The sequence below is a fragment of the Psychrobacter sp. D2 genome (assembly GCF_013608135.1).
In the GTDB taxonomy this organism is placed as follows: Bacteria; Pseudomonadota; Gammaproteobacteria; order Pseudomonadales; family Moraxellaceae; genus Psychrobacter; species Psychrobacter cryohalolentis.
Genome location: NZ_JACDXZ010000011.1, coordinates 1 through 57671 on the forward strand (window position 1 = coordinate 1; position 57671 = coordinate 57671).

General features: G+C 42.7%; 48 protein-coding genes, 3 tRNA genes and 1 CRISPR repeat array. Of the genes, 36 read left to right on the forward strand and 15 right to left on the reverse strand.

Annotated features, from left to right (window positions below; translation table 11 throughout):
* The first annotated feature begins 117 nt into the window (after positions 1 to 117).
* The 3 genes from H0262_RS12100 (at position 118) to H0262_RS12110 (ending at position 1326) form a co-directional block, all read left to right on the forward strand.
* Positions 118 to 193 (forward strand) — tRNA-Val (locus H0262_RS12100).
* Between the two features lie 65 nt (positions 194 to 258).
* A tRNA-Asp gene (locus H0262_RS12105) sits at positions 259 to 335 on the forward strand.
* A 511-nt stretch (positions 336 to 846) separates the two neighbouring features.
* Positions 847 to 1326 carry a hemerythrin domain-containing protein gene (locus tag H0262_RS12110; protein ID WP_181210911.1) on the forward strand — a complete coding sequence of 160 codons (480 nt, stop codon included), beginning with the start codon at positions 847 to 849 and terminating at the stop codon, positions 1324 to 1326.
* Between the two features lie 170 nt (positions 1327 to 1496).
* On the opposite strand, the gene orn is transcribed toward H0262_RS12110, so the two are convergent.
* A complete protein-coding gene (gene orn, locus H0262_RS12115; RefSeq protein ID WP_011514059.1) occupies positions 1497 to 2084 on the reverse strand; it encodes an oligoribonuclease in 588 nt (195 codons plus the stop codon).
* 251 nt (positions 2085 to 2335) lie between these two features.
* On the opposite strand from orn, the gene rsgA reads away from it, so the two are divergent.
* The 4 genes from rsgA (at position 2336) to secB (ending at position 5235) form a co-directional block, all read left to right on the forward strand.
* Complete coding sequence (gene rsgA, locus H0262_RS12120) at positions 2336 to 3439, forward strand: ribosome small subunit-dependent GTPase A (protein WP_181210912.1); 1104 nt, start codon at positions 2336 to 2338, stop codon at positions 3437 to 3439.
* A 147-nt stretch (positions 3440 to 3586) separates the two neighbouring features.
* The gene (locus H0262_RS12125; RefSeq protein WP_011514061.1) at positions 3587 to 4042 is read left to right on the forward strand and encodes a rhodanese-like domain-containing protein; all 456 of its coding nucleotides are present in this window, start codon (positions 3587 to 3589) and stop codon (positions 4040 to 4042) included.
* Between the two features lie 279 nt (positions 4043 to 4321).
* Complete coding sequence (grxC, locus tag H0262_RS12130) at positions 4322 to 4585, forward strand: glutaredoxin 3 (RefSeq protein WP_011280820.1); 264 nt, start codon at positions 4322 to 4324, stop codon at positions 4583 to 4585.
* 197 nt (positions 4586 to 4782) lie between these two features.
* Positions 4783 to 5235 carry a protein-export chaperone SecB gene (secB, locus tag H0262_RS12135; protein WP_011514062.1) on the forward strand — a complete coding sequence of 151 codons (453 nt, stop codon included), beginning with the start codon at positions 4783 to 4785 and terminating at the stop codon, positions 5233 to 5235.
* 244 nt (positions 5236 to 5479) lie between these two features.
* Here the strand turns inward: secB and adk are convergent, their stop codons facing one another.
* The 6 genes from adk to H0262_RS12165 form a co-directional block, all read right to left on the reverse strand.
* Positions 5480 to 6133 (reverse strand): adenylate kinase, encoded by a 654-nt coding sequence (gene adk, locus H0262_RS12140; protein WP_181210962.1) that lies wholly within the window; start codon positions 6131 to 6133, stop codon positions 5480 to 5482.
* Between the two features lie 222 nt (positions 6134 to 6355).
* The gene (gene ccmI, locus H0262_RS12145; protein WP_181210913.1) at positions 6356 to 7636 is read right to left on the reverse strand and encodes a c-type cytochrome biogenesis protein CcmI; all 1281 of its coding nucleotides are present in this window, start codon (positions 7634 to 7636) and stop codon (positions 6356 to 6358) included.
* Complete coding sequence (locus H0262_RS12150) at positions 7633 to 8199, reverse strand: cytochrome c-type biogenesis protein (protein ID WP_181210914.1); 567 nt, start codon at positions 8197 to 8199, stop codon at positions 7633 to 7635. The genes ccmI and H0262_RS12150 overlap by 4 nt, the downstream gene beginning before the upstream one ends.
* Positions 8196 to 8846, reverse strand: coding sequence for a DsbE family thiol:disulfide interchange protein (locus tag H0262_RS12155; protein ID WP_181210915.1), 651 nt, complete (start codon positions 8844 to 8846; stop codon positions 8196 to 8198). The genes H0262_RS12150 and H0262_RS12155 overlap by 4 nt, the downstream gene beginning before the upstream one ends.
* A 1-nt stretch (position 8847) precedes the next feature.
* Positions 8848 to 10893 carry a heme lyase CcmF/NrfE family subunit gene (locus tag H0262_RS12160; protein WP_181210916.1) on the reverse strand — a complete coding sequence of 682 codons (2046 nt, stop codon included), beginning with the start codon at positions 10891 to 10893 and terminating at the stop codon, positions 8848 to 8850.
* Positions 10894 to 11133: 240 nt separating this feature from the next.
* Positions 11134 to 12468 carry a hypothetical protein gene (locus tag H0262_RS12165; protein WP_181210917.1) on the reverse strand — a complete coding sequence of 445 codons (1335 nt, stop codon included), beginning with the start codon at positions 12466 to 12468 and terminating at the stop codon, positions 11134 to 11136.
* Between the two features lie 625 nt (positions 12469 to 13093).
* Between H0262_RS12165 and mrdA the strand changes: the two genes are divergently transcribed.
* From mrdA to scpB, 8 genes are all read left to right on the forward strand, one after another.
* Positions 13094 to 15082 carry a penicillin-binding protein 2 gene (gene mrdA, locus H0262_RS12170; RefSeq protein WP_181210918.1) on the forward strand — a complete coding sequence of 663 codons (1989 nt, stop codon included), beginning with the start codon at positions 13094 to 13096 and terminating at the stop codon, positions 15080 to 15082.
* A gap of 36 nt (positions 15083 to 15118) precedes the next feature.
* Positions 15119 to 15805, forward strand: coding sequence for a 16S rRNA (guanine(966)-N(2))-methyltransferase RsmD (rsmD, locus tag H0262_RS12175; protein ID WP_181210919.1), 687 nt, complete (start codon positions 15119 to 15121; stop codon positions 15803 to 15805).
* A 211-nt stretch (positions 15806 to 16016) separates the two neighbouring features.
* Positions 16017 to 16445: a 50S ribosomal protein L13 gene (rplM, locus tag H0262_RS12180; RefSeq protein ID WP_010199223.1), complete on the forward strand. Its 429-nt coding sequence runs from the start codon at positions 16017 to 16019 to the stop codon at positions 16443 to 16445.
* A 10-nt stretch (positions 16446 to 16455) separates the two neighbouring features.
* Positions 16456 to 16842, forward strand: coding sequence for a 30S ribosomal protein S9 (rpsI, locus tag H0262_RS12185; RefSeq protein ID WP_010199221.1), 387 nt, complete (start codon positions 16456 to 16458; stop codon positions 16840 to 16842).
* 264 nt (positions 16843 to 17106) lie between these two features.
* On the forward strand, positions 17107 to 18198 hold the full coding sequence (locus H0262_RS12190; RefSeq protein ID WP_409033829.1) for a lipid A biosynthesis acyltransferase: 1092 nt from the start codon (positions 17107 to 17109) through the stop codon (positions 18196 to 18198).
* A gap of 125 nt (positions 18199 to 18323) precedes the next feature.
* Entirely contained in the window at positions 18324 to 19412 is a 1089-nt protein-coding gene (gene trpS / locus H0262_RS12195; RefSeq protein WP_181210920.1) for a tryptophan--tRNA ligase, read from the forward strand.
* Positions 19413 to 19444: 32 nt separating this feature from the next.
* Positions 19445 to 20311, forward strand: coding sequence for a ScpA family protein (locus H0262_RS12200; protein ID WP_133104405.1), 867 nt, complete (start codon positions 19445 to 19447; stop codon positions 20309 to 20311).
* 57 nt (positions 20312 to 20368) lie between these two features.
* Positions 20369 to 20929: an SMC-Scp complex subunit ScpB gene (gene scpB / locus H0262_RS12205; RefSeq protein WP_133104404.1), complete on the forward strand. Its 561-nt coding sequence runs from the start codon at positions 20369 to 20371 to the stop codon at positions 20927 to 20929.
* A gap of 108 nt (positions 20930 to 21037) precedes the next feature.
* Here scpB and lolA read toward each other — a convergent pair whose 3' ends face one another.
* From lolA to rplU, 3 genes are all read right to left on the reverse strand, one after another.
* Positions 21038 to 21739: an outer membrane lipoprotein chaperone LolA gene (lolA, locus tag H0262_RS12210; RefSeq protein WP_181210921.1), complete on the reverse strand. Its 702-nt coding sequence runs from the start codon at positions 21737 to 21739 to the stop codon at positions 21038 to 21040.
* Between the two features lie 360 nt (positions 21740 to 22099).
* Positions 22100 to 22357 carry a 50S ribosomal protein L27 gene (gene rpmA, locus H0262_RS12215; RefSeq protein ID WP_010199200.1) on the reverse strand — a complete coding sequence of 86 codons (258 nt, stop codon included), beginning with the start codon at positions 22355 to 22357 and terminating at the stop codon, positions 22100 to 22102.
* Positions 22358 to 22451: 94 nt separating this feature from the next.
* Positions 22452 to 22763, reverse strand: coding sequence for a 50S ribosomal protein L21 (gene rplU, locus H0262_RS12220; RefSeq protein WP_011280837.1), 312 nt, complete (start codon positions 22761 to 22763; stop codon positions 22452 to 22454).
* A gap of 701 nt (positions 22764 to 23464) precedes the next feature.
* Here rplU and H0262_RS12225 point away from each other — a divergent pair.
* From H0262_RS12225 to hemB, 5 genes are all read left to right on the forward strand, one after another.
* The gene (locus H0262_RS12225) at positions 23465 to 24394 is read left to right on the forward strand and encodes a polyprenyl synthetase family protein (RefSeq protein WP_220432435.1); all 930 of its coding nucleotides are present in this window, start codon (positions 23465 to 23467) and stop codon (positions 24392 to 24394) included.
* 543 nt (positions 24395 to 24937) lie between these two features.
* The gene (locus H0262_RS12230; RefSeq protein WP_181210923.1) at positions 24938 to 26284 is read left to right on the forward strand and encodes an efflux RND transporter periplasmic adaptor subunit; all 1347 of its coding nucleotides are present in this window, start codon (positions 24938 to 24940) and stop codon (positions 26282 to 26284) included.
* Positions 26285 to 26319: 35 nt separating this feature from the next.
* A complete protein-coding gene (locus tag H0262_RS12235; protein WP_181210924.1) occupies positions 26320 to 29556 on the forward strand; it encodes an efflux RND transporter permease subunit in 3237 nt (1078 codons plus the stop codon).
* Positions 29553 to 31367 carry an efflux transporter outer membrane subunit gene (locus tag H0262_RS12240; RefSeq protein ID WP_181210925.1) on the forward strand — a complete coding sequence of 605 codons (1815 nt, stop codon included), beginning with the start codon at positions 29553 to 29555 and terminating at the stop codon, positions 31365 to 31367. Before H0262_RS12235 ends, H0262_RS12240 begins: the two co-directional genes overlap by 4 nt.
* A gap of 255 nt (positions 31368 to 31622) precedes the next feature.
* Entirely contained in the window at positions 31623 to 32630 is a 1008-nt protein-coding gene (gene hemB / locus H0262_RS12245; protein ID WP_181210926.1) for a porphobilinogen synthase, read from the forward strand.
* Positions 32631 to 32871: 241 nt separating this feature from the next.
* Here hemB and H0262_RS12250 read toward each other — a convergent pair whose 3' ends face one another.
* Positions 32872 to 33864 carry a glutathione S-transferase family protein gene (locus H0262_RS12250; protein ID WP_181210927.1) on the reverse strand — a complete coding sequence of 331 codons (993 nt, stop codon included), beginning with the start codon at positions 33862 to 33864 and terminating at the stop codon, positions 32872 to 32874.
* A gap of 295 nt (positions 33865 to 34159) precedes the next feature.
* Between H0262_RS12250 and H0262_RS12255 the strand changes: the two genes are divergently transcribed.
* Positions 34160 to 34236: transfer RNA gene (locus H0262_RS12255), tRNA-Val, on the forward strand.
* A gap of 218 nt (positions 34237 to 34454) precedes the next feature.
* Here the strand turns inward: H0262_RS12255 and H0262_RS12260 are convergent.
* Positions 34455 to 34682 carry a helix-turn-helix transcriptional regulator gene (locus H0262_RS12260; protein WP_181210928.1) on the reverse strand — a complete coding sequence of 76 codons (228 nt, stop codon included), beginning with the start codon at positions 34680 to 34682 and terminating at the stop codon, positions 34455 to 34457.
* On the opposite strand from H0262_RS12260, the gene H0262_RS12265 reads away from it, so the two are divergent.
* The 14 genes from H0262_RS12265 to H0262_RS12325 all read left to right on the forward strand — a co-directional run bounded on the left by H0262_RS12265 (position 34668) and on the right by H0262_RS12325 (position 55507).
* Positions 34668 to 35627 carry a tyrosine-type recombinase/integrase gene (locus H0262_RS12265; RefSeq protein WP_310502994.1) on the forward strand — a complete coding sequence of 320 codons (960 nt, stop codon included), beginning with the start codon at positions 34668 to 34670 and terminating at the stop codon, positions 35625 to 35627. The two genes, H0262_RS12260 and H0262_RS12265, sit on opposite strands and share 15 nt — an antisense overlap.
* A 24-nt stretch (positions 35628 to 35651) precedes the next feature.
* Positions 35652 to 35792, forward strand: coding sequence for a hypothetical protein (locus H0262_RS13200; RefSeq protein ID WP_227673070.1), 141 nt, complete (start codon positions 35652 to 35654; stop codon positions 35790 to 35792).
* Between the two features lie 259 nt (positions 35793 to 36051).
* Positions 36052 to 38688, forward strand: coding sequence for a CRISPR-associated helicase Cas3' (gene cas3 / locus H0262_RS12275; RefSeq protein WP_259275467.1), 2637 nt, complete (start codon positions 36052 to 36054; stop codon positions 38686 to 38688).
* Between the two features lie 236 nt (positions 38689 to 38924).
* The gene (locus H0262_RS12280; RefSeq protein WP_181210930.1) at positions 38925 to 39197 is read left to right on the forward strand and encodes a hypothetical protein; all 273 of its coding nucleotides are present in this window, start codon (positions 38925 to 38927) and stop codon (positions 39195 to 39197) included.
* 65 nt (positions 39198 to 39262) lie between these two features.
* Positions 39263 to 39997, forward strand: a complete 735-nt coding sequence (gene cas5c, locus H0262_RS12285; RefSeq protein ID WP_181210931.1) for a type I-C CRISPR-associated protein Cas5c — start codon at positions 39263 to 39265, stop codon at positions 39995 to 39997.
* Positions 39994 to 42132, forward strand: coding sequence for a type I-C CRISPR-associated protein Cas8c/Csd1 (gene cas8c, locus H0262_RS12290; RefSeq protein WP_181210932.1), 2139 nt, complete (start codon positions 39994 to 39996; stop codon positions 42130 to 42132). Before cas5c ends, cas8c begins: the two co-directional genes overlap by 4 nt.
* A 48-nt stretch (positions 42133 to 42180) precedes the next feature.
* Complete coding sequence (gene cas7c / locus H0262_RS12295; protein ID WP_181210933.1) at positions 42181 to 43077, forward strand: type I-C CRISPR-associated protein Cas7/Csd2; 897 nt, start codon at positions 42181 to 42183, stop codon at positions 43075 to 43077.
* 86 nt (positions 43078 to 43163) lie between these two features.
* Positions 43164 to 43790 carry a CRISPR-associated protein Cas4 gene (gene cas4 / locus H0262_RS12300; protein WP_181210934.1) on the forward strand — a complete coding sequence of 209 codons (627 nt, stop codon included), beginning with the start codon at positions 43164 to 43166 and terminating at the stop codon, positions 43788 to 43790.
* A gap of 63 nt (positions 43791 to 43853) precedes the next feature.
* Positions 43854 to 44885: a type I-C CRISPR-associated endonuclease Cas1c gene (cas1c, locus tag H0262_RS12305; RefSeq protein WP_181210935.1), complete on the forward strand. Its 1032-nt coding sequence runs from the start codon at positions 43854 to 43856 to the stop codon at positions 44883 to 44885.
* A 50-nt stretch (positions 44886 to 44935) separates the two neighbouring features.
* The gene (gene cas2, locus H0262_RS12310; protein ID WP_181210936.1) at positions 44936 to 45226 is read left to right on the forward strand and encodes a CRISPR-associated endonuclease Cas2; all 291 of its coding nucleotides are present in this window, start codon (positions 44936 to 44938) and stop codon (positions 45224 to 45226) included.
* 244 nt (positions 45227 to 45470) lie between these two features.
* A CRISPR array of direct repeats spans positions 45471 to 47719; the repeat unit is 32 nt; unit sequence GTTCGCACCTTCACGGGTGCGTGGATTGAAAC.
* Positions 47720 to 48171: 452 nt separating this feature from the next.
* Complete coding sequence (locus H0262_RS13300) at positions 48172 to 48339, forward strand: hypothetical protein (protein ID WP_409033830.1); 168 nt, start codon at positions 48172 to 48174, stop codon at positions 48337 to 48339.
* Between the two features lie 1096 nt (positions 48340 to 49435).
* Entirely contained in the window at positions 49436 to 49759 is a 324-nt protein-coding gene (locus H0262_RS12315) for a hypothetical protein (RefSeq protein WP_181210937.1), read from the forward strand.
* A 233-nt stretch (positions 49760 to 49992) separates the two neighbouring features.
* A complete protein-coding gene (locus H0262_RS12320) occupies positions 49993 to 52173 on the forward strand; it encodes a site-specific integrase (protein ID WP_181210938.1) in 2181 nt (726 codons plus the stop codon).
* On the forward strand, positions 52070 to 55507 hold the full coding sequence (locus H0262_RS12325) for a tyrosine-type recombinase/integrase (protein WP_181210939.1): 3438 nt from the start codon (positions 52070 to 52072) through the stop codon (positions 55505 to 55507). The genes H0262_RS12320 and H0262_RS12325 overlap by 104 nt, the downstream gene beginning before the upstream one ends.
* Before the next feature lie 177 nt (positions 55508 to 55684).
* Here H0262_RS12325 and H0262_RS12330 read toward each other — a convergent pair whose 3' ends face one another.
* The 3 genes from H0262_RS12330 to H0262_RS12340 all read right to left on the reverse strand — a co-directional run bounded on the left by H0262_RS12330 (position 55685) and on the right by H0262_RS12340 (position 56755).
* Positions 55685 to 56050, reverse strand: coding sequence for a transposase (locus tag H0262_RS12330; RefSeq protein ID WP_259275468.1), 366 nt, complete (start codon positions 56048 to 56050; stop codon positions 55685 to 55687).
* Between the two features lie 62 nt (positions 56051 to 56112).
* Complete coding sequence (locus tag H0262_RS12335; RefSeq protein ID WP_310502995.1) at positions 56113 to 56292, reverse strand: IS630 transposase-related protein; 180 nt, start codon at positions 56290 to 56292, stop codon at positions 56113 to 56115.
* Positions 56293 to 56356: 64 nt separating this feature from the next.
* Positions 56357 to 56755 (reverse strand): hypothetical protein, encoded by a 399-nt coding sequence (locus tag H0262_RS12340; RefSeq protein ID WP_181210941.1) that lies wholly within the window; start codon positions 56753 to 56755, stop codon positions 56357 to 56359.
* Positions 56756 to 57102: 347 nt separating this feature from the next.
* Here H0262_RS12340 and H0262_RS12345 point away from each other — a divergent pair, with 347 nt between their 5' ends.
* The gene (locus H0262_RS12345) at positions 57103 to 57327 is read left to right on the forward strand and encodes a hypothetical protein (RefSeq protein WP_181210942.1); all 225 of its coding nucleotides are present in this window, start codon (positions 57103 to 57105) and stop codon (positions 57325 to 57327) included.
* The last annotated feature ends 344 nt before the right edge of the window (positions 57328 to 57671 follow it).

Here is a 57671-nt window from a genome sequence, read left to right on the forward strand (position 1 = left end):
AAAATAGTGTTTGACAGCCATGTGTAAATCTATATAATACACACCCACAGCAGCAGAGCTTAGTGACAAACTTAGAGCTCAGCTGATGTTGAATAAATTGCTTAGCAATTGTTCGAAGGGTGATTAGCTCAGTTGGTAGAGCGTCTGCCTTACACGCAGAATGTCGGCGGTTCGAATCCGTCATCACCCACCACTATTTAGTATAGCGTTACTCTTAAGTAGTAGGCTAAGTGGTTAAATAAACTAAGTACGACCTAAGCAGCGGTAGTTCAGTTGGTTAGAATACCGGCCTGTCACGCCGGGGGTCGCGGGTTCGAGTCCCGTCCGCTGCGCCATATTTAAAACTTAGTTTTAATACAAAAGTTTCAACCTCAAGTATTTATATTTGAGGTTTTTTTGTGTTTATTATTTACCTAAATCTCTATTATATATGTAATCCCCGCCTTTTAAACCTTCTGTCCTCCCATGGCTCACTGGCTCCTTACTCTCCTCCGTTATCTATCTTCAATAATAAATAACCACTATTCTTAAAGTCGCCATTTGAATAGTCGGTGACTAAATGGTGACCATCTTTACACGTTTACATGACATACTCATGATGTGGTCAATTTTCATGGAAGAGAGTCTTATGCTAAATGTTGCTAAAAATAATTTTTATACTGGTCAATCGTCGACCCTATTCATGAGGACAATACTTGGAGTCGGCTAACCAATACTAAGATCATATGCCCACCTGTGCTCATATGGCTGCCTCAGACAAATACAGAATGAGTAGATATTGAGCATACTGTACCGTGACAAATAATGAATAAAGTATAATTTATTGAATCATTACGGGTTTTTATTATGAAACGTGCCAATCAATTACAGCCTTTATCTCGCCAACATCACCTTGGACTTAACCTGTCTCGCCATGCTAAAGAATGTACTGATGAGCCTGCTGAGATTGCCAAGCATTGGCATTATCTCATGACTTATATTAAAGATATGCAAGCTCACTTTAATATTGAGGACACCTTAATCGCTCATGTTTTAGAGCCTTACCGTGCCTCTCATACTGAGGTTGCCTCAGTACTTGATACTTTAGATGTTCGACATAGACAGCTATATAAACTAATGGATGAAACTGAGCGTTCACATAAATTTATCAATAAAGAGGTAACCGCTGCGCAAGTTCAAGCATTGAGCACGCTTTTATACGACCTTATTCGTTTTGAAGAGCGTGAGTTATATCCAGCCGTTGAAAAACACCTGAAAGAAGCAGAGCTCAATGCCATTTATGAAGCAAGCCCTGACAGTATCAAACGTACTGATGAGCTGCGTTAAAAACTAAAACAGCCTTATTAATCATGACTCAAATAACACCTCTAGATTATAACTTGGATTATTTAATACAAAAAAGCCTTCAAACAAATTAGCCCAATCATAGCGCTTGATTCATCTGAAGGCTTTCTTGATACCTTTTTTTCTAAGGTGCCGATTTTAAGGTATCTGCTTTAAGGTATCAGTTTAAAGAAATGCTGACGATAGTGCTTAAGCTCACGAATTGAGTCACGAATATCATCTAACGCTAAATGACTGCCGCCTTTCTCAAAATTCTTGAGGACATCAGGACGCCAGCGGAAGCAAAGCTCTTTAATAGAAGACACATCAAGGTTTCGATAATGAAAGAACCGCTCAAGCTCAGGCATTTGACGCGCCATAAAGCGGCGATCTTGGCAGATTGAATTGCCGCACATTGGCGACTTACCACTATCGACCCATTTATTCAAAAATTTAATGGTTTCAGCTTCCGCCTCAGCCAATGTCACCGTACTACGGCGTACACGGTCAACCAACCCTGATTGCCCATGCTGCTTGGTATTCCAGTCATCCATACCATTTAACTTTTGGTCTGATACTTTAATCGCAAAGACAGGTCCTTCGGCAAGGACATTCAAATCTTCATCGGTGACAACAGTCGCTATCTCGATAATCTCATCATTTAGAGTATCAAGTCCGGTCATTTCTAAATCAATCCATACCAGCCCTTTTTTGCCTTGGTTTCTGATTTTAATTTTATTGGGATGGTCGCCGGTGGTCATAAAATATCCTATGGTCAATAAAGTTTGAGACAACTTACAAGCAATGCTTTAATAGCAATGTGAATAAAATAATGCGCCTATCTAACTATCTCAGTGCAAAAAATGTTTGTACTTAGGCAGCTGTGAATTTCACTTAGAATTTATGAATACTAAAATATTACAAAATCTCTGCCCAGTGCAGGCGCTTTAGGCTGTATGTTAGCAAATTTTCACGCTACACTGAGCAATATTTTATAATAGGTCACCAACCCATGGCATTAATCCGACAACGCAAACTAACGAAACAACAGATTCGGCGCATCGATAAGCAGCAATTATTAAGTCAAGACAGTATCGATGACAGTTTGATGGATGGTGTGGTCATGGCGCATTATGGCAAGCAATTGGAAGTGCAAGTGACCAGCTTACCATCATTCATACCTGTGCAGCCTGAGGTTGCACCTGATGATCCTGAGCCGTTTTGGCAAGAGTTGGCACTCGGTGATATTTGGCGCTGCCACGTACGTACCAATTTGCCGATGCTAGCAGCAGGCGACCAAGTGCGCTGGAATGCTGACTCTAATACAGGCTTTGGTCGGATTGAATCAGTCAAGCCGCGTACATCACTAGTTTCGCGCCCTGACCGTTATCATAAGCTCAAGCCTGTCGCCGCCAATGTCGATATTTTGGCGATTGTATTTGCGCCCTTGCCTGCTGCTGCTCCGACACTCATTGATCGTTATTTGGTCGTCTGTCATCATGCTGGGGTCAAGCCTTTACTGGTACTCAATAAAGCCGATTTACTTGAACAAGAAAAAGGCGTCGATACCAATAAGTTATTGGCTCAATATGCAGCGCTCGGTTATGAGAGCGTCTTGACCTCAGTTGACTGTCCTGAAAACGTCGCGGATAGCGACGACCAGGAAGGACTTGACGAGCTAAAACGCTATATCGATAAAAAGCTGGTTATTTTTGCAGGGCAATCTGGCGTCGGTAAAAGCAGCTTGATCAATGCGCTGCTACCTGAATCAGCACAAAGCGTGAATATCATCTCTGATAATTCAAAACTTGGTCAACATACCACCACCACCAGTCGCTTACTGCCCTTTAATCCAGCCGATTTGACCCAAGGCGGCATCGTCGATACCCCTGGTATTCGCGAGTATGGTATTTGGCACTTGACGCCTGATGACATTATTTCTGGCTTTGTTGAGCTTGCACCATTATCTGGTGACTGTCAGTTCCGCGACTGTCGCCATACTCATAATAGTAAAGGCTGCGCGTTATGGGAAGCAGTTGCTGATGGCAAAGTATTGCAGCGCCGCGTTGAAAACCTCGTGACGCTAAGAGAAGAGGCAGATACCAAGCCCTATTGAGCCTTATTAATTCTTATCCACTGTTAATCACGATGATGACCATCACACGTTTACTATGGATAGGCTAATCGGTATAATAGCGCCTTGTTCAATCCATTAGGCTGTCTTCTCAGCGTAATAGAACACTTATTTTTTTGGAGGTATGGTTTGGATCGTGCGCTGGAATTTGTGGGCAACCACCCGTTTTTATTTGGTATATTAGCCGTACTAGCCGTGCTATTTTTTGCTATTGAAAACAAACGTAGCGGTAAAAAGATTTCACCCAATACCCTTGGTATGATGGTGAACTCGCAAAATGCGCAGCTTATCGATATCCGTGCCAAAAAGAAGTTTGTCACCGGTTATATCCAAGGCAGTCGCAATATCCCATTTACTGAGCTAAAAGACCGCATTGAGGAAATTCGTGCGATTGAACAGCCAGTGATTATTATCTGCGATATGGGCGTACAAGCAGGTGCTGCCATTCAGATGATTGGTAAAGAAAACGTCTATCGCTTAGAAGGCGGTGTTGGTGGCTGGCAAGCTGCTGGAATGCCACTTGTTGGCATAAAGGATACTAAGCCGAAGACTAAAGTCAAAGCAAAACCGAGCTTGCATAAGTAGTTTGATAGCGCACTTTATTAAACTATGACTTACTATCTATCGGTAGTGAATAAAAAAGACACCTCTTTATAGGGTGTTTTTTTTATGTGGCATTTATGATACTGACGACGCTTTTATATTTATTTGGCTTGAATTTATACTGCCTATCCCCACTTTATAGTGAGCATAATAGAATATAGGCTTGTGATTTACTTGATTGCAGCCTCTATAGGCAAATTTTATAATACTATCCTCTATCCGATAACAATTGCTCTATACATTTATAAATAAGGATTTATCATGACTGTATCTGTTAAAGTTTATACTACTCCTATCTGCCCATATTGCTCAAACGCTAAGCAACTGCTGAAATCAAAAGGCGTTGATTATGAAGAGATTGGCATGCACGATATGAGCAGCGATGATCGCCGTGCTTTAATGCAAAAGACCAATAACTATCGTACCGTGCCACAAATCTTCGTCGGTGAGACCTTTGTCGGTGGTTTTGATGAGCTCAATCAAATGAACCAACAAGGCAAACTTGACGAGCTATTAGCGGGTTAATTTGCTATCTTGCTATTCTGGCTGTCTTTATTTATTTTACTAGTCTATATGCGAGTTATTTATATAAGTAACGATAGGGACAGCTATAAAGGGCTTTGATAAAAAATATCGAGCTTTTGTCTCGAATTATATTACAATGCTATTTTACTAAAATAACAGTTTGCCCAATCATTTGATTAACTTTTAGAGGAATTATCATGGCTGAAGAACAAGCACAACCGCAATTAGCACTAGAACGTATTTATGTCAAAGACATGTCACTTGAAGTCCCAGGCGCTGGCGTATTCACCAAAGAGTGGAACCCTGAGCTTGATATTAATCTATCTAGCAATGCCGAAAAACTGGACGATGACCATTATCAGGTTGTATTAACCGTTAGTGTCACTGCGAAAAATGCTGAAGAAGCGGCGTTTATCGCAGAAGTTCATCAAGCAGGTATCTTCTTATTAAAAGACATCCCAGAAGATCAAATTGGTCAAATTCTAGGTGCTTATTGCCCGAACGTTTTGTTCCCATATGCTCGTGAAGTCATCAGCGACATCGTAACGCGTGGTAGCTTCCCGCAGTTATTGCTCGCACCAGTTAACTTTGACCAAGCTTTTGCGCAAAGTCAGCAGCAAGCACAAGTTGATGCTGAAGGTAACGCTTAAGTTTTAATTTAAACGCTACTGGCTGTATCAGTAAGACGTTTTAATAAAAAAGCCATTTACTTATTATGAGTAAGTGGTTTTTTTATGGAAATTTTTAGAGTTTATTTTTAATCATTTAAATTTATGTTGCTATTGGTCATTATTTTTGACCCATTAAAAAACCCTGCTGATTGCTATTACTAGCGGCAGGGTCTTTCATAACACTATTCGATTAATCCGCTATATTCTAGCGTCAGTACAAATATTAGCCTTTTAGGGCAGAAAATATTTGTTGCTTAACGTCATCAATACCTTGGGTACCATCGAACTTATCATACTTAGGTGCATCGCCGCCTTCTTTAGCTTTGTTCTGATAAAAGCCAACTAGGGCTGATGTTTGCTCATGATACGTAGCTAAGCGGTCACGAATGGTTGACTCTTTATCGTCTTCACGTTGGATAAGCGCTTCACCAGTCACATCATCGATGCCTTCTTGCCTTGGTGGATTGTGATCAATATGATATACACGACCAGAGCCAGCATGTTGGCGACGACCTGATAATCGCTTGACGATTTCATCATCAGGTACACTGATTTCAATTACATGATCAATCGTCACGTTGGCATCTGCAAGCGCTTGCGCTTGTGGAATGGTACGCGGGAAACCATCTAAAATACAGCCGTTAACACAATCAGGCTTAGCGATGCGTTCTTGCACGAGGTTAATGATCAGATCATCAGAAACCAAACCACCAGCGTTCATCACGTCTTTGGCTTGTTTGCCAAGCTCAGTGCCTTCTTTGATTGCTGCACGCAGCATATCACCCGTTGAGATCTGCGGAATATCATATTCTTTAGAAATAAACTGAGCTTGGGTACCTTTACCGGCGCCTGGTGGACCTAGCAAAATAATACGCATCATTACACGATTCTCCTTAATAAATAGGATTTTGGGACTAATAAAACTTAGGGATTGGTGGTTTGCAGAGCTTACCTTACCTTGTGGCTTTCAAAACCTCAAGTATTTTTAGTATTGATGCAGCAACATATGATGACTTATCTGTTCATGAGAGAAGGTTGCGCGCCATAGATGAGACAATAGCGCGCACTAAATGTAGGATGATATTCTGGACTCAGCGAGTTAAGGAACTTGCTGATTAATGGCCACATTGACTTGATTCTGCTCGACGCTTATCACCACAGGATTACCTGATAGATCACCTGACTCGGCAATGGCAGTACCACTATGACTGATGCGAGCAATGACAGCGAGTTGAACTTTTTCATCACGCGCAGATTTTAATGTGCGCTCTGGCATCATCGCATCTAAATCACTTAGACTAACAGTTGCTTCGCCTTGCTTAATCACGCTAATCGGTAAACGCTTGGCGGCAAATGGCGGGCCACCTTTCACATCACGTATCGCGACAAACAATACATCTTCAGCTTTCACTAGTGGCAACAATGAACGATCAATAGAGACGGTGACTTCAATCCCTTCAGATGCTTGCTGCTCTTGTGCCGTGACATTGGCACTTAGCTCATCAAGACTGCTCAATGCTTGGGTATGGTCACCTGGTTTGGCAGCAATGCTCTTACGTAACCGCTTAATCCAACCTTGCGCTTGTTCAAAATTATTACCACGCGCCTCGCCCATTGCCATCAGCATTTGCGCACCTTCGTGCTGCGGATTTTTGGCAAGAACATCTTGCAGCACACGGCGGCTATTGGCATCAAGCTGACCTTTATTAGCAAAAAAGCTAATCTGCGCATAAGTGGTGGCGATTTCTTCGTTGTCAGGCGATAGACGATAAGCACGAGACAAAGCTTCAATCGCTGAGTCAGTAGCTTCTAACGACAAAAACAGCTCTGATAAACGCATCCAGCGATCAGGGTCATCGGCATGACGATATACGTTGGTCTGCATGGCACTGATCAACTGAGTACCATCTTCAATCGCCCAAGCGGGTGGCTGGTCAATCTTACCGGTCAATAAGTCATCCGCCACTTGGGCAACTTTGTCTTCTGCTGCCCACAAATCAAAGACTGGTGTACGATCACCGACTAAGAAATAAGCCAATGCTGCCAGCACAGGCACCCATACCATGATAATCAAACGACTCTTAATACCAGGCGCGACCATTGGGGTGACTTCACGCTGTGCATCCAATAGCTGACGCTCAAGCTCGATCTTTTGATTTTGATAATGGGCGTCATCAATCGTGCCGTTGTCTTTGTCTGATTGTAATTCTGTCAAACGCTCACGAAATACACCGATATTGATGTCTAGTAGCTGATTGTCAACAGGATTTTCTCGTAACCTTGAAGCTCGTAGCCAAGGTGTGATAACGATCACTGCCAGTACGAGTGCAATCAGTAAGCTTAGGGCAATAAATAAGCCAAAAGTAGAAAATAGGGTCATTTTTTGTCCTCTATGCTTGTGATGTCATGATCTGTTTTATTGCGATCAGCTCGTGATAACAGACGATCAAGTTCCGCTTCTTCTACTGCTGATAACGCAGCAGCGCTGTCTACCAAGATGCCACTTTGACCACGCGCAATACGCTGACTGCGTTTGCTTTGCCAAAACCAGCCAGCAATTAATACAATTAATAATAATGGCGGGAAGAACCATAATATCCACGTTGAAGGACGTACGGGCGGCTTATAAGTAATAAAATCGCCGTAACGCTCTTGCATATAAGCGCGAATCTCACCATCACTACGACCTTCTTTAATCATGTCATAGGTTTTTTGCTTTAAATCTTGGGCAATTGGCGCATCAGAACCTGCCAAGTTTTGGTTTTGACATTTTGGGCAACGCAGCTCTTCGATAAGACCACGGTACTGGGCTTCTTGCTGCACTGAGTCAAAGTCGTAGACGTCAATGGCGGCATAAACATTGATACTAAGCACGCCAAAAAGACAAGCAATGATCAAACTTGCCAAATTTTTCGTGATAGATTTTAATGGCATCATAATCATTTGCACGCCTCCTTAACTTGGTCAGGATCAGGGCTGACATTACTTTTATCAGCCTCATTGAGCACCATCAGACAAGGCGTGATACGGCTCTGCCAATTACTTTCATTAATCTCACCGACAATGTGCTGACGAATAATACCTTCACCATCGACCACAAAGGTTTCAGGTGCACCGGTCAAACCCAAATCTAAGGCAAATTGACCAGATAAGTCTTGGATAGACATCGAAAAAGGGTCACCGCCACGGTTTAAATAACCGAGGGCGTCGCCAATATCATCTTTATAATTGACGCCCACCAGATTGACGCCACGTTCCTCTAACTGCATTAAAAAAGGATGCTCAATGATACAAGTTGGGCACCAAGAGCCCCAAATATTCATCAAAAACGGCTGATCTGGCAGGTTGTCATTGGTCATGATACGGCTGGTATCGGACAATAACGGCAGCTCAAAAGCGGGCACTGGACGCTCAAGAGCGGTATTGGTTACGATTTCGGTCGGCTGACCTAAACGAAAATACAGCATGACTATAAAAGCGGCAAAGATGATCAGCGGAATCAAAAACCATATTCTGATTTGGCTTTTTTTCATCGTTTGATTGCCTTTTTTATCAGTACCTTTTTGAGGAGACTTCTCTGATTGAGTCATCTTATTTCTCCCCTATTGTTGCCGTGGCATCTGTCACATTGTTGCCATCTAAGTCAGTAACGGTCGCGAAACCTGACTTGCTTGCTGTAATTTGAGCGGGCGTCTTAGTTGTTTTGAGACGATAGCGCCTATCAAGCATACTCAATAGACCACCTAATGCCATAATAATAGCGCCGAGCCATATCCAGCGAATCAATGGCTTCACATAAATACGTACTGCCCATTGATTACTACCCTCAGCGATAGGCTCACCAAGTGCGACATACAAATCACGCATGAGGTTGGCATTAATTGCCGCCTCAGTCGTCGGCATCGTACTGATGATATAAGTCCGTTTTTCAGGATGAAGTATCGTTACTGCCTTGCCCTTCTTAGTGACTGTGACCTCAGCTTGCGTTGCGTCAAAGTTGCTGCCTCTCGTCTCTCTTAAATCGGTTAATGCAAAGTCATAACCTTGGACATTAACCGTTTCACCAATCCTTAGTGCCACATCGCGCTCGATGCTTAAGGTACTGGTAAACGCAACACCGATGACCGCTATAATAACGCCGATATGAGCGGTCTGCTGACCCCAGTAGCTTAAACGGAGCTTAGCTAAGCCCTTGAATAAGCTTGGGGCATTTTTGGTTTTGTCTTTAAAATCGACCACCATCCAGAACAATACCCAAAAGCTCACCGCTAGCGTCACGCCAATATTGAGCATGGCAGAAGGGCTAACAAAATAGGCAATGACTGCAGCTAAAACAAGGCTACTTGCCGCAATGACCATACCAGCGCCTAAGAGCGGGCGACTGTCTTGTTTCCAGCGGATATTGGAGCCCATGCCCATTGCTATCATTAATAGCCAAGTCAATGGCACAAACAGCGCATTAAAATATGGAGGACCTACGGATACCTGACCTAAATTAAAGGCATCAGCAATGATAGGATAGAGCGTACCAAGTAATACGACTAAGGTCGCAATCAATATGATGACGTTGTTAATGACTAAAAACGACTCACGTGAAATCAGCTGATATTGACTTTCAATCGTGAGACGCCAGCCACGTACAGCGAACATCAAGAGACCACCGCCAACAATAATGCCAAGAATTGCTAAAATCACTAAACCACGCGTGGGATCCGCAGCAAATGAATGCACAGAGGTAATCACCCCAGATCGGACTAAGAATGTCCCGAGTAAGCTTAAGGCAAAAGCAAAAATGGCCAGCATAATCGTCCACGCTTTAAAGACACCGCGTTTTTCAGTGACTGCAAGCGAATGTAATAATGCTAAACCTGCCAACCAAGGCAATAGCGAAGCGTTTTCTACTGGATCCCAAAACCACCAGCCACCCCAACCAAGCTCGTAATAAGCCCACCACGAACCCAGTGCAATACCAATGGTTAAGAACCCCCAAGCAGCCAATGCCCATGGACGTGACCAGCGTGTCCACACCGCATCTAAGCGACCTTCCCACAATGCTGCCATACAAAAGGCAAATGGCACGACCATACCCACATAGCCCATATATAGCATCGGTGGATGGATAATCAAACCAAAATCCTGTAAGACAGGGTTTAAATCAGCACCATCCACGGGCAAGTTTGGCAAAGTGCGGTCAAACGGTGACGAGGTAAAGATGAGCATGGCCAGCATCATCATTTGTACGCCAGCCAATATCACCAATACACGCGCCCGCATCGACAATGGCAAACCACGACTAAAGTATGAGACCAAGGCACACCACGTTGCCATGATAGTCATCCATAGTAGCAGCGAGCCTTCATGTCCGCCCCACGTCGCTGATAACTTATAATACCAAGGCAGCAAGGTATTCGAGTGCTGCGACACATAGACAAGGCTAAAGTCATTAAAATAAAAGCCTGCCATCAATGCCCCAAACGAGGTAATCATGGCGGCAAACTGCGCCCATGCCAAACTCGGTGCCAAACGCTGCCAAGCAACATGGTCACGCATAACGCCTATCGTTGGTAATACTACCTGCAAAATCGCCAACATAAAGGCGGCTAGCACGGCAAAATAACCCAATTCTGTGATTAACATACGGTCTAACCTTGTTTACCTTAATACGGTCATTGTTTATTTTAGGGATTGGTATTGCAGGATAATCGAAAGTATCCAATACTTGTTACTGCTTGTAGTTTAAACGATTATTATTATCTAAATAACGCCCTAAGCCATTGCAGCTTAGGGCGCTTACAGCATGGTACATTAGCGTCAACTTGTCACGTTTCTGTATCCACTCTGTATGCGATGTGTATAAAAAGCATAAAACATTGCTTATCACTGCATAGCTGGGAAAAACACCAATACCAGATGTAGCCAACCTGCCAAAAATCCCGTTAAGCCGCCAAGCACAATTAGCGTCATCTCATCTTCACGAAAGGCAGGACGTAATAAGTTTTGGAATTCATCAGGCGTCAGCGCTCGGATGCGATCACGAAACAGTCCAAATATCTTACTGGCACGACTTTCATTGAGCTCAGGGTCCCTTAGTGGCACCATCGTTGCAACGATAGATTTATCAATGATGGTATTTTTTAATTGCCCAAACTCGCGGCGACCCAGTCCTAATCGTAAAGTCGTATTAATCACTGGTGACTCTAAGACTTTATACAGATGCGACTTCATCAATTCACGCGTCTCAATAGCGCGGTCACCATACATCATCTCATTCATGATGTTCTCAAGCGTCACCAAATCTTTGACCACAATCTCAGCAAATACTTCAGATACCTCTTCTTGGCGCTTCATAAAGCCGCCTTGGAGTCGATATCGAGCGATATGCGGTAATTGTGGCTTAATAAAAGGAAAACGGCTCTGTAGCGCAAAAAACTTTATATAACGGATAAAATGCGGCTCTACAGGATTAAATACCATCCAAATCGCAATCCAATTGGTCAAAAATCCCCAAATGGCCGCAAAAAACGGTACTGTCCAATGTTGCGGCACTACCAAGAATATAAACATTTGGATAATGCCAAAAATCAGCCCAATCAAAGCACTAATATGCCAAATAAAATTGATTTCTTTTTGTCCGACTTTTAAGAACATATTGACCATCAAACGACGATCACTCTCCATCTTATTGACAATCATCTTGCGCATATCGACCAAATCTTCGACATGATAGGTCAAGTCAGTCACCAAAGATTGCATAATGCTTGGCAGCTCTTGGTGCGCTTGGGCATAGACACGGCGCTTGAGCGCATAAGGCAGATTGCCCCACAGTGCTGGCGAATGATCAAGCATAATTTCATCAATCAAGTTTTCAAGGTTTTTATCAACCGCCTCAGTGATGAACAGCGCCATCTGATCTGGTTCCATAGCCTGAAAAAACTCATCAAGCGAGCCAAGCTTAGATAGCGTCTGATCAACAATCACGCCAGATATCTTACCCGCTTTTCTTGGCACAATACCTTGCCAGCCAATACCCGGCAGCCCAAAGAATGGGAAATTAGGGATGCGTATACCGCGAAACTTAATCGGATAAAACAACATCTTGAGCGCCATCCAGACATGAATCCATGTCACAAATGCTGTCACCGGCGGAATGGTAAGCATGGCAAAAAACTCAGGGTGCTCAGCGATTGTTTGCCACAATGAAGTTACATCCATGACTTTATGTATCCTTGCCGTGATGATCGATGTTGACCAAATATTCTGAGCACATTAACAATGCTTAGCAATAAGAAGCCCTCTCCCCAATAACTACTACAAAATAAATCGCCTGATTTTAGCATACTTGCCATCCATTAGCACATGTAGACCCTAGGCAAGTTGTGACTAGAGATGACACGTTTTACACTGCTACTGTGGCACAAAAAATCCTTAAAATAATCTACTGGCGTATGACCAGTAACCGATTTAATAACTACTTCTTTCGAATTTACTCGGTGATTAGATCCGTTGTGAAATGAGTCACCAACCACAGTCGTATGCATAATGATGCCACCTTTTATAACAGCGATAAAATAAATGACTGTCTACTGCGTCATCGCTTTTGATCTGTTATAATTTGCCGTTGTGGTTTGCGAGATGTTTGTAGATCTATGATGATAATATTTCAGATATTAAATGCTTCTTATATCACGCTATGTTGTTGAAAATCCTTAGCTTATCCTTTATGCTCACCTCGCTTTGTCTACATGATGTTTGACATGGTCGACTGCTACTTCATAAATACCTCCTTTTATAACTTTTTGATTTATTATCTCACTGACTGTTTGGGTACTGACTTTATATGAACAAACCGCTCACTCCTGATACCGAACAGGTCAATCGCATTTTTACCAGTCGCATTCTTATTCTTGGATTAATCATATTTGTGGGCTTGCTCGGGCTAATAGTACGTTATGGATTTCTGCAAGTTTTTGCTCATGATAAATATACGACCCAAGCAGACAACAATCGCATCAAATTGATTTCTGCCCCACCAAGTCGTGGTTATATTTATGATCGCAATGGCGTTATCCTCGCTGACAATCAGCCGGTTTTCACCGCTATGCTCAGCCCTGATGAAGTCGAAAACCCTGAGCGTACCTTACAATTACTCGCGCCCATCTTTGATTTGACGGATGAAAATATCACCGATATTTTGGCGCGTGTGAGTAAAAGTAAAAATGATCCGGTAACCATCAAGATTGATTTAACCGAGGCGCAGCTGGCGCAGTTTAGTGAACGCAAACCCTTTTTTCGCGGTGTTAGCATCCAAAGTAAGCTCACACGCTCATACCCGTATGATGAACTTTTTGCCCATGTTATTGGCTATGTCGGACGTATTAACGACAAAGAATCGAAGAGAATTAATAAAGATCGCTATGCCGGTACCGACCTTATCGGTAAGATTGGGATCGAAGATTATTACGAAGATATTTTACTTGGGCAACCCGGTTATCAGTCAGTAGAAACCAACGCGCACGGCAATGTGCTGCGTCAACTCGACACTAAGCCACCAATCGCCGGTAACGACATCACCTTAAGTTTAGATTATGGGTTGCAGGTTGTGGCGCAGCAGCAGCTTGATGGCAGGCGCGGTGCCATTGTGGCAATAGACCCCAAAACCGGCGATGTACTAGCCTTTGTCAGTAATCCAAGTTATGACCCAAACCCCTTCATCTCCGGCATCTCATTTAAAGACTATGATGATCTGCGTGAAGATTTGGATCAGCCGCTTTATAACCGTGCCCTACAAGGTACTTATCCACCGGGTTCCACCATCAAGCCCTTTGAAGCCCTAGGCGGTATTCATTATGGTCTACGTAACTGGGAAACCACTATCTACGACCCAGGTTATTTTAGCCTGCCAGGTGACTCCCACCGCTTTCGTGATTGGAAAAAAGGTGGTCATGGCACCGTCGATCTCAAAAAATCCATCGTGATGTCAGTCGATACTTATTATTATAAATTGGCGTATGAGATGGGCATTCAGCGCTTACATGACTGGATGGTACGTTTTGGCTTCGGCGAAGAAACTGGCATTGACTTGCCCAATGAAAAATCTGGAATTATGCCTTCACCAAAATGGAAAAAAGACACGTACGATAAGGGTTGGTTGCCGGGTGAGACCATTTCTGTCAGTATTGGTCAAGGCTATTTCCTAGCGACGCCACTACAGATTGCCAATGCAACGGCCATGACAGCGAGTAAAGGTCTTCATATTACCCCGCATCTCTTAAAAAGTAGCGACGGTGCAGCAGCAGTCGATGTCATCACCAAACCGGATGGCAAGATTGATTATAATGGTAAACCCTCTGATTGGCTGCGTATGCATGATGCTATGGAGCAAACGGTCAAAGCCGGTACTGGTCGCGGTATATACACACCGCGCTATCGTATCGCCGGTAAAACGGGCACCGCGCAAGTAAAATCCATTGCTCAAGGTAAAAGCTATAACAAATCCGCGCTGGATAAGCGCCACTGGGATCACGCTTGGTTTAATGGCTTTGCGCCAGTAGAGGATCCACAAATCGCCCTAGCGGTATTGGTCGAAAACGGCGGTGGTGGTAGTGTCGTTGCTGCGCCTATTGGACGAGCCTTGTTTGATTATTGGGTATTACAGCGCGACACCAATCCTATTTTGCCGCCCACTGCTGATCAGCTAAAGGTTATTAAACGGCAAAAAGCATTTGAGAAAGCCATGCGTGATGCGATACGTGAAAAAGAAGACAAAGCACTAAAAGCCGCAAAAGAACAGGCTCAAACCGCTACAACGACAGCGACTTCTGACTAACATATTCAGTATAGAGTAGATAACTAAGCTAATTTTATGAAAAAATCTTCAAGCACGCGTAAGCCTAACAAAAACCAAAAAACCAAATCTACTGCAGCTGGTGATGTACGTATTATCGGTGGTCAGTTTAAACGCCGTATCGTACGTTTTATTGATACAGAAGGATTACGTCCGACCCCAGACCGGCTACGTGAGACCTTATTTAATTGGCTGATTTCTGATATTCATGACGCTCAAGTGCTCGATAGCTGCGCCGGTAGCGGCGTCTTAGGTTTTGAAGCCTTATCGCGCGGTGCTGCTCATTGTATTTTTATCGAAATGAATGCCGCCCAAACTCAAATGCTACGCCAAAGTGCCGAGATGTTACGTCTTGATAGTGACAGCCATAAAATCATTCACGGCACAGCCGAACAAATTCTACAACAAAAGCAGCTTGTACCGCGTCCCTTTGATATCGTGTTTATAGATCCACCTTATGCTAAGGATTTATGGCAATCTATTTTGACCACTTTGTTTACCCAAGATCTAATCAATACAGACACGCTTATCTACCTAGAAGCGGATAAAGATTTAGATGAGCAATTGAGCCAACTGGCAACGGTTTTTAATACCACGCTAGCGCTGCAAAAAAACGATGAATCACAAACATTGTATTTTGATTGTTTGAAACAGACCAAAGTTGGACAAGTTGTTGCTGGACTTTATCGTCTATTATCGTCATAATTGTCCGGTTAATGAATTCTGTTAATAAAGTTTATAAATGTTTAAAACCGCTAAAAAACTGGCCAACGCTGCAGTTTAATGTATATAAGGCGAAAATAAACCCCAATGCAGCTTGCAAGCGTAGGCGCTACTGCTTATAATGTGCAGTCTGTTTTTTGAGAGCCCCGTTCCCAGCTAAACTCTCAACGAATTCTAATTTTAAGGTTTTATCATGAAAACACTTAGTGCAAAACCAGCTGAAGTGACCCATGACTGGTATGTCGTAGATGCTGACGGCAAAACCCTTGGTCGCTTAGCCACTCAAATTGCTACTCGCTTACGTGGCAAGCATAAGCCATCTTTTACGCCGCACGTTGACACTGGTGACTTTATTGTTGTCATCAACGCTGACAAAATCACGGTAACGGGTAAAAAAGCGCAAGATAAAAAGTACTATCGTCACAGTGGCTACCCAGGTGGTATTAAAGAAACCAACTTCAGTAAACTGCTTGCACATAAGCCTGAAGATGTTCTACACAAAGCGGTTAAGGGTATGCTTCCAAAAGGTCCTCTTGGCTATGCGATGATCAAGAAGCTGAAACTTTATGCGGGTACCGAACATCCACATGAAGCACAGCAACCTAAAGCACTAGACATCTAAGGATACACTTATGGAACGCAATTACGGAACTGGTCGCCGCAAAACTTCTACCGCTCGTGTCTTTTTAGCGAAAGGTACTGGTAGCATCGTCGTTAACGGCAAACCACTTGATGAGTATTTCAGTCGCGAAACGTCGCGCATGGTTGTTCGTCAGCCTTTAGAATTACTTGACACCCCTACTGCTTATGACCTTTACATCACTGTAAAAGGCGGCGGTATTAGTGGTCAAGCTGGCGCAATCCGTCACGGCATTACGCGTGCATTGATTGAGCTTGACGAAGCCAACAAACCTGCTCTAAAAGCAGCTGGCTTTGTTACTCGTGATTCACGTCAAGTTGAACGTAAGAAATTGGGCCTACGTAAAGCACGTAAACGTCCACAATTCTCGAAACGTTAATCAAAGCTATCTCTTATATTTCTGCAACTGTTGTCTTTATCTCAGAGCAACAGCTGCAGCATTAAATATAAGAATAGATTTGCAAAACCTTATAAGCTGTCCGCAGCTTATAAGGTTTTTTTATGCCTGATGCTTTTATAAAAAACGATTTTCATATATAACTATCTTGCCTATAAATCTGTCTTAACAAAGGATAAATCACCTTGCAAAGTCTCGCTTACTACCCCATCATAATCATAACTTTTCATTACTAGTAACAGTCTTATGAAAGCGCCTGAACAATACGATCCTAGCAAATCTGCCTCAAAGAGCAGCATGCCGCCACCAAGTATACAGCCACCTGCTAAGTCTCCGGCTCTACCTGTTGGCACACCGACGATTACCCAAACGCATAAGCAGACCGATCAAGCAGAAAAGAAACCTTTTGAATGGCAGTTTTTAATGCCTAAATATTGGGGTATTTGGTTATTATTTGCTATTTTTTTGCCGCTAATTTATCTACCGCTACGGTGGCAATTTTGGCTCGGGCATAAGCTTGGTATTTTAATCTATACTGTCGTAGGCTCACGCCGCCGTGATACCTTAATTAACCTCAAACTGGCATTTCCAGAAAAGCCAGAAGTGGAACGTGAGCTCATGGCAAAGCAAGTCTTTGTCAATCAGGGCATTGGCGTATTTGAAACCTTATGCGCTTGGTTCCGTCCGAATGTTTTTACCCGTACAGTGTCTATATCAGGGTTACAGCATCTTGTTAATGCACAAAATGAGGGTCGCGCGGTCATCTTATTGGGTGCCCATTATACGATGCTTGATCTCGGCGGGATGCTCTGTACCCAGTTCTTCCCAATGGATGGTATGTATCGTCCGCAAAATAACGCATTGCTTGATTGGTTTATTTATAATGGGCGCACAAGTATTCTGAGTAAACAAATCTCCAACCGTGATATGCGTAGCCTTGTTAGCTCTCTTAAAAAGGGTCGTGTGATTTGGTATTCACCGGATCAAGATTATGGTCTAAAACAAGGGGTCATGGCGCCATTCTTTGGCGTACCAGCAGCAACTCTGACGGCAACGCGGCGATTGGCAACCTTAGGCAATAAAGTGCATCCACCAGCCGTAATGGCGCTGCATACTTATCGACAGACGCCAGATAATTTACCACGTGGCAAACGCCCCCATTATCATCTGACGATTACGCCAGAGCTAGAGAACTATCCAAGTGATAACGAAGTGGCTGACGCGACTCGCGTTAATGAAGTACTAGAGGGCTTGATTCGTATTGATCCCACTCAGTGGATGTGGTTCCATCGCCGTTTTAAAAATGGTCCCGAAGGTCGTAGAGATATCTATAAGTAAGTTTTTATTCCGACGAAAATCACTGGCAAAATTTGCTATAATTTACAGCTAATATTTTTTGCTATTATCAGCAGATAAATAATCATGAATTTATAATAATTTGATCAATAAATAACGGATTTCCCATGAGTAATAATCAGATTTCTGACGGCCAACCTACTATTAATAGCTCAGCAGCAGCCAAACGCATTCTTACTGGCATTACCACTTCAGGCATTCCACACTTAGGCAACTATGTCGGTGCCATTCGCCCAGCGATTCAATCTATTCATAATAGCGATGATGAAGCATTCTTTTTTTTAGCAGATTATCATGGCATTATTAAATGTCATGATCCTGCACTCATTCATGAGTCAACCAAAGCGATTGCAGCTACATGGCTGGCTTGTGGCCTTGATCCTGAGCGCGTGACTTTTTATCGACAGTCGGATGTGCCAGAGATACCAGAGTTGGCGTGGATACTCAATTGCTCGTGCGCTAAAGGGTTGATGAACCGTGCCCATGCTTATAAGGCATCTGTCGATATCAATAATGAAAAAACCGATGTCGATCCCGATCAAGGCATTACTATGGGTCTTTTTGGCTATCCGGTATTGATGGCTGCTGATATCTTGATGTTTAATGCCACTCATGTACCTGTTGGTCGCGATCAAATTCAGCATATTGAGATGGCGCGTGATATTGCAGGTACTTTTAATCATAAATATAAGCCGCTATTTACGCTACCTTCAGCCGTCGTCGATGATGAGATGCCCCTATTAACGGGGCTTGATGGGCGCAAAATGAGCAAAAGCTATGGCAATACCATTCCGCTATTTGGTGAGCTAAATCCACAAGTTAGCGCTGAAAAGCAGATGCATAAAGCCATCATGAAGATCGTCACCAACTCGCAGTTGCCTGCTGAGCCAAAAGACCCTGATGACTCTGCTATTTTCGAGATTTATAAAGCCTTTGCAACGCCTACTGAGATTGCCGATATGCGTGCGCAGTTTGCCGCTGGTATTGGCTGGGGCGATGCCAAACAAGCGTTGTTTGATAAAATCAATGATGAAGTTGCCCCATTCCGTGCACGTTATGAGGAACTGATGGCAAATCCAAAAGAGCTAGAAGAAATCCTACAGATGGGTGCAGAAAAAGCCCGCCGTCATAGTCGTAAGCAACTGGATAAGACCCGCCGCGCTATTGGTATCCGTCCACTTGCCAAACTTAAATAAATTATTATTTATGATGACCATAGATTGCTATCATGCAAAGTAAGCGATTAATTGAGTCTAGCGCAGAGATTCATGATATGTCTCTGCGTATCTATCAGACGCCTGTACAGCATTTGCCAGAAGATCTGTATGTGCCGCCACAAGCGTTTGCTATTTGGCTTGAGCAGTTTGCAGGGCCATTGGATTTCTTATTGTATTTGGTTAAGAAAAACAACGTCGATTTGACACGAATGCCGATATTACCGATTACAGAGCAGTATTTGGCTTATATCAGTGAATTGGACACCAATCATTTTGAGTTGGCCGGTGACTATCTACTAATGGCATCAACCTTGATTGCGATCAAGACTGAGTTGTTACTTCCTAAACCAGAAACACCTAGTGATGAGCGCGATCCAAAAGCTGAGCTGATTGAGCGTCTTGAAGAATATGCCCAAGTCAAAGCTGCCAGTCAACGTTTAGACAATTTAATCCGACTAGAGCGCGATGTGTTTCTGGCGATGGTCAGTATGCCAAGCCAAGACATTATGAATGCTGAGCTGCCAAGCTATTCACCTACTCTATTGATTGATAGCTTGTTTAAGATGCAGCTGCAACCCGACTATCAGATGCATAGCATCAAGGTCGATGCTGTGCCACTTGCTGATCGTATCGCTAGTATCAGTCGCCAACTGAGTATGGACGGCGCGCGCTCTTTTTATGAACTATTAGATAAAACACAAGGAAAAATAGGTGTGGTTGTCAGCTTTGTCGCGGTGCTTGAATTAATCAAGCGCCAACTGATTGGTGTGGTTGCTAATAGTACGGACGGTCGTGTTAACATAGCAAATAACGCTGATATCAGCCTGCCGACTCATAGCGATTTACTCGGAAAATTGACGTTAGAATGGTTAGCATAATCCTAACTGGCTTTATAGTAAGTCTAAAATCATTAAACTGAAGAAGATTATATTGAAATGGCAGATATAGACGACCCTAAAGACCACCTCCTATCTATTGAAGACATAAGTAAACAGATTGAAGTTTTACTTCATGCTTCAGAAGCACCATTAACTACTAATCACTTAAAAAAACACTTATTCTTAACGACTAATAAGTTAGAGCAGGCACTAGAACTGCTAAAGCAACGCTTAAATCTTGGCGTATTAAGTTTGCATCATACTGCCAGTGGTTATCGCTTACAAATCGCTGATAGCCATAGTGCATTAATACAGAGTGTCTTTCCCCAGCGTCAAGAACGTCTCAGCCAAGCCTTGCTAGAGACTTTGAGCGTGATTGCTTACAAGCAACCGGTGACACGTAGCGATATAGAACATGTGCGCGGCGTGACGCTATCGAGCAACATATTGCGTCAATTGTTTGATAAAGGCTGGATTGAAGAAAATGGTTACAAAGATACTTTGGGTCGTCCGGCATTACTGCATACTACGTCTCAATTCTTAGATGCTTTTGGACTGAGCCATTTAGATGAGCTACCGCCCATGCCAGAGATAGACAGTATCAGAGCATCCTCTTAAATAAATCCGATAAAATACTCTTGCTCAATAAAAAAGGACACGCCTATTAGGTATGTCCTTTTTTATTATTCTAATCAGCTAGTTTAATGAATAAAATGCTGATCACTTCTACTGATTGATAATATCAACACCTTTTGGCGGCGTAAACTTAAACTGATTGCTACTAATGCTTGGGTTCATTTTGATACCGCTAAATTTAATAGAAGTAGTCTGTCCTAAGCTATCATTTAACACCATCATCACAGGCTTGCCACCGCTAAAGCTCATTGATAAGCTTTTAAAGCTAGCACTATCTGACTTTGGATACAGCACATAGTAGTTTTTATTGGCATACGGCTGGGTGATTTTAAAGTTTTTATCGATTTTACTTGGATCACCTGAGAGTAATAGCGCTGGCGTATTACCCACTTGGCTGTCTACGTTTTGTTTAGTAGCTTGCTCCAAGTCCTTATCATAAACCCACATCGAGCTACCATTTGCCACAATCAGCTGCTCTGATGGAGATTTGGTTTCCCAGCGGAAATTATTTGGACGTTGTACGCTCATCGTACCACTGAACGTACCGCTATTAGCGCCCTTAGTCGTCTGGCTAAAGTTGGCCGTCATGCTCTTAGTATTGGTCAAAAGCTTATTTAAGCGCTTAGCTGCCGTTATATTGTCAGCTGGCGCTGCTGTCGCCGATTGCGTTATCGCCATCATAGGCGCGGCGATGCCAAGCGTAGTCATTAAGACGCCTGCCAATGCTCCGCCCATCATCTTTTGTTTTAGCGTTGTCGTCTGTTTAGTTGATTGATTAGTCAGTAAAGTCATTATAAATCCTCTCTAAAAATGCAAAATAGCATAAAAATAAAACGTTTTATCAAATTTTTGTTTTCGGTAAATGTTTATCATACGAGTACAAAACCGGTGTGATAAAACAATGAGGACAGTGTGCCAGTTTTTTTATTACGCGCCTAGTCATGATTTGCAATCATTACTACTGCTGGTATACAGGCTTGTAAATACAACAGTTACAAAGTAATAAATAGCTTTTATTGTAGTTTTAACCGTTTTAATCAGTGGTTAACATAAGCTTATAAGCATAAAAAACCCCTACTACCAAACGGTAATAAGGGCTTTTTTAGTCATCAAATTATTTTATCTAAAAGATAAAATAATCTAGATGGGCAACTAGGCGCTTTCAACCATCACATAACGACGGTTAAATTTACCTTTGGTCGCAAACTTTACCACACCGTCATTTAGTGCAAATAAAGTATGGTCACGACCCATGCCAACACCTTCGCCGGCATGGAATTCTGTACCACGTTGACGAACGATGATGTTACCAGCGACGATGGCTTGACCGCCAAAGATTTTTACGCCTAGCATTTTTGGGTTTGAATCACGACCGTTACGGCTTGAACCGGCAGCTTTTTTATGTGCCATGAGAAAATCTCCTTGTTAATGTGACTTATCGCTAATGCGACAACTCTTAAGCTTTTAGTGCGTTATTAATCATCAATAAACTGACAATCGTTAATTAAGCATTAATCGCTTTGATTTTTAACAAGGTATACCATTGGCGGTGACCTTGCTCTTTGTGATAATGCTTACGACGGTTGTGCTTGACGATACGGATTTTTTCGCCGCGACCATGCTCAACAACTTCAACTTCAACACTAGCGCCTTCAACGATAGGCTGACCGATCTTGACAGTTTCACCATCAACAATCATCAACACATCTTCAAATTTGATTGTTTCGCCTGTTTCTGCTTTAAGTAATTCAACTTTAAGCAATTCATTAACGACTACACGGTGCTGTTTACCACCAGTTTTGATTACTGCGTACATTGTATGACTCCGTTTAACCCGTGTGCCGTGGCTGATATCATACCAACACTTCGACGACGAACACGACAGGGAAAAATTAAAGGCAAGATTTTACGGCTTTTTGCTGATAAAAGCAAGCCGCACCTCTTGTTTTTGTATGGTGGTGATACCAAAAATCTATACTCGTATCAGACACAATGTCATTGATTAATCAGCGCAATGTATATCGCTATTAATACAGACCGCCTAATAACACGCAGAGATAGTGGTTAAAATCCAACAGCGGCTATTATAGCTTATCTAATCAGATACTTACAGTTTTTTGTAGATAGACATGTAATAAGTATCTATTCATTAGTCATCGTTGTTTAGATCACTTAGCTGCTAATAGCTACTTACCAGTGATTTGCTGATTTTCACCATAATAAACGCTGTAATATTCGCCTGAACCTCAAGCGCCGTATCGCATTTTGCTATACTTAAATCAACAATATCACTAGACAGCTATGCTATCATGCATAAAACGCTGGCTTTGCTAAGTATCACTATTAAAAGTATCGCTATTAAAATATTCTTTATTTTTATTGGTATGATTATCTATTATGACTTGTACTCCTTTATCTAAAACCGCTGCGCAATCGTCTACCGCGCCATTAGTCAATCTATCGTCTACACCAACCTATGCTGATATCCAGAGTATTGTGGCTGATGATTTCGATATTATGGACCAACAAGTATTTGGCAGCCTTAATTCCAAAGTTAAGCTAGTGATGAATGTCTCACAGCACGTGATTAATGCAGGCGGCAAACGTATGCGCCCATTAATTACCTTGTTATGCGCGCGAATGCTTAATGATGAGCCATCGAAGCAAGCCATGCATTTGGCAGCGATTACTGAGATGCTGCATACGGCAACCTTGGTACATGATGATGTGATAGATGAGTCAGGACAGCGCCGTGGTAAGCCTACTGCAAACGCCACTTGGGATAATGCGACAGCTGTCTTGGTCGGTGACTATCTAATTGCTCGCGCTTTTAATTTGTTAGTGGGCTTTCAAAGCTTGCCACTATTGCAAGTGTTTTCAGACGGTACTTGTGATATTGCTGAAGGTGAAGTATTACAACTGCAGCATCAGCATAATCCTGAAGCAACTGAGCAAGATTACCTCAGTATCATCGATGGTAAGACTTCACGATTATTTATGATGGCAACTCAAGGCGCTGCGATTTTGCAAGGTCAAATGCAGCATTTGCAAGCATTGGCTGATTTTGGCCAGCACTTTGGCAATGCTTTTCAAATTGTCGATGACGTGCTTGATTACAGTGGTGATAGTGCGCTGATGGGTAAAAATCTCGGCGACGATCTAGCTGAAGGCAAACCTACTCTACCTACTATTAAAGCACTCGAACTACTCAAAGACAGCAACAAAGAAGGCTATGAGCAGCTGCGTATCGCCGTCCAAACGGGCAAAACACCCAATGCAGAACAGTTAATCGCCTTAGTACGCCATTCAGGCTCACTAGATTATTGTAAACAGCGGGCTTTAGAAGAAACCAAGCTTGCCCAACAAGCACTCAGCAGTTTGCCGGATAATCGCTATCGTCAGGGCCTATACCAGTTGACTGAACTTGCCAGCGCTCGCTTATTATAATTATCAAATAACAACGCTTAGTTATTATTTATATTGCTACTACATTGATAAGATCAAATCAATACTGCTTATATTGATATAAGCAGTTAAATGTTTTTATTGCTAAATTTTTACTTAATTATTGCTATAGCACTGTTTTTCTGAACAGACTAAATATTGCTTCTTATGTGTCTCCCTTTATTAATAATGCACTTCTATATTTTTTAAATAAACAAAATTTAACAATGTTATCACTGACTAGACAATGTAAATTTTGCCCTTCATTTTTAGCGTAATGCTTGTGTTTTCAATAGGTTCTAATCTTTTATTATCATAAACGGCAATGATAGCCGCCAGAAACGGTTTTTTTCGCCTTGACTGTGGGGTATACCCTATAGTTTATAATCTCTTATTAAATTTACTTATCCGGTTATTGATCATTCGATGTACTGTGATAACGATAAATGCCTATTAGTTTTTTATATTTTCTACGTTAAGATGTATCCATAAACTTTTTATACTGTCACTATTTATTATATGATATTTATATTGCCGAGGACATTGATGAAGCACTCTTATCTTGCGCTTGTAATAGCAACTGTACTATCTGGAGCTGTACTGGTTGGCTGTGACAAAAAAGAGGATGCCGCTGGCGACGCGGCGGCGGCACAGCAACAAATGCCGCCCTCCGTCGTCAACGTTCAGACTGTTACTTTTGATACCGTACCACAAGTACAGACTTTTGCTGGACGTACAGCGGCTTATCAAACCGCTGACGTCCGCCCACAGGTAAACGGCATTATCGACGAAGTGTTGTTCCGTGAGGGCAGCAACGTCAAAAAAGGTCAACCTTTATATCGCATCAATACGGATAACTATGCGACGTCTATTACCAGTGGTCAGGCGGCAATAGCCCAAGCAGAAGCCAACTATCAGACGGCATTGGCTAATAATGCCAATGCAAAAGCGGATTTGGCCAGCCGTCAAGCGTCATTATCACAAGCACAAAATGATTTGCAACGTCTGCAAGGTTTGGTGGCTATTGATGCCATCTCAAAGCAGCAATACGATCAAGCACAAACCGCTGTGCGTACTGCACAAGCAGCTGTCCAAAGCGCCAATGCTGCTATCGGTCAATCCCAAGCCGGTATTGAAAGCGCAAAAGCAGGTATCCAAACGGCGAAGGCTGGCTTGCAAGCGAGCACTTTAGATCTCAATCGTACCATCGTACGTGCGCCTATCTCAGGTCGTACAGATCGCTCTAGCGTCACTGCCGGTACATTGGTTAGCTCAGGTCAACCTACTCCTTTAGTAACTATCTCACGCCTAGATCCTATCTATGTCGATATCAGTCAATCATCTTCTGAACTGCTTAAATTGCGTCAGCAGATCTCTGCAGGCAAAGCAAAAACTGGTATGAACTCAGTTGAATTGGTGTTAGAAGATGGTTCAACCTATCCTGTACGTGGCGAGTTGGCATTGTCAGAAGCGAAAGTCGATGAATCAACAGGGGCTGTGACATTACGTGCAGTCTTCCCAAATAACAGCAATATCCTATTACCCGGTATGTATGTCAGCGCCCGCTTGACTCAAAGCGTGATCACCAATGCAGCACTTGTTCCTCAAAGCGCCGTGATGCGCTCGACCAAAAGCGAGACGCAAGTTTATATCGTTGATGAAAACAACAAGATCCAAGTTCGTCCGGTTACGATTAATGGTACTTATCAAGGACAATGGGTAGTCACTGACGGTCTTCAAGCTGGCGATAAAGTAGTGATTATTGGTGGCGCAAAAGTGAAGCCTGAACAAGAGGTTATTGCGAAGCCATTAGAAAATCCAAACCCTGCGCCTGCTGCAAAAGAGGCTGCTGCCAAAACACCGCAGCAAGCTGCACAATCAGCTGCCAAATAATTCCATTCAAAGCTAGGAAGACTTAGGGATTTACTATGTCACGTTTTTTTATTGATCGCCCTATTTTTGCATGGGTGATGGCTATTTTAGTCATGCTTATCGGGATAATATCGGTTATCAACTTGCCGATTGAGCAGTATCCGGCGATTGCGCCACCAACCGTCACAGTCAGTGCCAGCTACCCTGGTGCGAACGCTGAAACCGTTGAAAACTCAGTGGTACAGATTATTGAGCAGCGCATGAAAGGCCTCGATGGCTTGATGTATATGAAGTCATCAAGTTCATCAAACGGCAGTGCCTCTGTACAGCTGTTCTTTGAGAACGGTACAGATTCTGATACCGCACAGGTTCAGGTACAGAACAAATTACAGGCTGCGATGAGCTCACTGCCTGAGCAAGTACAGCGTCAAGGCGTCAACGTTAATAAAGCCTCTGAAGGGTTCTTAGCCGTGTTTGGCTTTGTCTCTGAAGACGGTAGTATGGATCCTGCTGATATCGGCGATTACATCAACTCTAATGTCGTGGATCAGCTCAGCCGTGTTGAAGGCGTTGGACAAGTTCAAGCGTTTGGTGCCTCTTACGCTATGCGTATCTGGCTAGATCCTGAACGCTTACGTGGCTATAGTTTGGTGCCATCTGATATCGTCAATGCGGTACGAGCGCAAAACGCGCAAGTATCAGCCGGTCAATTAGGTCAAGCGCCTGCTGACGTCGATGAGCAAGTTATTAATGCAACCGTCACTGTACAGAGCTATCTAAAAACACCTGACGAGTTTAAGAATATTCTACTAAAAACCGATACATCAGGGGCTCAAGTACGCTTAGGCGATGTTGCAAAGGTTGAAATTGGTAGTGAAGATTATAGTACTATTGCGTTATTTAATGGCCAACAAGCCGCAGGTCTTGCCGTATCACTCGCAAGTGGTGCGAACGCGCTTGAAACGCGCGAATTGGTCGGTAATCGAGTTGCTGAACTAGAAGCAAACTTCCCTATCGGTCTAAAATCAGTTATTCCTTACGACACGACCCCATTTGTACGTTTGTCTATCGAACAAGTGGTCAAGACCTTAATCGAAGCGATCGTATTAGTATTTATCGTCATGTTCCTTTTCTTACAGAACTGGCGCGCGACTATTATTCCAACTCTTGCCGTACCTGTGGTACTACTAGGTACGTTTGCAGTACTGTATATTGCAGGGTTTAGTATTAACGTCTTAACCATGTTTGCTATGGTACTGTCCATCGGTCTATTGGTCGATGATGCGATTGTCGTGGTAGAAAACGTCGAGCGGTTACTGGAAGAAGACCCCCATATTTCTATTAAAGACGCTACGATACAATCAATGGGTGAGATTAGTAAAATTGTTGTCGGTATCGCGCTTATCTTATCAGCGGTATTCGTTCCGATGGCATTCTTCGGTGGCTCAACGGGTGTCATTTATCGTCAGTTCGCCATTACCTTGATTACCAGTATGGTACTGTCGGCACTGGTTGCACTTATCTTTACCCCTGCCCTTTGTGTGACGTTACTGAAACGTAGTAAAAGTCATGAAAAAGGCAATAGCGAAAATCAAAAAGGCTTCTTTGGTTGGTTTAACCGCTCTTTTACTAAAACAAGTCAATCTTATGAAAAATTTGTCGGTAAAAGTTTCCGTTTTAAATGGTTATATCTGATTGTCTATGCTGCCATTATCGGTATTATGGCAGTGGTGTTCTTGCGTATTCCTGGCTCGTTTTTACCAGAAGAAGATCAGGGCATCATGTTTACCGCCGTACAGCTGCCTGCTGGTTCGACACTAAATGAGACGCAAGCGGTACTCGATAAAGTCAGCGCTTACTATAGTGGTCAAGAGCCAGATAATGTGGCGTCAGCGTTTACTATTGCGGGCTTTAGTTTTGTTGGACAAGGACAAAACGTTGGTATTGCCTTCGTTAAATTGAATGACTGGGCAGATCGTAAGGGTGAAGAAAATACTGCGCGAGCAGTTTCTGATCGTGCACAAGGTTATTTCTTTACCCAAATCAACGAAGCAACTGTTTTTAATATCATCCCCCCAGCGATTAGTGGGCTTGGTAATTCTAGTGGCTTTGACTTGATGCTCCAAGATTCAGGTAGCGTCGGGCACGAAGGTTTGTTAGAGGCGCGCAATATGCTCCTTGGCATGGCCGCGCAAAACGATAAAGTAGCTGGTGTACGTCCAAACGGACAAGAAGATGCGCCGCAGCTTAAAATTGATATCAACCAAGAACAAGCCGCCGCTTATGGTTTGTCCATGGCAAATATCAATAGTGTGATTTCAACCGCATGGGGTTCGAGTTATATCAACGACTTCGTTGACCGTGGTCGTGTTAAGCGCGTGTTTGTGCAAGGTGAGCCTAGTAGCCGTACCAATCCTGATGATATCGGTAAATGGTATGTCCGTAATGACAGCAACGAGATGATCTCATTTGATGCTTTCTCTAGTAGTAAATGGGAAACCGGTTCACCGGGTCTCACGCGCTATAACAGTTTGGCGTCAATGAATATCCAAGGTAGCGCAGCCCCTGGTCTTAGTACTGGTGAGGCAATGGATGCCATGGAAGCGATGGTTGAACAGCTGCCAGACGGCATCAGTTACGAATGGACAGGTTTATCATTAGAAGAGCAAAAGTCAGGTGCTCAAGCGCCGATGCTATATGCTATCTCAATCTTAGTGGTATTCTTATGTCTTGCTGCCTTGTATGAAAGCTGGTCAATTCCATTCTCAGTACTGTTAGTGATCCCGCTTGGGGTATTAGGGGCGGTTCTATTTACTTGGATCCGTGGTTTATCCAATGATGTTTACTTACAAGTCGGTCTACTCACGGTAGTTGGGCTATCCGCCAAAAACGCTATCTTGATTATCGAGTTTGCGAGGGACCATCAACAGGAAGGCTATACCTTAAAAGAAGCTGTCATGACCGCCGCGCGTCAGCGTTTGCGCCCTATTATTATGACCTCGCTTGCCTTTGGTCTCGGTGTTGTGCCATTATTCATCGCCACAGGTGCTGGTTCTGGTAGTCAAAATGCCATTGGTACCAGTGTGGTCGGTGGTGTTGTCACTGCAACATTACTAGGTATCTTCTTTATTCCCATGTTCTATATCTGGGTACGTAGTATGTTCCCGCACAAATATGAGAACAACAAGCCAAACGATAGAGATAATGATAGCAATGGCAGCGCACCTGAGCCAATAGAGCCGATGCCTTCTGAGAATTATCAGCCTGTAAGCCTTGGAGATAATACACAATGAGTGTTCAAAAAATAACGACCTTTAACTCAGCGACGGTGGCATTTTCTGCTACCAACGCCCAACCAACGCTATCACGCTTACGCAAAAGCAGTGGCCGTTTGCTTGGCTTAACGGCTTTGGCATTCAGCATGGCGGCTTGTAATACCATTCCAAAGGCCGATACGCGTCCTGTGCTTGCGGTGCCAAATATTCCTATCGAACAAACCTATGGTGCGTTTGATAAAGAGACCGTTAGTAGCGCTGAGCAAGCCAGTCTTGCTAGTCAACGCTGGCAGAACTTTTACAGCGACGAGCGGTTAAAGGGTCTGATTGCTCTAGGTCTTCAAAACAATAAAGACTTTGAAAGTGCTCGTTTAGCGATTGAAAAAGCCCGTGCACAATATCAAATTACTGATATTAATGATCTACCTCGCATTGATGGCAGTGGTGGCTATACTCGCTCAGCACAAAATAACCGTGATAGAAACTCTAGCGGTGCTTATAGCGTGAACCTTGGTCTTGCCAATTATGAGCTCGACTTTTGGGGTAAAATTGCCAGCTTAAAAGATCAAGCGTTGCAGAACTTTTTATCAACGACAGCGGCGAAAGACGCGACCCAGATCAGTCTGATTAGTAACATTGCTCAAAGCTATGCCAATTTGAGCTATAGCTTGGCGCAGCTGCAATTGGCAGAGGCGACAGTCGAGAGCCGTGAGAAATCGCTATTTATCGCTGATAAACGCTTTGAAGCCGGTATTGATCCTAAACTGCCCTCTTTACAATCTAGTGCCTCACTTGAAAGTGCTAAATTGGCGGTGTTACGTGCCCAAAGCAGTATTTTAAAATCACGTAATGCATTGCAGTTTTTGGTGGGTGGACCGATTCCAACTAATCTGATTCCAACGCCTGCGGTCAGTAACATCACAAGCCAGCAAGTATTTAGTGCTGGCTTGCCAAGTGAGCTGCTACGCTATCGTCCTGATGTGTTGCAAGCAGAATATAATCTAAAAGCAGCTGGTGCGAATATCGAAGTGGCGCGTGCGTCTTACTACCCTTCTATCAGCTTAGCCAGTAATGTTGGTTTAAGCAGCGGCAGTTTAAATGACTTGTTTAAAAGTGGTTCTGTCGGCTGGTCATTCGGTCCAAGTATTAGTGTTCCTATCTTTGATGCTGGTCGTTTAGATGCCAATTATGATGTGGCACAAATCGAGCGTAAGCAGACCCTTGCAGGCTATGAGCGCTCAATTCAAACCGCTTTCCGTGAAGTGTCGGATGTCTTAGCTACCCGTGCAACTTTGGGCGAGCAGTTAGAGGCGCAGTATCGTTTGCAAGACAACTTTGAGCAAACGTATCAGATTGCTGATGCGCGATTTAAAGCAGGTATCTCAAACTATTTAGACGTTCTTGATGCGCAGCGTTCGTTATTTTCAACACAGCAAGGCATTTTGGATTTAGAGCTGCAGAAAATCATCAGCCAAATCGAGCTTTATCAAGTATTGGGTGGTGGTGCCAATCTAGATGTACCTACCGTGATTCCTGTACCGCAACATAGAAATCTGGTACAAGTAGTCAATGCAGCTGCCAATAGTAACAAGGCAAAAGCTACTGATGCTATCGATGCGGCAAGCTCTGCGCGTGTGGTCTCGGCACAAGAAGCACTGGCAATTAAACAAGCAGAGCCAATAGAAAAATCAACCTTTAAGCCAACTGCTGTGGTCGATATCAATAATGATGGCAAGACTGATGCTGCTATCGGTGTAATCACCGAAGAGACTATGCTTAAAGAGAACAGTGTCGAGCAAGTACCAGTCACGCAGATTATTGAGCCGTAAATCTTTATAAAGCCCTAAACGCGTGACGTACTTTTATCGCGTTGATAGTCGATAACTACAATCAGCCCTACCGACTCATTATAGTAAGTCGGTAGGGCTTTTTGCTTTTGATAGTGCTTTTGCTTTTCATAGCTGGTATTGGGTATAGTATCGACATTGTGTGACGTAATTTTTTAAAAACCTTAGTAGAAACCTCATTAAAAATCTCAGTAATTAAAAAAATAACCGTGATTGCCATTCAGATAAGGAAACAATATGACTTATACTTTTAATCGCCAATTCCCTGAAACTCGCCTACGTCGTTTGCGTTATAACGACAATATACGGGCGATGATCCGTGAAGTTGAGCTGCATCCCAAGCACTTTATCGCGCCCGTTTTTGTATTAGAAGGTACTAATGAGCGTCAACAAATCGCTAGTATGCCGGGGGTTGAGCGCTTGTCGATAGACCTGCTCATTAAGCACGCCAAGGACTTGTTAAGTGAAGGCGTCACGACCATCGATATCTTCCCAGTAATTGATAACTCACTAAAAACCCCTGAGGGTAGCTCTGCTTATGATGAAAACGCTCTCACTGCACGTGCGGTAAAAGCGGTCAAAGATGCTGTGCCAGAGATGGTCGTCATGACCGATGTGGCATTGGACCCTTATACTTCACACGGTCAAGATGGCTTGCTGGATGAATCAGGCTATGTCGTAAACGATGCAACGGTTGAGGTGTTGGTCAAGCAGGCATTGGTTCATGCCCGCGCCGGTGCCGACATCATCTCTCCTAGCGATATGATGGATGGTCGTATCAAAGCCATGCGTGATGCTTTTGAAGCTGAAGGTTTTGTGAATACCGCTATCATGGCGTATTCAGCAAAATACGCTTCTGCTTATTACGGTCCATTCCGTGATGCGGTCGGTAGTGCGGGCAATTTAAAAGGTGGGCATAAGAAGCAGTATCAGATGGACTTTGGTAATCGTGCTGAAGCGCTACACGAAGTTGCCATGGACATTAATGAAGGCGCGGATATGGTGATGATTAAACCGGGTCAGCCATATTTGGATTTAATCCGTGAAGTCAAAAACACCTTTGGTGTACCAACGTTTGCATACCAAGTCTCTGGTGAATATGCCATGCATATGGCAGCGATTCAAAACGGCTGGCTCACGGATGCGGTGATTTTAGAATCACTCATTGGCTTCCGCCGTGCAGGTGCCGATGGTATCTTGACCTATTTTGCATTAGAAGCGGCAAGACAGCTGAATAACGCTTAATTTCAGCATATTTTTATATATAGTTAATCCACTTTTAAAAGGGTACAGAACTACTGGGTCTAATTATTCACAGCCTCTGTCTGCGTAGGCACAGCAAGCAAGAAAAATTAACCCCAGTAGTACCTTATTATATTTGTATTTCTTTTATTTAGGACCGACTAGACTAAAAAAACCGTACCCACGACTTTATAGCAGCGGGTACGGTTTTTTATTTCTTTATCACAAAAACTCAAACAGCATTTTATAAAATAGCACTCGATAAATGTGCCCGCCCATGCGGCTTATCAAAGTCAATAATAGGACCAGCCGGTATCACTCCAGTTGGATTAATCGTTGCGTGGCTGGTGTAATAATGTGCTTTGATATGTTCCATATTCACGGTGTCTTTAATACCCGATACTTGATACAAATCACGCAGATAGCCCCAAAGATTGGGATAATCAACGATGCGGCGAATATTACATTTAAAATGTCCAACATAAACGGCATCAAAACGCACTAAGGTCGTGAATAAGCGCCAATCCGCCTCAGTTATTGTATTACCTATTAAGTAACGTTGGTCTGCCAAATCCACCTCTAACGTATCTAGCGCAGCGAATAGCGCAACGACCGCTTCTGTATAAGCAGCTTGCGTGCTCGCAAAACCAGCTTTATAGACGCCATTATTGATAGCATCATAAACAAACGTATTTATCTCATCAATGTCTACTATTGCATCGGATGGTAAAAAATCGCCAGCTACTGCCCCAACGCCATCAAAAGCTGAGTTAAACATACGAATAATCTCAGCGGATTCATTGCTGACGATGGTATTGGTCTTTTTATCCCATAATACCGGTACTGTCACCCGTCCCGTATAATTTGGCTTTGCCGCGAGATAAACTTCATATAAATAACTTGCATTGATAATAGGGTCAGCGACAACACCTACACCCTCTGCAAACGTCCAACCTTTATCGCCCATAAAAGGATGAACCACAGACATCGAAATAATATCTTCTATACCTTTGAGTCTGCGGTAAATCGTGGTGCGATTTGCCCATGGACATGCCAAAGAGACATATAAATGATAACGGTTGGCTTCGGCTTGAAAGCCACCTTGACCCGATGGACCAATACTACCATCTAACGTTACCCAATTTCTAAAGCCTGCATCTTCTCGCTCAAAGCGTCCACCGCTAGATGCTGTATCATACCATTTATCCTGCCAGTACCCATCGACCAATAAACCCATACGGTGCTCCTAACCCTTTCACTGTTAACTTAACTTTATTGAATACTATTCGATTATCATCAGCGTTGTTTTCTATTATCTGCAATAGTGTTACTAGATTGCCCAGTACCAAGCGACTCATCGTTATTGACAATAAAAACTAAATCATCATTCTATTATAGCAATTAAAACTACATAAAAATCCTTATTTGAGTGTCGATACAAAGCTAAATCGCAAGATCACAATAATAAGGCAGTTTTATTATAAAAAAGGCTTGCAAAATAGTAGGAACTTGATAGAATACTCAACCTAAATAGGCGTATAGCTCAGTTGGTTAGAGCGCTACCTTGACATGGTAGAGGTCAGCAGTTCGAGTCTGCTTATGCCTACCAAATTTAGAAAGCCCCAGTTTAACGACTGGGGCTTTTTTTTGCCTGTAAAATATGGGCTGTAGGGGAAAATCCTTATTGGTATCGCTCTATAATCACAAGTATTTAAGCTCTATAAAATTGCTCAAAAAAGCGACGGTGACCAAATGGTGACCAGCCTTCAAAAATATCTAAACTAAAAACCCTCTTTTTGACCTCTACTCTGAATTTTAGATTAACGTCTATTTTTTTATATCCTCTGGCTCAACCTCTGTTACATATTCAAAAAGATCTCCTACTCCTACTTCTAAATACTCGCAAAGCTTGTCTATAGTATCGAAATCAATTCTTGACGATTGGTCATTATAAATCTTATGTAATGTCGTTTTACTCACTCCTGTCGCTCGTACGGCATCCGCTACTTTTAGCCTTCTTTCAGCTAACAAAGTAGGAAGGTGATTAACTATCATCCTTTTGAGCAGTTTGCCACACTCTGGTTTTCTGAAAAAGAAATTGAGTGGCGCGATACCTACAAACGTAAAATACAGGAGATCATTGATATGTATTTATTGCCTGAGTTTGGGACTAGACCCATTCATCTAATAAAAAAGACAGATGTATTAGCCTTCCGTTCATCGCTCGCCAAAGTAACGTACGGAAAAGCTAACAAACATCTGTCAGCAGCACGCATCAATTCGATAATGGTACCTTTAGGTATGATACTAAAAGAAGACGCTAAACGCTACAAGTTTGATAACCCTTATGATGACATTAAGTCGCTCAAAGAGCCTAAAACTGATATTCAGCCATTTACACTGGAGGAAGTCTGGAAATTCATCAATGGCGTTAGGGAAGACTATCGTAATTATTACTTGGTGCGCTTTTTTACTGGTATGCGTACGAGTGAGATTGATGGATTAACATGGGAGAATATTGACTTTAATCGTCGCGAAATAGTGATCAAGCAGGCGCTGGTTAAAGGCAAAATGGTTCCCCCTAAGACGCAAGAGTCTTATCGAGCGATTCAAATGTCACCTTGGGTTTTTGATGCTTTAAAAGATCAGCAAGCCATCACTTATAAGCGCTCAGAGTATGTGTTTTGTGCCCATACTGGTTCGCCGCTTCATTATAACAATATCAATAAACAAGTATGGCATCCCACGCTTAGGCTTTTAGGACTCAAGACACGCAACGCTTATCAGACAAGGCATACGGCAGCGACGCTATGGTTAGCAGCAGGTGAGAGTCCTGAATGGATAGCCAGTCAAATGGGACACTCTACCACTAAGATGCTGTTTAATACCTACAGTCGCTATGTGCCGAATATGACCCGTCAAGATGGCAGCGCTTTTGAGGCTTTGGTTATTCGCAGTCAGACTGCACCAGTCTCTACTAGCAAGGAGACGTCACAGTGAAAATCATTGATTACGATAAACTGCATGCGCGGTCAATTAAGCCAAGATGCCAATGTTATCGCTAATCGATTGATTCGTGACATGCATATCCTAAGTGGATCAGGATTGGCGCGTTTTTTGGAAGTGGATGTCTGCTTTGATAAGCATCGCGCTTTGAGGGTCTAAGTACAGCGGCAGCTGGATAAAACACCTGACTATTTGATAGATGATATGCGTAATGAGCTTAAGAGTAGACTATCAGGATTATTAATGAACTGATACTCGTCACCTATTAACTGGCTGTGTATTTTTACATCAAATGGCAAGGAGCTGTTTGGGGTTTTCTTATGCGTCATTAGTTGTCGTCTTTGTAAAAATCCTTATTGCGAGAAAGGATAAACTCAGGTAGAGTCTAAAAGACATTTGTTTGGATTAATAATTGAATATGAATAATGATAATGAGCAGAATTGTTCGATAGTTGCTGGTAATACTTTTATCGCGCATGTTCGTGCCAGCGACGGTTGCGAGCAGCCACTTTATGACCATTTAACCGGCACAGCACAGATAGCCAAAAACTTGGCAACTAAGATTGGTTTGCCATTAGCGGGTGAGTTGATTGGACTGGTACATGATTTGGGCAAATACAGTCAAGAATTTCAGGAATATATTAAGCTGTGTGCTGCGCATGACAGATTAAAAACTGGTTGTAAAACAGTAGACGATGATTTTGACGCTTTAGAACTACAAAATAAACCTACAAAAGGTTCGGTAGACCATTCTACCGCTGGCGCAATTTATTTATATAAACAACTCAAAGGCTTATCAACCAGCCGAATCGATAATACTACTCAAGAAAAAATAACCATCGGTCAAGGGCAACTGCTTGCCGATATTTTATTCATTTGTGTCGCCTCCCATCATAGCGGCATGGTCAATGTCATTGATAAAGAAGGCAATGAATACCTTAAAAACCGTAAGGAAAAAAACGAGGGCAAATCTCATTATCAAGAGTCTCTCACCAATGCCCGCTATAATCAGTTATTTGCTCACCTAAATGCCAAAGTTAATAATCAAGCGCTTGGTGAATTTTGTAAGGCGATTGAAAGTATCTTGAAAGATGAGTCAACTGATAAGCAAAAAGACTTTTATATTGGCTTCTATGCGCGGCTGCTGTTTAGCTGTCTGATTGATGCAGATCGCAGTAACAGCATCGCTTTTGAACATCCAGACCAAGCGCATTTATTAGACTATCAGCGTCTAAATTGGCAAATCGCCATAGATAAAGTGGAAGCGCTATACGAGGGTTTTGCCACTCAAGCAAAAAACAGTCCTCATAACCCCATTAATGAGCAGCGCACCCATATTGCGGATACTTGTTATGCTAGCGGTCAAAAAGAGCAAGGTATCTATACTTTAACCGTGCCAACGGGCGGCGGCAAAACACTTGCCAGCCTACGCTTTGCGCTCCAAAATGCCAAAAAACACAACCTTGAACGTATCATCTATATTATCCCCTTTACCAGCATTATTGAGCAAAACGCCGCTGAAGTTCGCAAAGTTTTAGAGGAAAAGCAAGCTGATGGCAGCTATGTGGGTGACTGGGTATTAGAGCAACACTCAAACCTAGAGCCTGATGTGCAGACATGGCAAAGTAAGCTGATTATGGACAATTGGAATGCGCCAATTGTATTTACCACCATGGTACAGTTTTTAGAAAGCGGCTTTGGCGGCGGCACTAAAGGTGTCAGGCGCTTACATCAGTTAAGCCGCGCGGTACTTATCTTTGATGAAATCCAAACCCTACCTATCAGCTGCTATTATCTGTTTTGTAATGCCATTAACTTTTTGACCCGTCATGCCAGCTCAACAGCGGTACTGTGTACAGCGACGCAACCAGTGCTAAATAATCTACCCATCGCGCATAATGGCAGCCTTAATCCCTCAACAGAGATTATCGGCGATCGTGAACAGTTAGCCACCTTATTTGACACTCTAAAGCGCGTGGACATTCACGACCACACATCAGCGCCTAAAGACTTAAACCGTTTAACGGCTTATATTGAAGACAATTTTCAGGAGTATGCCAGCACATTAGTGATTGTAAATACCAAAGCGTGGGCAACTCAGCTGTATCAGTCGCTATCGACCTCTATAGCTGAAGATGAGCTGTTCCATCTGAGTACGGGACAATGCGCGCGCCACCGTAAAGACCTATTGGCTAAGATTAGAAGTCGGCTAGACCAAGGTCTGCCGACCTTGGTCATCTCAACGCAATTGATAGAAGCTGGCGTGGATGTCTCGTTTAAGTCCGTGATTCGATTTTTAGCAGGTCTTGACAGTATCGCGCAAGCCGCTGGACGCTGTAACCGTCATGGCGAGATGGGTAATGAGACAGGAGCTTCTTTAAGGGGACAAGTATTCATCGTCCGTCCTGATAAAGAAAACCTAAGCAAATTGCCAACTATCGAGCTGGGTAGAAATAAAACGTCTGATATTCTTCACAGTTTAAGACTGCCTGAAAATGAGGGCAAGCACCTACTCGACCCCGACATCATGACTGAGTTTTTTAATGTATTTTATACCACAGAACATGCGACAAAAGAGATGGCTTATCCGATTAAAAATCAAAGTGGCAAGTCCTCTGGTGCTGAGACCGTATATGGTTGGTTAAGTAACAACACTACGAACCCTGTCGTCAATAATGAAAATCCAAATAGGCTCAAAAACGGTCAATATCCAAAACTTTGGCAGTCTTTTATGGATGCAGGACGCGCATTTAAGGCGATTGATGCGCCAACGCAAGCGATCATCGTTCCTTATCATAAAGCAGGTGTTGAGCTGATTAATGACTTGCACGGTACACTCGTCAGCGATGGTGAATTTTATAAACTAGTCCATAAAGCTCAGCAATATAGTGTCAATGTGTTCCCTTGGATGCTGCAAAAACTACAAGATGATAAGGCCATTGCTATGGTCAGAGACACCGGTATTTTGACGTTAAATGAGCAGTTTTATGATGAGCATATGGGGATAGATATCGCAGGAACAGGCAAGCTTAATTTTGTGGATTTTGGGATGTAGCAGTTGATATGAAAATGGCAATGACCGTGGTAAGACAGTCATTGCCGAGCAAATATACTCATATTTTCCTTTACGTTTCAATCCACATCAAGATTTTAAATAAAAATAGCTTGATGAAGTGATCCATTATACGCTATTATCGTTTTGAAGGTAATTTTCTATATATACATATTTTCTTTTACGAAGTTTTTTATTCTCTAAGATTCTGTTAGCTTACTATCAAAAGGAAAACGATTATGGCAGCCCTACTGATCACTTACGACTTAAATGCACCTGGTCAAGAGCATGATAAGATTCTTGACAAAATAAAGACTTTTAATGGATGGGCTAGGCTTTCAGAGTCAAGTTACGCAGTCTCAACTTCCTTAGCACCAAATCAAGTGTACTCACAATTTGAAAGTTTATTAGATTCTAATGACCACATTTGGATAATTTCATTGAAAAAACCTTATTCTGGTTTTGGCTCAAAAAAGGTAATCGACTGGTTAGATGCTAATCTAACATATTAGAAATACTAGTAATGCAAGCTTCGTTTTGGAGGCTTGCATTATTCATTAAAAGGAACTGACATGATATGAAAGAAAATAAAATCGAATTTCTACTCACCGGACGACATGCTCTATTTACCGATCCCATCACTCGTATTGGCGGTGAAAAAACCAGCTATCATCTGCCAACGTATGAAGCGCTAAAAGGGGTCTGCAAAAGCATTTATTGGAAACCCTCCATCATCTGGTATGTCGATAAAGTACGGGTGATAAATCCCATTCGCACCCAAACCAAAGGCATGAAGCCCATCAAGTTTCACAAAGATGAAAATGATTTGGCTTATTACACTTACTTGCATGATGTCGCTTATCAAGTGCAAGCACATTTTGAATGGAATATGCACCGCCCAGAACTTGCCGCTGATCGTATTGATGGCAAGCACTATAGCATCGCTCAGCGTATGGTGGATAAAGGCGGTCGCCAAGATATATTTTTAGGTGCTAGAGAGTGCCAAGGCTATATTGAACCTTGCGAATTTGGTAATGGTAAAGGTGCTTATGATGATACGCCGGAGCTAAGTTATGGGCTGATGTTTCATAGCTTTGCCTATCCTGATGAAACTGGCGTAGACGAGCTACACAGTCGATTTTTTCGGGCAGTGATGGAGCATGGCGTTGTGGAGTTTCCCAAGCCGACGGACGATTTAGCTGCCGATAGCAATAATGGTATGCCCAATCGCTTTGTGCGCGCAATGACAGCCAAAAGTTTTACGCTTGATGACAATATTGAGTCAGTCAGCCAAACGGAGGCGACGCTATGAGTTGGTTACAGCGGTTATATCAAACGTATGAGCTGGCTAGCCAAAATGAAGAGATTCAAGCGCAAGATCATGCTTTGATGCCTTATTACCACGTCAATCAAAACATACAAATCATCGCCACCATCAATAATAAAGGCGACTTTGTTAGAGCAGAAATCTGCCGAGAGGATAGCGGCAAAGTCAAATCCAAATACCTTGCCATTCCTGCGACTAACGATTCTGCTAACCGCACTTCGGGCGCAGTCGCCCATCCGTTATCAGACAAATTGCAATATGTGGCTAAAGATTTCCATAATTATAGTGATGGTAGTAAAGTTGATTTGTATCCTCTATACGAAGAAGTGCTTTCTACTTGGTGTGAGTCAAACTATACCCATCCAAAGGCACAAGCGGTGCTAAATTATGTCCAAAAAGGTACGCTGGTCAAAGATTTACTTAACGCTAAAGTGTTGATTGCAGATCCAGATGACAATGAAAAGCTGGCGTATCCTGCGCAAGCTGGCGACTATCCAGACAGTATTTTATCCTCATTGAATAAGAATAAGGGCGTATTTGACCAAGGCGCGGCGTTTGTTGCGTGGCAAGTCATCAATAGCGAATTGGGCAGTCAAGCCAAATCAAGCCAAGCTGAAACGTGGAAAGATGACAGCTTATTTGAGTCATGGCAGCAGTTTTATGCCACCCTTGATAGCACAGATGGCTTTTGTTATATCACCGGTCAAAACCGACCGCTTGCCAGCAAACATCCCAATCGTATTTTGCGAAGTGCGACCAATGCCAAGCTCATCTCCGCCAATGATATGGACAGCTTTACCTTTTTAGGACGCTTTACGGACAATAAAGCTTCTATCAAAGCGCAAGGCTTACAAGGCGCGAATATCAGTGCCGTGGTCACCGAAAAAGCCCATGCCGCGCTCTCTTGGTTACTGACACGTCAAGGGCGCGAGGAGGCAGGACAAGCGGTCGTCGCTTGGGCAATCTCTGGCACAAACACGCTACAGCCAACAGAACCCTTGGATAAGAGCACGGTTTTTGATGTGGTCGAAAACGCTGAACAAAGTGAGCAGATACATTTTGAAGCGCCCGATGCTGACGAATTTGAAAATATGGACAGTGAAGATGATGAAGACAGCGAGCAAGAGAGCGCTGTCACAGATGAAAAAGCGCCTTTACCCTTTAAGCACAGTAACAATCTAGGTCATTTATTTGCTACCCATTTAAACAACACCATGCAAGGTTACCGGCAAAAGCTTGCCGCGCATGACCAGATTTCTATCATAACTTTGGAGGCGGCGACCCCTGGACGCATGGCGGTCACTTATTATCACGAGAGTATGCCAAACGATTATATTGACGCGCTAGAATCTTGGCATCAGCAATTTGCGTGGTATTTCACTTATGCCGATCCTGACAGTGGTGAGCGTAAATTAACGCTCAAAGCACCAACGCCCAAGCAAATTGCCCAAGTGGCTTATGGCGCGCGTCTGTCTGATGCGCTAAAAAAACAGGTCGTCTCGCAAGTACTGCCTTGTATCGTTGAGGGAGCGGCAAGGCAGTTTCCTTGGCAATTGGTCGATTTGTCCATCAAACGCGCTTGCAATCCGCTGGCATTAGAGAAATGGGAATGGGAGCAAGCTATTGGCGTCGCCTGTGCCTTATACCGTGGCTATTATTTGCGTCAATCAGAATCTAAAAAAAGGAGCTATACCGTGGCATTACAAACCGATTATACCAGCCGTGATTATTTATATGGTCGCCTATTGGCCGTTGCTGAAGATATCGAGAGCCTAGCGTTATTTATAGCAGGCGAAAAACGCAATACCACCGCGCAGCGTTACATGCAGCAATTTGCCAATCGCCCCTTTACCACATGGCGCAATATCGAGCTGGCACTCAAGCCTTATGAGAACCGCTTAAAGTCCAATCGTGGCGGTTATCTGGCTAATAAACAAGACTTGATTGACCAAATCATGAGCTTATTTAATGTTGAAGACTTTACCAATGATGCCGCCTTGTCAGGTGAGTTTTTACTGGGTTATCACAGCCAAAAAATGCAAATAAAACTGGATAAGCAGCAAGCAAAAAAGAATCGTCAAGACGAAAAATATTTAGAAAACACTGATGCAACGGCTTAATCTAAACTTTTAAATATCTGTATTTAAAACCTAATAAAAGGAAACCGTATGACCGCCTCTACTCAAAACCCTATCAATAATAAAATCGACTTTGCCATCATCATGGGCGTAACCAACGCCAACCCCAATGGCGACCCTTTAAACGGCAACCGTCCCCGCACGGACTTTGAAGGCAATGGTGAAATCACTGACGTTTGCCTAAAACGTAAAATTCGTGACCGTTTGCAAGAGTCTGGCGAGGCGATATTTATCCAATCTGATGAGAAAAAAACCGACGGCATGACCAGCCTAAAAAACCGTGCTTATGATGAAATAGTTGGCTTAGGTAAAGGCGCGTTTGAAGCCGATAAAAAAGAAAATATCGAAGCCAAACGTGATGAAACCGCAAAAAAAGCCTGTGATAAATGGTTTGATGTGCGCGCTTTTGGTCAAGTATTTGCCTTTAAAGCCGATGCTAAAAATGCCGATGGCGTATCTATTCCTATTCGCGGTCCTGTCACCATTCAATCTGCGTTTAGCTTACAGCCTGTCGATATTACCAGTACCCAAATTACCAAGAGCGTCAGCGGTGAAGGCGATGGCACCAAAAAAGGTAGCGACACTATGGGCATGAAGCACCGCGTTGACGAAGGTATCTATGTGACTTATGGTGCTATCACCCCACAATTGGCAGAGCGTACCGGATTCAGTGATGCCGATGCTGAAAAGCTAAAAGAGATTTTACCAAAGCTGTTTGAAGGCGATGCGTCATCAGCGCGTCCTGAAGGTAGCATGCAAGTTAAAAAGGTCGTTTGGTGGGAGCATAGTAGCAAATCCGGTCAATACTCCTCTGCAAAAGTACATCGTAGTTTAAAAGAACTGCTTGATGATAAAGGCGCGTTTGATGAGGCAGCGTTAACATCGGTGCTTGCAGGATTAACGCCTGAGATTATTGAAGGGTTTTAAGCTGTCATTAATTTTTAGATATTTGAGCAAGCTTTACATAGTGAAGTTTGCTTAAAACCTATTACTTAATAGAGAGTAAAATCATTATGCAAACCCTCTACCTATCTCGCCTACAACACTATCTCTTTTGCCCGCGTCAGTTTGCCCTAATTGAGCTGGAATGCGCGTGGGAGGAGAACTTGTTTACCGCTGAAGGGCAAGTCATGCACGAAAAGGTCAACTCTGGCGGGCATGATACGCGCGGTAATATTAAAACCGTGCGTACCTTGCGGTTAGGTCATGACGCACTGGGATTAGAGGGCGTGGCGGATGTGGTTGAATATCATACTGATGACGACGGCATCCAAGTGCCCTTCCCTATTGAGTATAAACGCGGTAAGCCCAAATCACACCGCGCCGATGAAGTGCAACTGTGCGCGCAAGCATTGTGCTTGGAGGACATGCACGACTGTATTGTTTCCAAAGGCGCACTTTTTTATGGCAAAACGCGCCGCCGTCACGCGGTAGATTTTGATGATGAGCTGCGGCAAATTACCTTAAATGCGATTAACGAGTGCCGTCATATTATAGAGAGCGGACAGACGCCAAAGCCCACTTATAGCACCAATAAATGCCGAAATTGCTCGCTTAAAGATATCTGTCACCCAAAGATTTTTAATAAAAATGCTCAAGCTTGGTTGAACAAAAAAATCAATCTGAGCTTAGAGGATTAGCATTGCTTCACTATTTAATTTACTGCTAATTTAACTACTTTTTTAGCCTAGATAAGGATACTCATGCGCCCACTAAAAAACACACTATTTGTGCAAACCCAAGGCGCATGGCTGAATAAGCAAGGCGAAAACGTCGTTATGAATATTGATCATGAAGTCAAAGGTCGTGTACCTATTCATAAGCTGGAGGCTATTGTTTGTTTCGGGCAAGTCTCAATTTCACCAGCACTTATGGCACATTGTACCGACAACGCGATGACCATTACGCATCTCAATCGCTATGGCAAGTTTCAAGCGCGTATTGAGGGCGCGGTCAGTGGTAATGTGCTGCTGCGCCGTGAGCAGTATCGCATTAGTGATGATGCGGCGCGGGTGCAGCCGATTTGTCATAGTATTATTTTGGGTAAAGTACACAATCAGCGTCAAGTGGTGCGCCGCTATCTGCGGGATTATAAATCTGGGTTAGATGAAAATATAGTTGATCGTTTAGAGTCGGTACAAGTACGACTTGAACGCGGACTGCATAAAATTCTAGCGGCCGAAAACTTACCTGATTTACTAGGTCGCGAAGGGGAAATGGCAAGCCTTTACTTCAGTGTGTTTCCTCATTTTATTCGTAATCCTGATTTTCATTTTGCCAAACGGACGCGTAATCCGCCGACTGATGCGATGAACGCGCTGCTGTCTTTTACTTATACACTGATGACCCATGAGTGTCGCAGTGCGCTGGAAACGGTCGGACTTGATCCTGCTTGCGGTGTGTTTCACCAGCTGCGCCCTGGTCGTCCTTCACTAGCGTTAGATCTAGTCGAAGAGTTCCGCCCTATTGTTGATCGGTTTGTATTATCGCTGGTCAATAAAAAGCAGCTGAGCAAGTCAGATTTTAAAACAGAGGCAAGCGGCGCGGTCTGGCTTAAAGATGAGGCACGGCAAACCTTTTTTAAGGCATGGCATGACCGTAAGCAGCAGACCATTTATCATGATTGGTTTGAGGAAACCGTACCGTTTGGATTGCTACCGCATTTGCAGGCCACGATTATGGCGCGGCATATCAGGGGCGATATTGATGCTTATATTCCGTTTTTGTGGAAGTAACGATAATTATAAAAACAGTAAGTATAAACGTAATAAAAAGGATTCATATTATGATGGTATTGGTGACTTATGACATCTGCTCAGAAGATGCAAACTTTGCAAAACGGTTACGTCACGTAGCCAAGCACTGTCTAAACTTTGGGCAGCGGGTGCAATATTCGGTATTTGAAATCGAGGTCAATCCTGCGGAGTGGGCTACTCTTAAAGCTAAGCTTGAGGACATTATTAATCATGATGTAGATAGTTTACGTTATTATTATCTTGGTAAAAACTGGCGGAATAAAGTGGAACACATTGGAGCAAAACCTGTGCTAGACTTAAACGATGTACTGCTATTTTAGCGGTTGTTATCATAAAATCTATTATTTGACCGTAATAAGGTCAATGCGAACCTATAGCGTACATAAAATCTCTAAGAGACTCGCAAAAGGGGCGTAATGCTATTTAACAACCTGATTTTATTACCTTTATTTTTTTATAATAAAAATTTAGTGAGTGTACTACTTGCCAAATTCGCTTGTGGTTTAGACGTTCGCAAATTCCAAGGTTTTTTCTTAACCTTATTAGTGACTTAGACCATAGGCAGTTCGCACCTTCACGGGTGCGTGGATTGAAACTAATCGCTTGCGTATGGTCTCTTTGCTGATTGGTTCGCACCTTCACGGGTGCGTGGATTGAAACATCAAACCCCCTTGGTCGCCACTTTTTAAATGTGGGTTCGCACCTTCACGGGTGCGTGGATTGAAACATCTAATAGGGGCGTATCTTCTAATTTAATACCGTTCGCACCTTCACGGGTGCGTGGATTGAAACATATCTAGCTACTTCTCCTTCAGGATAGGAAGCGTTCGCACCTTCACGGGTGCGTGGATTGAAACGTAAGGCCCATGACTAAAGTATTCTGACTCTTCCAGTTCGCACCTTCACGGGTGCGTGGATTGAAACGTGCTGTGCTGGAGGCTTGCTATGTTTGATCCAAGTTCGCACCTTCACGGGTGCGTGGATTGAAACAGAAATAGGTGCTGGCAAAAGAATTGGAGACAAGTTCGCACCTTCACGGGTGCGTGGATTGAAACAGACAAGCCGATAATCATTTTCAAGCGGCTAATAGTTCGCACCTTCACGGGTGCGTGGATTGAAACAGCACGATTAGATGTGGCATTAGGGCATATGCTGTTCGCACCTTCACGGGTGCGTGGATTGAAACAGATGAAGTGCTTAAAGGTTACCTAAAAGATGCGTTCGCACCTTCACGGGTGCGTGGATTGAAACATGGGTTGCCTCACTATGTTTGACTGTTAATCGTTCGCACCTTCACGGGTGCGTGGATTGAAACCGCCAGAACAAAACTACGAAGTAACCTGCGGCAACGTTCGCACCTTCACGGGTGCGTGGATTGAAACTTGGATTGATGCAAAGAAGCAGCTACCGAAAGGTTCGCACCTTCACGGGTGCGTGGATTGAAACACAACGTGTATTCAAAAAATCATTACACTGACGTTCGCACCTTCACGGGTGCGTGGATTGAAACCTGACAAACCATCAATCTGACGTATAATCGCTGGTTCGCACCTTCACGGGTGCGTGGATTGAAACTTTATCAATCATGACGCTTTCAGCCGAATTGAGTTCGCACCTTCACGGGTGCGTGGATTGAAACATTTATGATGAAGTGTATACAAGTTTGCTACTAGTTCGCACCTTCACGGGTGCGTGGATTGAAACTCAAATGCCTAGCGTCATGGGTATCGAGAAAGGCGTTCGCACCTTCACGGGTGCGTGGATTGAAACTGCAATCTCTTTTGACGACGCTTGAGCGAGTGGTTCGCACCTTCACGGGTGCGTGGATTGAAACGCTGAAATAGCATAGCTTGCAGCCTGAGTATGTCGTTCGCACCTTCACGGGTGCGTGGATTGAAACTAGATAAAGGTGCAGCAATGTCTAGCGCCTATGGTTCGCACCTTCACGGGTGCGTGGATTGAAACTCCTTCCTTCACTAGTAGCAGCGCCCAGCATGGGTTCGCACCTTCACGGGTGCGTGGATTGAAACATCAAGACCGTAAGCAAAAATTCGTTATTGAGTGGTTCGCACCTTCACGGGTGCGTGGATTGAAACTCGTCAATCTCGTCATCATAGAGTAGCGCTGATGTTCGCACCTTCACGGGTGCGTGGATTGAAACTAAAAATGCCGACTCATCAATAAAATACAATGATGTTCGCACCTTCACGGGTGCGTGGATTGAAACGGTCAAGTCAAAATCATCGCTGAAAATATCAAGTTCGCACCTTCACGGGTGCGTGGATTGAAACATGAGATTGAGCAGCAACCGCGCTGGCGTGCTATGTTCGCACCTTCACGGGTGCGTGGATTGAAACCCACAGAAACGCGCTGAGAACAAGCCAAACGGCGGTTCGCACCTTCACGGGTGCGTGGATTGAAACCCAAAAGAGATTGACCGCATAAGAGTGAGCGAGCGTTCGCACCTTCACGGGTGCGTGGATTGAAACAGCATCGACCGCTTAAAAGACATACGTGACTGGTTCGCACCTTCACGGGTGCGTGGATTGAAACACCGCCCGGGTCGCTAGGGTGATTGATATAACCGGTTCGCACCTTCACGGGTGCGTGGATTGAAACACAAAGTGGAAGTACAGAAAGGGCATAATGACTGTTCGCACCTTCACGGGTGCGTGGATTGAAACCTAGTAAGGCGGTTTTATCTAATGGTAATAGTCTGTTCGCACCTTCACGGGTGCGTGGATTGAAACTTTTAGTAAAGAAAATAAACCAAAACAAACAGTTCGCACCTTCACGGGTGCGTGGATTGAAACTTTTTGGCTCTGCATGGCTTTGGAAGCACTTATTTCGCGTCCATCACGGGCGCGTGGATTGAAACCGACTGACCTCTTTTTTATTTATCTATGGAGTACTTCGCGTCCATCACGGGCGCGTGGATTGAAACATCAGTTGCGCTTGGTCTATGGCCCATTATCTGCTTCGCGTCCATCACGGGCGCGTGGATTGAAACGCAGAACGTCATAAGCTCATTTACAGAGCAATCATTCGCGTCCATCACGGGCGCGTGGATTGAAACCATTTTTGGGCAAGATTGACACCTGCTGCCTTGTTCGCGTCCATCACGGGCGCGTGGATTGAAACAATACATGGATAGGTATTTCGCCCTCTGCTGAAATTCGCGTCCATCACGGGCGCGTGGATTGAAACTATTCAGTTTGATGCTTCGTTAGTCGAAACTATTTCGCGTCCATCACGGGCGCGTGGATTGAAACAAAACAGACGCCCGATTGGTATGTCGAGCCGTTATTCGCGTCCATCACGGGCGCGTGGATTGAAACCTCAGTTAATCGGTGAGGGTGTTGATTGGGTTTTATTCGCGTCCATCACGGGCGCGTGGATTGAAACTATCACACGCTATCAAAACCACCTTTAGTAATATTCGCGTCCATCACGGGCGCGTGGATTGAAACCACGCCCTGTGCGCCAAGAAATGAGCCTGAATATTCGCGTCCATCACGGGCGCGTGGATTGAAACATAATCATTACTCTATCATTAGTGTGTAGTAAATTCGCGTCCATCACGGGCGCGTGGATTGAAACCACCAAGCCGAGTTTTTATCACCTAATAGTGAATTTCGCGTCCATCACGGGCGCGTGGATTGAAACCGCTACCTGCGAACATATCACATACCGTTTGTTTCGCGTCCATCACGGGCGCGTGGATTGAAACCATTTTTGGGCAAGATTGACACCTGCTGCCTTGTTCGCGTCCATCACGGGCGCGTGGATTGAAACTTTACTGCGTGTTGGATGCAGCCGCTATTATCTTTCGCGTCCATCACGGGCGCGTGGATTGAAACCATATATTTAACATGGGTGATTCTATTTCAACAGTTCGCACCCATCACGGGTGTGTGGATTGAAACGACAAAGCAAGCGGTTATGGCTTTGGCTTGAATAAGTTCGCACCCATCACGGGTGTGTGGATTGAAAAGGGGATATAGGCAGTCGCTTAGCTGCAATTAATTTTCGCACCCATCACGGGTGTGTGGATTGAAACACGATCAATAAGCGTGTAGTACGCCTGATCGTTTCGCACCCATCACGGGTGTGTGGATTGAAATACTTCTAGTTAACTAACTTTTCAAATTTGGGCGTAGATCCTATATCTATAAACATAAAACTAAATAGCACGTCATATGCTGTCGCTTAATTTAAGTTTTTGCCTCAAAACCTCACAAATTGGCTTTTAATTGTTTGCTAATACTCGTAAATTATTAGTGGAGGTCAATACACAGGATATAACGACCAAGTCATCAACTCGATATCTTAGTGGGAAAGATATGAAATCACTATCGATCGCTAAACTACAAACAATCAATGTGCTTGTATATTCAGAAATCATTAGTCTGTTTGATATTTATACCTGCCATATCAGACCACTTCTGAATAGCTAGGCTATCGAACTTGAGCAAAGTAATGCTTGCTCAAAACTTACCTGCTTTGTGAAAGAGGAGGAAAAGTGGTTCTTGCTCAATAACTTTGAGCTATTGCATATAGCAAAAAGCCCTTATATTGATTTTGATGTATTAAGAAAAGAAGTAGACGTGAAATATATACCAAAGAATCAGTTTGATTTTGACATCAGTTTTTACGAGCTTACCAAGCTCATTGCTCAACATAACAAGAAGATAGATATCAAGCTCATTTACACGCAGCTAAACAAAATCTTGGATCGAGAGATGAATAAAAAATTATTTGGTAAAAATATTTTTACTATTGCTACATTTTGTCGGCTTATAAATATAAGTGAGCAAACTTATTACAAGCGACCTTCTGAGGGTGTTTTATGACTGAGAATACTGAGAATGACCAAAATTTTATATATCCAAAAACAGTATCGACTGCCATATCTGAGATCACTTTAGCAGTACACAATAGCTATAGACAGCCAGATGATAATCCTCAAAACCTACTAAGATTAACATTACAGGTATTACAAAGAAGGCCAGTCCCTCGGCTTTCTTTGACTATTAGTAAATCAGAACTAGCAAAAAAACCACTCATCATGCAATTGCTCATTCTCATGCAACATTCTATCAATGAACATCAGCATGACTACCTACAGAAACGGTTAATTTGGCTAGCCATAGCAATGCACACCAGTGTGATGCTGATGCAGCATAGTACAAAACAACACACCAAAAATATACTGATGCAATTTAAACAGGCGCAGTTTTCAGGATCTCCTAGACGAATATGGATTTGGCATGAACTACCTGATTTACCTCAAATGAGCATGCGTGTGGAAAGCATATGTACCATTTTCACTGATCTATTAGAGCAGCAAAAAAGTGCATATGAATTGTTAAATGATAAGCAAGCTACTCATGCCGAAGAAAAGAAAGTAGCAAAAGATAAACTGAGCCAAATAGAAAAAATAACGACCGCCTATAAAAATGCGCATGCGTTACGCAAGCCTAGACCCAAGTATAAGAAGCCGCCTAAACATATTAAAATTATAGCTATCAACTTAGCAGACAACACATCGAAATTACCCTTAGACTCTACTGCAACGAGTCACAACTGGAATACTACGCCTAGTAATGATGCATGGGGTAACACACATGATGATATAGAACACAGCGCTATCGCCATAGATTTTGCATTTTTAGAAGCTAATACTGAAAGCCATGAAGGGTTAACCACCAGCTTTGAAGAGCGTATTGACCACTATGAGGCACCCTATGTCAGCTATGGCGAATATCCAAACCCGTTAATCAAAAACTCTATACCGCTCCAAACTATAGATTTATCGCTACAGCAAAACTATATATCTCAGCGCAATCTCGCGCTTAACTCTAACACGCGCTTACTCGCCCTTGCCGGCTATCAAGCGTTATTTTCTGCGCTCAACCAAGACGCAAGCACCTTACCAGAATCAGAGACTGATAAAACCTGTGCGGGTATTTTACTGTTATCTATGATTACCGGGCTGCCAGTTAAGTCCTTACTAATACCCGGCTATATCGGTCATCGTGACATCTTTAACCTTAATGGTAAAAAATATTACATTAAACACAGCTTAGGTATTACTAAAAGGTCCACAAGCCAAACATTGCCCGAAAAGGATTATGAAAATATTTTTGATACCATCAAAGTTCCACTGCCATTGTGGCTTATAGATGATTTACTTGCTTGCGAGTTGCCATTAAAAGAAGATTTTACGGCTTATCTTGCCGCCTTACGTAGCAGCCTTGGATTGCCTTACCTGTCCGTCAATCGTATAGAGACTGCACTACATGTCGTGCTCTCTCGCTATACGCCAGATTGCCATGCGCATATCGCTGATATCATCTGTCGTACGCCTGCGCCCCATGCTCCTGCGATGTACTATAGTAGCCACACCAGCGAAGCACTTATGGCTCACTATAAATCAGCACTGGGTATATTTAATAGCAACAGTGATTTTGACTTAACTTATATCACCCCTTGGCATAAATATACGGTGGGCTCAGCGTTTGCGCTGAAGATTGAGACAGTTTGCGACATCGTAAATGAGATGAAGTACTGGACCGATCAAAGTTCAAACGATGAGGAGCTCTTTAATAGAACCAGTATTTTTGTATGGTTTGTCTTTTGCCTTTTAACCGGCGTGCGACCAAACAACGGTCTTGGCAGGATGTACGATATCGATCTTGATATGGGTTGGCTGCTCATCAATGACAAGCCAGTTAAGAAGGTCAAAAGTGATCGTCTCATTCCGCTATGCCCCACACTTATACGCCATCTAACAGACTATAGAGCGTATTTAATCAACTATCAGGCAAAGCACCAAGGTCATCATGATATCAGCGCTATCATTGACAATATACGTTTAGGTAATGATGAAGCACTATTAAAGCTGTTGTCTGAGCGAGCTCCTACTGCTAACTCTCCTACTCTTAAAGACATTAAGCGTGGCGATGCTTATCATATGACCAAGCACATCATTGACGCCAATCCCTATTGGACACGTCACTTTGTTCGTACGCAGCTTGAAAAGCTTGGCGTTTCCTTATCGCTGATTAACACGGTTATTGGTCATGAAAAAGCTCGTCAAGAAGTATTGGGGCGCTTCTCATCAAGTAGTAAAGCAGATATTAAGCGTGTAGCATCCGTGTTTGAACAGATCGCAGCACAGCTTGGGTTATCAGATATCACAGTTAACCACTATCCAAATCATGTTGGCACAAGCACTGCAGAGGTTGACCATGCTAATAAATGAAATACAGCTACCAAAAATTATTGATGACTTAGCAAAGTTTGATGGTAGAAAAAAGCGCTACGTGCCTTATCCATCTATAATCAAAGACAGTGACACAGTGAGGACACGTGAGATACAGCTACTCGCCGATTTACAGACTGAGTGGGAGTCATTGAAAAGGATTCATCCTGGAAGTATTGGATTCATAAAGTCTTTCAATAAATCTTACCAACAAGCGCTTTGGCCCGATGAGCGCATCTTTTCATTTTTGCCAAGCTCTAGCGATTATTTTGATTTGTCATGGCTATCTTGGAGTCAATCTTTAAACCAATTTCAGGGAGAGCTTTATAAGCAATTGAAACCATTGTCTCAAGAGGGATTTGATGAGTTTCAGCCAATCATTGAAAACAAAATTGCAAAAGCTTACGAGTCATCTAGAACACTCAAGCATGTCTGGCAAGTCGTCGTTAAGTTCGTTGACTATCAAAATAAGCACTATATGCTTGCTGAGCATCACTATCCTAAAATAATCGCGCCACAGCCTACTAAAATCAATCCACTAATTACAAATACAGCTTGGTTAAAAGACGGTAAGGCACTGGTCAAAATTATTAGCGCAGTAGAGCATAATTGGGAGCAAACAACCGATTACAGCCAAGAGAAAATCATAGGCTGGCTGATATTCTCAGGGATTATATATGGCGGCATTAACGAGGTACAAATGCTTCAAGGGTGGCTTATCTCATTGCTCGCCAAAGAGTATCAGCCATTCATCAAAGAAAGGATAGTAATCTCACCGCGTTTTGTGCAAAAGCGCTTTGGTAACGAGCGAGAAGAAGAAAGTGACCAGCTTTATAACACCAAGCAAATCGTTGTAGATATGGTCAGTCAGTGTTGGCTGATGCGTTATCATACAAAAAGTAGTCAAGTAGAGTTTGAACCTATCATTGCCAAGCTGTCAGAAGATAAGATAAAACAATACTTGGCCGTGGCTTTGTCTGACGTGATCAAGCCTTTGGGTATTAAGCCACTTCCCTTTTCAAGGTTTTTATATTATGCCAGTTACTACTGGGAGGATCTCGATGACGCTAGTATTGACCACGCTTCAGTTGGGGTGCTGCGAGGTATACATAACACGGCTGGACTGAGCACGCAGGACTTTGGTCGGTTTTTGAACCAAAAATATCAGTATAAAGGGGAGCCGTATGATCTAGAACATATTTTGACGCTGTCTATCAGCAAAAATTCTGTTAATCAAAACGAGACATCTAGTAGTAGTTCTACCAAAAAGATAGAGGTTAGAAAGTCTGATTTAATTATGAATCTGACTAAAGACTTCAAAATGGATAAAAAACAGAAGAAGAAAAAACTCAGTCAAACGACGTATACCCTTATCGAAAGAGTACAAAAATGCTATGAGCAATACGATGACTTAAGTGAAAAGATTTTATTAGATTGGGTGCTAAGTTTACTCAATCGAAAAGAGTCAAAATCACTTAGCAATGAGTCTATTTTGAAATATATTAGAACCATAGGCTATGAATGGTTATATTTCACAACGGCTCAGCCGCTTGATATTTGGTCAGAGGAAGAGTTTGAAGAACTTTACGAAGATATTTTAGAGTACAAAGCTGTCGTACGGAACAATACTGACATTGGATACTCTGCCAATTTATTGAAGAGTATGCACAACTTTGCCAAGAGCAAATACAACCTTCCCTCCGTGAACTTCCAACAGTCGAAAAACGGTCGGCGTGTACGTGCCGAGCTGATATCACCGCAAGCGTATCACGCCATTATTACGCAGATACTGGGTTCTGTAGATATATTGGAGCAGGAGATGTTCGCGCTTCTATTTATCTTAGTCTATCGTACTGGTATGCGCAAAAAAGAGCTGTTGGGACTTAAGTATAATGACATCAAAGGCTTAAAAACAGCCGTACCCTCAGTGGTAATCAGGCCCAATAGCTACCGTCCCACCAAGACTCAAAGTAGTATTCGCCGCGTTCCCTTATTTGCCCTCCTCAAACCTAATGAGCTGAATTTTTTTATTAACTTTGTGCAGAGTAATATTGGCGACAGTTCAAACAAATTTATCTTTACCTTATCATCGAATCAGCGCCCTATTGATGATCATGTTCCTTTACAATTACTCAAACGAGTCTTAAAAGACATATCGGTAGATGATAATGTAGCAGAGCATACCTTTCATGGGTTTAGGCATACGGCAGTGAGCAACCTATCTTTAGCGCTAGTAGGCCATTCAGATCTCGTAGAAGCCCTCACCGATTATGACGAAATCGACGTACTGCGTATAAAAACAGGCCTACTTGGAGAGCGTACAGATGCACAAGATCGCTGGTACGCTCTATCAGGTATTATGGGGCACTTATCGCCTGAGCGTAGCTTTGAGTATTACAATCACTTTGCTACTCTGATGGCTACTTATGCGTTAAGCGTCTCTAATATAAAACTACCTAAACAAACACTACTTAACCTTACCAAATCTACTAAAATTAGCGAAAGAAAGATCAATGATAATGCTGACATTGATGATAACGGTATGATCAATATGCCTAGTATACGTACGCTATTATTTAAAAATATCATAGAAGGCAAACGCAAGTCACCGAAATTCACGATCGAAAACTGTAATAAGCAATTTCTCTTGAGTACCAATACGCCAGCCAATAATGAGCTGTTTGGTCGTTATGGTCTAAACCGGGTTCAATTGCTACTACAGGCCTATGATAAAGAGATGCCTTTAAGTAAAGCGGCCCAGTTAGCCAATATTTCTATTCACGATGCAAATATTTTAATAAAACGTGCCAGCGAGATTACCGACATCACTACCAAACGCGGCAAACCTCGCTTTGTTAAGTTATCAGATTCAAATACCCCTGTACTGAGTCCACTGAACATTCAATACCAAAGTGATTTAAGACTGCTATCGCTTTTGTTAAGTAATGCTTACCGTCTACGAGAAAAATCAGAGACTGATTGGACTTGGTTTATTGAGATATGTAGTGAAAAACTGTCTAATAGCCGAGCATACCTACCATTTAGAAAAGAAGATGAGAAGGAGTTGCAGCGGTTCATTGGTATTGCTGAGAAACTACTGCCTTTGAAACGTTGGCTGGTGAGTAGCAACGAAGATTTATTGATGAAAACTATGTCATCTACTGACTATCAAGACATTAGGCAGCAATCTAATGATTCGAAAAATGCTCTCCATATTGGTATTGCTAGTCAAGACTATAGAGAGCAAACGAACAAATGGCAATACTCACCGCTACTAAGGTTTTTTATTCATATGATGCTGATCACAGATGAAAAGCTATCTATTGCAAATTAAGTTTTTTGTCTCAAAAATTTTTAACATAACGTCCGTTATGGGAAAAATGTGTGGTTTACTAGTGAGGATTTTTAATAAAGTATTGTATAGTTAAGTCTTTATAAAATCGATACAGCCCATATCATGAAACAGTTTAGGTAGATTATTTTCCATCCACCCTTGGCGTAGAAACTTAGCCTATGCCCATTTTTTCTCGATAGGGTTTAGATCAGGGCTGTACGGCGGCAGCCAAAGAATACGATGGCCATGTCTGTTGAGTAGTTTTTGGATACGTCTGCTTTTATGAAACCGAGCGTTATCCATGACAATCACGCACTTGGTTTTAAGACTTGGAATAAGTGTGAACTTACACCAGTCATAAAATATATTGCTATTGATATTTGTCTCAACGTAATCAAGTGCAAACAGCATTTTTTCATAGAGAGCTCCGATGACATTCGTACGCTTCTTTGCTTGCCAGTTGTAGCTATCGATACAGGGTTTACCTATCGGTGCATAGCCATGAGAACGAATGGTTTCAGCCTCAAAGCCGCTTTCATCCATATACACAATGGGATAGCCTTGCTGCGTAAAGCGATCAAGCCTACTCTGGAATATCGCTCTTTTTAGGCGTCATCAGGTATTTTAGTTGGTGATTTATTTCTAGTTGTTTTAGGAGCTAAATTCTTCTGCCAACTGTGAATGGTGCTGGTACTAAGTCCATAAAACAGGGACGCTTCTCGTATGGTCATACCATCAGTGATGCTAGAAAGTACCTGTTTGCGATAGTCGATTGAATAAGTCATCGTTTACTTCATTAAATACAAATGTTAATAAGATTGGATCGGTTTTATTTGGGTTAGACTATAGTTAAATATCTTTAAATAACGGATTTTCTCTAAAAAAATTTATTGATTCTTCATGATTGTAGCTACCAGCTTGCCATAAAACTCGCATGAGGTGATTAAACCTATCAATACAATAATCAATGTCATCTTCGCTATATCTATATGTATCAAATGTCCATGTCCATGCAACTGTAGAGCTCCTATGAGCACAGACTAGATTATTTATACTATTTCCTAGGTAATAGATATTTCTTGCAAGATTCTTTTCTATCGTATTCTTGTCATTCAGGTACTTACTTAACTTTATTAGTGAATATTCAAGATCCCAATATTTATCAACATCCCATGTGTCTTCATTCTCTAAATAATAATGAAAAGAGTCACTATTCCAAAACTTTTCTTCGCATGCATTTATTTCCATAAGCATAATTTCCTGTTTTCTGCATTGAGCTTACCATTATCAGCGCACCAATAGAATCAGTTATAGGAGAAGCTGTTTTTTTAGAGTATTGCTAGTATACATATGGCGAACTAATCAGGTGCTTTCACTGGTGAGGACTTGAATCTTTGGTTGTAGGCTATATACGATAATTGATCAAACTATTTAGAGAGACATAGTGTACTTAGTAATGTAAATCATGTGAGCTTTTCGAGGAAAAACTATCTTTAGGATTTGTTACAACGAACCTAATTCCCACTTGAGCTATCCATAAAATTATGAATTTTTGCTATATTATTCTAATGAACTAGCTCTAAAAGAGAAGGGAAATGGAGTTAAATAATCGCGAAAAATTAGCACTACTGAATAATTTTGAAATCGACTTCGAGTATGGTGATATTACGCTTTTGGATAATTTCGATTACTTTTTGATTTTTAATAAAGAAACATTCTCTAGAAATACAGACTTTGTAGCAAAGGTATATGATAAAGCAGGTACTTATGTATTAACTATCCCATTTCCCGAGGTTGAAATGCATTATCAAAATGCTTAAGCTTATATTTAGCTGGTGTTGGGAAGTTGAACGTGGAGTTAGAATAGTATTCAATGCAGATGACAGAATCATGTGGGATTTTTGGTATGAATTTGATTTAATAATTCGTGAATACACTAATTGTAATAGAGCTTATTAATGTTAAATCCTGTTCGGTGCGCTATACAGGAATCGAACAGTAGGTTTTATATGTAATCTTCATGCCTATGAGGTCGTTGATTAAAAGCTAGTAAGTTAGCTTCTGTAGCCCATATTGAGGGCGTTTCAAGCTATATTGTAAGTGCGACAAGGGGAAATCCCCTTGTACCCCCAAAAGCCAAACTAAGTAACCTGAAAATGCTTTT

Bases quoted from the DNA above. Each gene is read 5' to 3' on its own strand.
- H0262_RS12110 (WP_181210911.1), top strand. From the start codon at position 847: ATGAAACGTGCCAATCAATTACAGCCTTTATCTCGCCAACATCACCTT.
- orn (WP_011514059.1), bottom strand. From the start codon at position 2,084: ATGACCACCGGCGACCATCCCAATAAAATTAAAATCAGAAACCAAGGC.
- rsgA (WP_181210912.1), top strand. From the start codon at position 2,336: ATGGCATTAATCCGACAACGCAAACTAACGAAACAACAGATTCGGCGC.
- grxC (WP_011280820.1), top strand. From the start codon at position 4,322: ATGACTGTATCTGTTAAAGTTTATACTACTCCTATCTGCCCATATTGC.
- secB (WP_011514062.1), top strand. From the start codon at position 4,783: ATGGCTGAAGAACAAGCACAACCGCAATTAGCACTAGAACGTATTTAT.
- adk (WP_181210962.1), bottom strand. From the start codon at position 6,133: ATGCGTATTATTTTGCTAGGTCCACCAGGCGCCGGTAAAGGTACCCAA.
- ccmI (WP_181210913.1), bottom strand. From the start codon at position 7,636: ATGACCCTATTTTCTACTTTTGGCTTATTTATTGCCCTAAGCTTACTG.
- H0262_RS12150 (WP_181210914.1), bottom strand. From the start codon at position 8,199: ATGATTATGATGCCATTAAAATCTATCACGAAAAATTTGGCAAGTTTG.
- H0262_RS12155 (WP_181210915.1), bottom strand. From the start codon at position 8,846: ATGACTCAATCAGAGAAGTCTCCTCAAAAAGGTACTGATAAAAAAGGC.
- H0262_RS12160 (WP_181210916.1), bottom strand. From the start codon at position 10,893: ATGTTAATCACAGAATTGGGTTATTTTGCCGTGCTAGCCGCCTTTATG.
- H0262_RS12165 (WP_181210917.1), bottom strand. From the start codon at position 12,468: ATGGATGTAACTTCATTGTGGCAAACAATCGCTGAGCACCCTGAGTTT.
- mrdA (WP_181210918.1), top strand. From the start codon at position 13,094: ATGAACAAACCGCTCACTCCTGATACCGAACAGGTCAATCGCATTTTT.
- rsmD (WP_181210919.1), top strand. From the start codon at position 15,119: ATGAAAAAATCTTCAAGCACGCGTAAGCCTAACAAAAACCAAAAAACC.
- rplM (WP_010199223.1), top strand. From the start codon at position 16,017: ATGAAAACACTTAGTGCAAAACCAGCTGAAGTGACCCATGACTGGTAT.
- rpsI (WP_010199221.1), top strand. From the start codon at position 16,456: ATGGAACGCAATTACGGAACTGGTCGCCGCAAAACTTCTACCGCTCGT.
- H0262_RS12190 (WP_409033829.1), top strand. From the start codon at position 17,107: ATGAAAGCGCCTGAACAATACGATCCTAGCAAATCTGCCTCAAAGAGC.
- trpS (WP_181210920.1), top strand. From the start codon at position 18,324: ATGAGTAATAATCAGATTTCTGACGGCCAACCTACTATTAATAGCTCA.
- H0262_RS12200 (WP_133104405.1), top strand. From the start codon at position 19,445: ATGCAAAGTAAGCGATTAATTGAGTCTAGCGCAGAGATTCATGATATG.
- scpB (WP_133104404.1), top strand. From the start codon at position 20,369: ATGGCAGATATAGACGACCCTAAAGACCACCTCCTATCTATTGAAGAC.
- lolA (WP_181210921.1), bottom strand. From the start codon at position 21,739: ATGACTTTACTGACTAATCAATCAACTAAACAGACGACAACGCTAAAA.
- rpmA (WP_010199200.1), bottom strand. From the start codon at position 22,357: ATGGCACATAAAAAAGCTGCCGGTTCAAGCCGTAACGGTCGTGATTCA.
- rplU (WP_011280837.1), bottom strand. From the start codon at position 22,763: ATGTACGCAGTAATCAAAACTGGTGGTAAACAGCACCGTGTAGTCGTT.
- H0262_RS12225 (WP_220432435.1), top strand. From the start codon at position 23,465: ATGGACCAACAAGTATTTGGCAGCCTTAATTCCAAAGTTAAGCTAGTG.
- H0262_RS12230 (WP_181210923.1), top strand. From the start codon at position 24,938: ATGAAGCACTCTTATCTTGCGCTTGTAATAGCAACTGTACTATCTGGA.
- H0262_RS12235 (WP_181210924.1), top strand. From the start codon at position 26,320: ATGTCACGTTTTTTTATTGATCGCCCTATTTTTGCATGGGTGATGGCT.
- H0262_RS12240 (WP_181210925.1), top strand. From the start codon at position 29,553: ATGAGTGTTCAAAAAATAACGACCTTTAACTCAGCGACGGTGGCATTT.
- hemB (WP_181210926.1), top strand. From the start codon at position 31,623: ATGACTTATACTTTTAATCGCCAATTCCCTGAAACTCGCCTACGTCGT.
- H0262_RS12250 (WP_181210927.1), bottom strand. From the start codon at position 33,864: ATGGGTTTATTGGTCGATGGGTACTGGCAGGATAAATGGTATGATACA.
- H0262_RS12260 (WP_181210928.1), bottom strand. From the start codon at position 34,682: ATGATAGTTAATCACCTTCCTACTTTGTTAGCTGAAAGAAGGCTAAAA.
- H0262_RS13200 (WP_227673070.1), top strand. From the start codon at position 35,652: ATGCGCGGTCAATTAAGCCAAGATGCCAATGTTATCGCTAATCGATTG.
- cas3 (WP_259275467.1), top strand. From the start codon at position 36,052: ATGAATAATGATAATGAGCAGAATTGTTCGATAGTTGCTGGTAATACT.
- H0262_RS12280 (WP_181210930.1), top strand. From the start codon at position 38,925: ATGGCAGCCCTACTGATCACTTACGACTTAAATGCACCTGGTCAAGAG.
- cas5c (WP_181210931.1), top strand. From the start codon at position 39,263: ATGAAAGAAAATAAAATCGAATTTCTACTCACCGGACGACATGCTCTA.
- cas8c (WP_181210932.1), top strand. From the start codon at position 39,994: ATGAGTTGGTTACAGCGGTTATATCAAACGTATGAGCTGGCTAGCCAA.
- cas7c (WP_181210933.1), top strand. From the start codon at position 42,181: ATGACCGCCTCTACTCAAAACCCTATCAATAATAAAATCGACTTTGCC.
- cas4 (WP_181210934.1), top strand. From the start codon at position 43,164: ATGCAAACCCTCTACCTATCTCGCCTACAACACTATCTCTTTTGCCCG.
- cas1c (WP_181210935.1), top strand. From the start codon at position 43,854: ATGCGCCCACTAAAAAACACACTATTTGTGCAAACCCAAGGCGCATGG.
- cas2 (WP_181210936.1), top strand. From the start codon at position 44,936: ATGATGGTATTGGTGACTTATGACATCTGCTCAGAAGATGCAAACTTT.
- H0262_RS12320 (WP_181210938.1), top strand. From the start codon at position 49,993: ATGCAACATTCTATCAATGAACATCAGCATGACTACCTACAGAAACGG.
- H0262_RS12330 (WP_259275468.1), bottom strand. From the start codon at position 56,050: ATGGATGAAAGCGGCTTTGAGGCTGAAACCATTCGTTCTCATGGCTAT.
- H0262_RS12335 (WP_310502995.1), bottom strand. From the start codon at position 56,292: ATGACTTATTCAATCGACTATCGCAAACAGGTACTTTCTAGCATCACT.
- H0262_RS12340 (WP_181210941.1), bottom strand. From the start codon at position 56,755: ATGGAAATAAATGCATGCGAAGAAAAGTTTTGGAATAGTGACTCTTTT.
- H0262_RS12345 (WP_181210942.1), top strand. From the start codon at position 57,103: ATGGAGTTAAATAATCGCGAAAAATTAGCACTACTGAATAATTTTGAA.